This window comes from Guyparkeria sp. WRN-7 (assembly GCF_001641825.1).
Taxonomy (GTDB): domain Bacteria; phylum Pseudomonadota; class Gammaproteobacteria; order Halothiobacillales; family Halothiobacillaceae; genus Guyparkeria.
This window is the reverse complement of the sequence record NZ_LRFH01000015.1, coordinates 168,469-223,104: the sequence shown is the minus strand read 5'-3', so window position 1 is coordinate 223,104 and position 54,636 is coordinate 168,469. Positions and strand designations below refer to the sequence as shown.

57 protein-coding genes and 2 tRNA genes (2 of these 59 cut by a window edge) are annotated in these 54,636 nt (G+C 65.8%); 23 read left to right on the top strand and 36 right to left on the bottom strand.

Features of this window, described 5'->3' with window-relative positions:
• The 4 genes in view from scpB to AWR35_RS08245 are tightly spaced (at most 6 nt apart) and all read right to left on the bottom strand, a layout consistent with a single transcriptional unit that may run on beyond the window.
• Positions 1–413, bottom strand: partial view of an SMC-Scp complex subunit ScpB gene (gene scpB / locus AWR35_RS08260; protein ID WP_058575472.1) — the 5' portion only. Its footprint begins 160 nt before the window's first position; only the first 413 of its 573 coding nucleotides appear in the window; its start codon is at positions 411–413; its stop codon lies off the left edge, out of view.
• Positions 391–1,263 carry a ScpA family protein gene (locus AWR35_RS08255; protein WP_058575471.1) on the bottom strand — a complete coding sequence of 291 codons (873 nt, stop codon included), beginning with the start codon at positions 1,261–1,263 and terminating at the stop codon, positions 391–393. Before AWR35_RS08255 ends, scpB begins: the two co-directional genes overlap by 23 nt.
• The gene (locus AWR35_RS08250) at positions 1,253–1,909 is read right to left on the bottom strand and encodes a site-2 protease family protein (protein ID WP_082664017.1); all 657 of its coding nucleotides are present in this window, start codon (positions 1,907–1,909) and stop codon (positions 1,253–1,255) included. The genes AWR35_RS08255 and AWR35_RS08250 overlap by 11 nt, the downstream gene beginning before the upstream one ends.
• A gap of 6 nt (positions 1,910–1,915) precedes the next feature.
• Positions 1,916–2,542 carry an L-threonylcarbamoyladenylate synthase gene (locus tag AWR35_RS08245; protein ID WP_058575494.1) on the bottom strand — a complete coding sequence of 209 codons (627 nt, stop codon included), beginning with the start codon at positions 2,540–2,542 and terminating at the stop codon, positions 1,916–1,918.
• A gap of 154 nt (positions 2,543–2,696) precedes the next feature.
• Between AWR35_RS08245 and AWR35_RS08240 the strand changes: the two genes are divergently transcribed.
• From AWR35_RS08240 to AWR35_RS08225, 4 genes are read left to right on the top strand one after another with little or no spacing between them, the layout of a single operon-like run.
• A complete protein-coding gene (locus AWR35_RS08240) occupies positions 2,697–3,275 on the top strand; it encodes a septation protein A (protein ID WP_058575470.1) in 579 nt (192 codons plus the stop codon).
• Between the two features lie 42 nt (positions 3,276–3,317).
• Complete coding sequence (locus AWR35_RS08235; RefSeq protein ID WP_066185123.1) at positions 3,318–3,611, top strand: YciI family protein; 294 nt, start codon at positions 3,318–3,320, stop codon at positions 3,609–3,611.
• A gap of 59 nt (positions 3,612–3,670) precedes the next feature.
• Positions 3,671–4,729: a peptidylprolyl isomerase gene (locus AWR35_RS08230; RefSeq protein WP_058575468.1), complete on the top strand. Its 1,059-nt coding sequence runs from the start codon at positions 3,671–3,673 to the stop codon at positions 4,727–4,729.
• A gap of 42 nt (positions 4,730–4,771) precedes the next feature.
• Positions 4,772–5,260, top strand: coding sequence for a cyclic nucleotide-binding domain-containing protein (locus AWR35_RS08225; RefSeq protein WP_058575467.1), 489 nt, complete (start codon positions 4,772–4,774; stop codon positions 5,258–5,260).
• 89 nt (positions 5,261–5,349) lie between these two features.
• On the opposite strand, the gene AWR35_RS08220 is transcribed toward AWR35_RS08225, so the two are convergent.
• From AWR35_RS08220 to hrcA, 12 genes are all read right to left on the bottom strand, one after another.
• Positions 5,350–6,621: an HDOD domain-containing protein gene (locus tag AWR35_RS08220; RefSeq protein ID WP_058575466.1), complete on the bottom strand. Its 1,272-nt coding sequence runs from the start codon at positions 6,619–6,621 to the stop codon at positions 5,350–5,352.
• Positions 6,622–6,739: 118 nt separating this feature from the next.
• Positions 6,740–8,824: a polyribonucleotide nucleotidyltransferase gene (gene pnp, locus AWR35_RS08215; protein ID WP_058575465.1), complete on the bottom strand. Its 2,085-nt coding sequence runs from the start codon at positions 8,822–8,824 to the stop codon at positions 6,740–6,742.
• Between the two features lie 105 nt (positions 8,825–8,929).
• Positions 8,930–9,199 carry a 30S ribosomal protein S15 gene (rpsO, locus tag AWR35_RS08210; RefSeq protein ID WP_058575464.1) on the bottom strand — a complete coding sequence of 90 codons (270 nt, stop codon included), beginning with the start codon at positions 9,197–9,199 and terminating at the stop codon, positions 8,930–8,932.
• A 102-nt stretch (positions 9,200–9,301) separates the two neighbouring features.
• Positions 9,302–10,234 (bottom strand): tRNA pseudouridine(55) synthase TruB, encoded by a 933-nt coding sequence (gene truB / locus AWR35_RS08205; protein ID WP_058575463.1) that lies wholly within the window; start codon positions 10,232–10,234, stop codon positions 9,302–9,304.
• Between the two features lie 15 nt (positions 10,235–10,249).
• Positions 10,250–10,660 carry a 30S ribosome-binding factor RbfA gene (gene rbfA, locus AWR35_RS08200; protein WP_058575462.1) on the bottom strand — a complete coding sequence of 137 codons (411 nt, stop codon included), beginning with the start codon at positions 10,658–10,660 and terminating at the stop codon, positions 10,250–10,252.
• Between the two features lies 1 nt (position 10,661).
• Positions 10,662–13,313 (bottom strand): translation initiation factor IF-2, encoded by a 2,652-nt coding sequence (infB, locus tag AWR35_RS08195; protein WP_058575461.1) that lies wholly within the window; start codon positions 13,311–13,313, stop codon positions 10,662–10,664.
• A gap of 89 nt (positions 13,314–13,402) precedes the next feature.
• Positions 13,403–14,896 (bottom strand): transcription termination factor NusA, encoded by a 1,494-nt coding sequence (nusA, locus tag AWR35_RS08190; protein WP_058575460.1) that lies wholly within the window; start codon positions 14,894–14,896, stop codon positions 13,403–13,405.
• Positions 14,897–14,914: 18 nt separating this feature from the next.
• Complete coding sequence (gene rimP, locus AWR35_RS08185) at positions 14,915–15,439, bottom strand: ribosome maturation factor RimP (RefSeq protein WP_066185122.1); 525 nt, start codon at positions 15,437–15,439, stop codon at positions 14,915–14,917.
• Between the two features lie 220 nt (positions 15,440–15,659).
• Positions 15,660–16,814: a molecular chaperone DnaJ gene (dnaJ, locus tag AWR35_RS08180; RefSeq protein ID WP_058575459.1), complete on the bottom strand. Its 1,155-nt coding sequence runs from the start codon at positions 16,812–16,814 to the stop codon at positions 15,660–15,662.
• A 188-nt stretch (positions 16,815–17,002) separates the two neighbouring features.
• The gene (dnaK, locus tag AWR35_RS08175; RefSeq protein WP_058575458.1) at positions 17,003–18,928 is read right to left on the bottom strand and encodes a molecular chaperone DnaK; all 1,926 of its coding nucleotides are present in this window, start codon (positions 18,926–18,928) and stop codon (positions 17,003–17,005) included.
• Positions 18,929–19,068: 140 nt separating this feature from the next.
• Complete coding sequence (grpE, locus tag AWR35_RS08170; RefSeq protein WP_058575457.1) at positions 19,069–19,638, bottom strand: nucleotide exchange factor GrpE; 570 nt, start codon at positions 19,636–19,638, stop codon at positions 19,069–19,071.
• 119 nt (positions 19,639–19,757) lie between these two features.
• Complete coding sequence (gene hrcA, locus AWR35_RS08165) at positions 19,758–20,807, bottom strand: heat-inducible transcriptional repressor HrcA (protein WP_058575456.1); 1,050 nt, start codon at positions 20,805–20,807, stop codon at positions 19,758–19,760.
• A gap of 251 nt (positions 20,808–21,058) precedes the next feature.
• Between hrcA and AWR35_RS08160 the strand changes: the two genes are divergently transcribed.
• From AWR35_RS08160 to recN, 3 genes are read left to right on the top strand one after another with little or no spacing between them, the layout of a single operon-like run.
• Positions 21,059–21,385: a multidrug efflux SMR transporter gene (locus AWR35_RS08160; RefSeq protein ID WP_058575455.1), complete on the top strand. Its 327-nt coding sequence runs from the start codon at positions 21,059–21,061 to the stop codon at positions 21,383–21,385.
• Positions 21,386–21,425: 40 nt separating this feature from the next.
• Positions 21,426–22,343 carry an NAD(+)/NADH kinase gene (locus AWR35_RS08155; protein ID WP_058575454.1) on the top strand — a complete coding sequence of 306 codons (918 nt, stop codon included), beginning with the start codon at positions 21,426–21,428 and terminating at the stop codon, positions 22,341–22,343.
• Between the two features lie 45 nt (positions 22,344–22,388).
• Positions 22,389–24,077: a DNA repair protein RecN gene (recN, locus tag AWR35_RS08150; RefSeq protein WP_058575453.1), complete on the top strand. Its 1,689-nt coding sequence runs from the start codon at positions 22,389–22,391 to the stop codon at positions 24,075–24,077.
• A gap of 64 nt (positions 24,078–24,141) precedes the next feature.
• Here the strand turns inward: recN and fur are convergent, their stop codons facing one another.
• Positions 24,142–24,558, bottom strand: coding sequence for a ferric iron uptake transcriptional regulator (gene fur, locus AWR35_RS08145; RefSeq protein ID WP_197408174.1), 417 nt, complete (start codon positions 24,556–24,558; stop codon positions 24,142–24,144).
• A 459-nt stretch (positions 24,559–25,017) separates the two neighbouring features.
• Between fur and AWR35_RS08140 the strand changes: the two genes are divergently transcribed.
• Positions 25,018–25,515, top strand: a complete 498-nt coding sequence (locus tag AWR35_RS08140) for an outer membrane protein assembly factor BamE (protein WP_058575451.1) — start codon at positions 25,018–25,020, stop codon at positions 25,513–25,515.
• 39 nt (positions 25,516–25,554) lie between these two features.
• Here AWR35_RS08140 and AWR35_RS08135 read toward each other — a convergent pair whose 3' ends face one another.
• The 3 genes from AWR35_RS08135 to AWR35_RS08125 form a co-directional block, all read right to left on the bottom strand.
• On the bottom strand, positions 25,555–25,944 hold the full coding sequence (locus tag AWR35_RS08135; protein ID WP_066185121.1) for an RnfH family protein: 390 nt from the start codon (positions 25,942–25,944) through the stop codon (positions 25,555–25,557).
• Positions 25,941–26,390: a type II toxin-antitoxin system RatA family toxin gene (locus AWR35_RS08130; protein WP_058575450.1), complete on the bottom strand. Its 450-nt coding sequence runs from the start codon at positions 26,388–26,390 to the stop codon at positions 25,941–25,943. The genes AWR35_RS08135 and AWR35_RS08130 overlap by 4 nt, the downstream gene beginning before the upstream one ends.
• A gap of 108 nt (positions 26,391–26,498) precedes the next feature.
• Complete coding sequence (locus AWR35_RS08125; protein WP_058575449.1) at positions 26,499–27,860, bottom strand: sodium-dependent transporter; 1,362 nt, start codon at positions 27,858–27,860, stop codon at positions 26,499–26,501.
• A gap of 161 nt (positions 27,861–28,021) precedes the next feature.
• Here AWR35_RS08125 and smpB point away from each other — a divergent pair, with 161 nt between their 5' ends.
• The gene (gene smpB / locus AWR35_RS08120; protein WP_058575448.1) at positions 28,022–28,501 is read left to right on the top strand and encodes an SsrA-binding protein SmpB; all 480 of its coding nucleotides are present in this window, start codon (positions 28,022–28,024) and stop codon (positions 28,499–28,501) included.
• A gap of 17 nt (positions 28,502–28,518) precedes the next feature.
• Here smpB and hda read toward each other — a convergent pair whose 3' ends face one another.
• The 3 genes from hda to AWR35_RS08105 form a co-directional block, all read right to left on the bottom strand.
• The gene (gene hda / locus AWR35_RS08115) at positions 28,519–29,214 is read right to left on the bottom strand and encodes a DnaA regulatory inactivator Hda (protein ID WP_066185120.1); all 696 of its coding nucleotides are present in this window, start codon (positions 29,212–29,214) and stop codon (positions 28,519–28,521) included.
• 7 nt (positions 29,215–29,221) lie between these two features.
• Positions 29,222–30,304 carry an AI-2E family transporter gene (locus AWR35_RS08110; protein WP_058575446.1) on the bottom strand — a complete coding sequence of 361 codons (1,083 nt, stop codon included), beginning with the start codon at positions 30,302–30,304 and terminating at the stop codon, positions 29,222–29,224.
• Positions 30,305–30,385: 81 nt separating this feature from the next.
• A complete protein-coding gene (locus AWR35_RS08105) occupies positions 30,386–33,301 on the bottom strand; it encodes an insulinase family protein (RefSeq protein ID WP_058575445.1) in 2,916 nt (971 codons plus the stop codon).
• A 150-nt stretch (positions 33,302–33,451) separates the two neighbouring features.
• Between AWR35_RS08105 and AWR35_RS08100 the strand changes: the two genes are divergently transcribed.
• The 4 genes from AWR35_RS08100 to AWR35_RS08085 all read left to right on the top strand — a co-directional run bounded on the left by AWR35_RS08100 (position 33,452) and on the right by AWR35_RS08085 (position 36,109).
• Positions 33,452–33,538, top strand: a tRNA-Leu gene (locus AWR35_RS08100).
• Between the two features lie 150 nt (positions 33,539–33,688).
• Positions 33,689–34,609: a 30S ribosomal protein S6--L-glutamate ligase gene (gene rimK, locus AWR35_RS08095; RefSeq protein ID WP_058575444.1), complete on the top strand. Its 921-nt coding sequence runs from the start codon at positions 33,689–33,691 to the stop codon at positions 34,607–34,609.
• 4 nt (positions 34,610–34,613) lie between these two features.
• The gene (locus AWR35_RS08090; protein WP_058575443.1) at positions 34,614–35,645 is read left to right on the top strand and encodes a succinylglutamate desuccinylase/aspartoacylase family protein; all 1,032 of its coding nucleotides are present in this window, start codon (positions 34,614–34,616) and stop codon (positions 35,643–35,645) included.
• 5 nt (positions 35,646–35,650) lie between these two features.
• Positions 35,651–36,109 (top strand): RimK/LysX family protein, encoded by a 459-nt coding sequence (locus tag AWR35_RS08085; protein WP_058575442.1) that lies wholly within the window; start codon positions 35,651–35,653, stop codon positions 36,107–36,109.
• 3 nt (positions 36,110–36,112) lie between these two features.
• On the opposite strand, the gene AWR35_RS08080 is transcribed toward AWR35_RS08085, so the two are convergent.
• Positions 36,113–36,553, bottom strand: coding sequence for a CBS domain-containing protein (locus AWR35_RS08080; RefSeq protein WP_058575441.1), 441 nt, complete (start codon positions 36,551–36,553; stop codon positions 36,113–36,115).
• Complete coding sequence (locus AWR35_RS08075; protein ID WP_058575440.1) at positions 36,550–37,752, bottom strand: cation:proton antiporter; 1,203 nt, start codon at positions 37,750–37,752, stop codon at positions 36,550–36,552. Before AWR35_RS08075 ends, AWR35_RS08080 begins: the two co-directional genes overlap by 4 nt.
• Before the next feature lie 111 nt (positions 37,753–37,863).
• On the opposite strand from AWR35_RS08075, the gene AWR35_RS10660 reads away from it, so the two are divergent.
• Both AWR35_RS10660 and AWR35_RS10790 read left to right on the top strand, forming a co-directional pair.
• On the top strand, positions 37,864–38,016 hold the full coding sequence (locus AWR35_RS10660) for an entericidin A/B family lipoprotein (protein WP_082664013.1): 153 nt from the start codon (positions 37,864–37,866) through the stop codon (positions 38,014–38,016).
• A 146-nt stretch (positions 38,017–38,162) separates the two neighbouring features.
• Positions 38,163–38,312: an entericidin A/B family lipoprotein gene (locus AWR35_RS10790; RefSeq protein ID WP_156413965.1), complete on the top strand. Its 150-nt coding sequence runs from the start codon at positions 38,163–38,165 to the stop codon at positions 38,310–38,312.
• A 6-nt stretch (positions 38,313–38,318) separates the two neighbouring features.
• Here the strand turns inward: AWR35_RS10790 and AWR35_RS08070 are convergent, their stop codons facing one another.
• Both AWR35_RS08070 and AWR35_RS08065 read right to left on the bottom strand, forming a co-directional pair.
• Complete coding sequence (locus AWR35_RS08070; RefSeq protein ID WP_058575439.1) at positions 38,319–39,296, bottom strand: alpha/beta hydrolase; 978 nt, start codon at positions 39,294–39,296, stop codon at positions 38,319–38,321.
• Between the two features lie 78 nt (positions 39,297–39,374).
• Positions 39,375–40,448: a GGDEF domain-containing protein gene (locus AWR35_RS08065; protein ID WP_058575438.1), complete on the bottom strand. Its 1,074-nt coding sequence runs from the start codon at positions 40,446–40,448 to the stop codon at positions 39,375–39,377.
• Positions 40,449–40,680: 232 nt separating this feature from the next.
• Here AWR35_RS08065 and AWR35_RS08060 point away from each other — a divergent pair, with 232 nt between their 5' ends.
• The 3 genes from AWR35_RS08060 (at position 40,681) to AWR35_RS08050 (ending at position 43,483) form a co-directional block, all read left to right on the top strand.
• Positions 40,681–41,229, top strand: a complete 549-nt coding sequence (locus tag AWR35_RS08060; protein ID WP_058575437.1) for a type 1 glutamine amidotransferase domain-containing protein — start codon at positions 40,681–40,683, stop codon at positions 41,227–41,229.
• A gap of 100 nt (positions 41,230–41,329) precedes the next feature.
• A complete protein-coding gene (gene ilvD, locus AWR35_RS08055) occupies positions 41,330–43,018 on the top strand; it encodes a dihydroxy-acid dehydratase (RefSeq protein WP_058575436.1) in 1,689 nt (562 codons plus the stop codon).
• A gap of 24 nt (positions 43,019–43,042) precedes the next feature.
• Entirely contained in the window at positions 43,043–43,483 is a 441-nt protein-coding gene (locus tag AWR35_RS08050; RefSeq protein WP_058575435.1) for a YtoQ family protein, read from the top strand.
• A 265-nt stretch (positions 43,484–43,748) separates the two neighbouring features.
• Here the strand turns inward: AWR35_RS08050 and AWR35_RS08045 are convergent, their stop codons facing one another.
• From AWR35_RS08045 to icd, 4 genes are all read right to left on the bottom strand, one after another.
• A complete protein-coding gene (locus tag AWR35_RS08045) occupies positions 43,749–44,453 on the bottom strand; it encodes an HNH endonuclease signature motif containing protein (protein WP_058575434.1) in 705 nt (234 codons plus the stop codon).
• 83 nt (positions 44,454–44,536) lie between these two features.
• Positions 44,537–44,613, bottom strand: a tRNA-Arg gene (locus tag AWR35_RS08040).
• A 317-nt stretch (positions 44,614–44,930) separates the two neighbouring features.
• Positions 44,931–45,119: a CPXCG motif-containing cysteine-rich protein gene (locus AWR35_RS08035; protein WP_058575433.1), complete on the bottom strand. Its 189-nt coding sequence runs from the start codon at positions 45,117–45,119 to the stop codon at positions 44,931–44,933.
• A gap of 124 nt (positions 45,120–45,243) precedes the next feature.
• The gene (gene icd / locus AWR35_RS08030) at positions 45,244–46,500 is read right to left on the bottom strand and encodes an NADP-dependent isocitrate dehydrogenase (protein WP_058575432.1); all 1,257 of its coding nucleotides are present in this window, start codon (positions 46,498–46,500) and stop codon (positions 45,244–45,246) included.
• A gap of 288 nt (positions 46,501–46,788) precedes the next feature.
• Here icd and AWR35_RS08025 point away from each other — a divergent pair, with 288 nt between their 5' ends.
• The gene (locus AWR35_RS08025) at positions 46,789–47,079 is read left to right on the top strand and encodes a co-chaperone GroES (RefSeq protein ID WP_058575431.1); all 291 of its coding nucleotides are present in this window, start codon (positions 46,789–46,791) and stop codon (positions 47,077–47,079) included.
• Positions 47,080–47,140: 61 nt separating this feature from the next.
• Entirely contained in the window at positions 47,141–48,784 is a 1,644-nt protein-coding gene (groL, locus tag AWR35_RS08020) for a chaperonin GroEL (protein WP_058575430.1), read from the top strand.
• Between the two features lie 136 nt (positions 48,785–48,920).
• On the opposite strand, the gene AWR35_RS08015 is transcribed toward groL, so the two are convergent.
• From AWR35_RS08015 to AWR35_RS08005, 3 genes are all read right to left on the bottom strand, one after another.
• Positions 48,921–49,238: a hypothetical protein gene (locus tag AWR35_RS08015; RefSeq protein ID WP_058575429.1), complete on the bottom strand. Its 318-nt coding sequence runs from the start codon at positions 49,236–49,238 to the stop codon at positions 48,921–48,923.
• 75 nt (positions 49,239–49,313) lie between these two features.
• Complete coding sequence (locus AWR35_RS08010; RefSeq protein ID WP_058575428.1) at positions 49,314–50,063, bottom strand: molybdopterin-dependent oxidoreductase; 750 nt, start codon at positions 50,061–50,063, stop codon at positions 49,314–49,316.
• Positions 50,064–50,076: 13 nt separating this feature from the next.
• Positions 50,077–50,718, bottom strand: coding sequence for a cytochrome b/b6 domain-containing protein (locus AWR35_RS08005; protein WP_058575427.1), 642 nt, complete (start codon positions 50,716–50,718; stop codon positions 50,077–50,079).
• A gap of 215 nt (positions 50,719–50,933) precedes the next feature.
• On the opposite strand from AWR35_RS08005, the gene AWR35_RS08000 reads away from it, so the two are divergent.
• Positions 50,934–51,467 (top strand): sigma-70 family RNA polymerase sigma factor, encoded by a 534-nt coding sequence (locus AWR35_RS08000; protein ID WP_231723579.1) that lies wholly within the window; start codon positions 50,934–50,936, stop codon positions 51,465–51,467.
• Positions 51,468–51,487: 20 nt separating this feature from the next.
• Positions 51,488–52,132 (top strand): DUF1109 domain-containing protein, encoded by a 645-nt coding sequence (locus AWR35_RS07995; RefSeq protein WP_058575425.1) that lies wholly within the window; start codon positions 51,488–51,490, stop codon positions 52,130–52,132.
• 79 nt (positions 52,133–52,211) lie between these two features.
• On the opposite strand, the gene AWR35_RS07990 is transcribed toward AWR35_RS07995, so the two are convergent.
• Together AWR35_RS07990 and AWR35_RS07985 are read right to left on the bottom strand one after the other, a co-directional pair.
• Entirely contained in the window at positions 52,212–52,754 is a 543-nt protein-coding gene (locus AWR35_RS07990; RefSeq protein ID WP_231723578.1) for a TIGR00645 family protein, read from the bottom strand.
• Positions 52,755–52,846: 92 nt separating this feature from the next.
• Positions 52,847–53,824, bottom strand: coding sequence for a complex I NDUFA9 subunit family protein (locus tag AWR35_RS07985; RefSeq protein ID WP_058575424.1), 978 nt, complete (start codon positions 53,822–53,824; stop codon positions 52,847–52,849).
• A gap of 105 nt (positions 53,825–53,929) precedes the next feature.
• Here AWR35_RS07985 and hemG point away from each other — a divergent pair, with 105 nt between their 5' ends.
• A protein-coding gene (gene hemG, locus AWR35_RS07980) for a protoporphyrinogen oxidase (RefSeq protein ID WP_066185119.1) crosses the window boundary here: on the top strand, positions 53,930–54,636 show its start. Its footprint extends 712 nt past the window's final position; the window shows 707 of its 1,419 coding nt (coding positions 1–707); the start codon lies at positions 53,930–53,932; its stop codon lies off the right edge, out of view.

Genomic DNA, 54,636 nt, shown 5'->3' with positions numbered 1-54,636 from the left:
GTCAAAAGCTTGAGGATCTGCGGATTGACCGCCACGCCCCGGGCCGCCTCGATCTCGCCGCGGGTGATCGGCTGGCGCCACGCGATCAGGGCCAGGGTCTCCAGCGCCGCCCGGCTCAGACGCGGAGCGCGACCCGGGTCGGCCGCCTTGAGGTACGGCGCGACCGCGGCGCCAGCCACCAGCTGCCAGACCGGCCGGCCATCGAGACGGCGCGAGGTCAGCTCGACGAAGCGGTGCGACTCCCAGCGGGCGGCAATGCGATCTAGCGTCGCCTCGATAAGCGCCGGCGAGGTCTCCTGACCGATCATCACGCCCAGCGTCTCGACCGACAAAGGCTCGTCGCTCGCCAGCAGCAGCGCCTCGACCAGCTCGATCAGTCCCTCGGGCGGCTCACTCGCCGGTTGGTCGCTCATCGCCTTCCTCCATCGTGTCCTCTGCGTCCTCATGCTCTCCCACCACGCGGAAGAGCGTCACCGGGCCGAAGGGAGACTCCTGCGACCAGTCGATCGCGCGAGTACGCGTCAATTCCAGTATCGCCACCGTGGTGACCGCCACGCCCATGCGCCCCTCCTCGGCCCGGAAGATATCGGCCAGTTCGCAACGCGGCCGCTCGATCAGCGCATCGAGGATCTCGGTCATCCGCTGGCGGATGGAAAGCGGCTCGGCGCGCACGTGGTGAGCGCGGCGCACGCTGCCCTCCCGCAGCAGGCCCTGCATCGCCGCGATCAGTCCGGCGAGGTCCGCGGGCACCGGTGGGGCCGGCAACCGCTCGGGCGGCTCGACGGACAGGTCGAACCAGTCGCGTTCGCGGCGCGGGCGTTCATCGAGGTTGGCCGCCGCGCGCGTGGTGCGCTCGTACTCCAGCAGCCGTTCGACCAGTTCGGCGCGCGGATCGAGCGGCTCCTCCTCGTCGTCCTCGCGCGGTTCGGGCGGCAGCAGCATGCGTGACTTGATCTCGGCCAGCCACGCCGCCATCAGCAAATACTCCGCCGCCAGCTCGATCGCCATCGACTTCATCAGGGCAAGGTACTCGAGGTACTGCTCGGTGACCCGCGCGACCGGGATCTCGAGGATATCGAGATTGTGCTTGCGGATCAGGTACAGCAACAGGTCGAGCGGCCCCTCGAACTGTTCCAGCCAGATCGCGAGCGCGTCGGCCGGGATGTAGAGATCCAGCGGCAACTGCTCCATCGGCTCGCCCGACACCCGTGGCGTGGCATCGACCCAGCGCAGCTCGGCGTTGTCGCGGGACTCAGAAGACATGGATCAGCGCGTTGAACCAGTTGAGCAGCGTACCCATGACGGGCAGCAGGATATCGGCCAGCACCCCGCTGATCAGCAACACCACCACGATCGGCAGCCCCCAGGGCTCGAGGTGCGACAGGCGATCACCCCAGGACGCCGGCAGCACGGCCACCAGCATGCGTCCGCCATCGAGCGGCAGGATCGGCAACAGGTTGAACACCGCCAGGATCAGGTTGATGAAGATGCCCACCTGCCCCATCAGGGCCAGCGGCTCGGCCAGCATCCAGCCCCCGTCGAGTCCCTTGAGCGCCAGCCCGGTCAGCAGGGCCCAACCCACGGCCATCAGCACGTTCACGCCCGGGCCAGCGGCCGCCACCAGGAACATGTCCCGGCGCGGGTTGCGCAACCGCGCGGCATTGATCGGCACCGGCTTGGCCCAGCCGAACACGAACTGGGTGAACAGGTACATCAGCAGCGGCACGATGATGGTGCCCAGCAGATCGACATGACGGATCGGGTTGAGGGTCAGACGGCCGGCACGCTTGGCGGTGGGGTCGCCGAACGCGTTGGCGACATAGCCGTGGGCGGCTTCATGGACGGTCACCGCCAGCAGGATCGGCACGATGCCGATCGCGATCTTCTGCAGTAGCGAGAGCTCCAGCACGCCCGCTCAGTCGGCCAGTTCGGGCGGGATGCCGCCCAGGCCTTCGCGCAGGATCTCCACGCCCTCGCCGGTCAGGTCGATGATCGTGCCGGGCTGCTGCTCCAGGAAGCCGGTCGACACGACCAGGTCGACCTGGTTGTTGACCGCGGCCGGGAACAGCTCGGGATCGTCCAGCGGCTCGTCAAGATCGGGGATCGCCAGCGAGGCGCTGAGGATGGGCGCATCCAGTGCCTCGAGAACCGCCCGCAGCACCGGGTGCGACGGCACACGCAGGCCCAGCGAACGCTTCTTCTCGTGCTGCAGGCGGCGCGGCACCTCCCGGGTGGCCGGCAGAATGAAGGTATAGGGGCCGGGGATGTGACTCTTCAAAAAGCGGAACTGGACGTTGTCGACCTTCGCGTAGACCCCCAGCTCGGATAGATCGCGCACCGAGAGCGTCATATGGTGAGGTCCGTCGTCGCGCCGGATCCGCGCGATCCGTTCGAGCGCGTTCTTGTCCTCCAGCCGGCAGGCGAGCGCATAGCCCGAATCCGTCGGCAGGACGACGATCTCTCCGGCGGCGATCGCCTGCGCGGCCTGCTTGACCAGGCGCGGCTGGGGTGTCTCGGGATGAATCTCGAGCTGTCGGCTCATGGGCATGGGCCCCTCGTTTGAATGTCGGCGACGACGCCCCGGGACAACCGGCCCGAACGACCGCTCCCTCGGGCTCGCAGCCCCATGTTAGTGTACTGCAAGCACCCCGGGATGCCTTCCCGCCACCACGGTACCGACCGGAAAACGAAACGCGATGAAATTCCTGTTCGACTTCTTCCCCATCCTGCTGTTCTTCGGCGCCTACCACCTCGAGGGCATCTATGTCGCCACGGGCGTGGCCATGGTGGCCTCGGTGGTCCAGATCGCCGCCGGCTGGCTCATGTGGCGCAAGGTCGAGCGGATGCACTGGATCTCGGCCGGCCTGATCGTGCTGTTCGGCGGCATGACGCTGATATTGCAGAACCCGCTGTTCATCATGTGGAAGCCGACCATCCTCAACTGGCTGTTTGCCCTGGTCTTCCTGGGTAGCGCCTTCGTCGGCAGCAAGCCGCTGGTACAGCGGATGATGGAACACGTCATCCAGGTGCCGCGCGCGATCTGGCACCGGGTCAACTGGGCCTGGGTGGGCTTCTTCGTCCTCTCCGGCGTGGTCAACATCTGGGTGGCCTACCAGTTCTCCGAAGAGGTATGGGTCAACTTCAAGCTGTTCGGCTTGATGGGCATGACCTTCGTGTTCATGATCCTCCAGGGGCTGTACCTGGGCCTTTACGCCGAACGGCCGATCGAGGCCGAGGCCGACTCGGGCCCGTCGCAGGACGACGAGCGGCAGTGACTCACGCAATAGCAGGGAGAGGACCGTCCGATGCAATGGTTTATGATCTTGGCCAAAGACGTCGCCAACAGCGCCGAGCTGCGCGCCAAGCACCGCGACGAGCACCGTGAACGGCTCGAGGCGATGCAGGCCGACGGGCGCATCCTGATCGCCGGCCCGCTGCCGGTCGACCCGGCGCGGCCCGACCTCGGGGTCGCGGGCAGCCTGATCGTCGCCCGCTTCGAGGACATCGACGCGGCCTGGCGCTGGGCGGACGATGACCCCTTCAGCCATGGCGGGGTCTACGAAACGGTCGAAGTCCGCCATTACAAGCCGATCTTCGGTGCGACCGGCTGACACCCTCGCGGCGGCAAGAACAGACAACAAACGACAACCACCGACAACAGGACCACTTCATGGATAGCAAGCTGATCACCGAACGACGCCCTGCTCACCGCCGTCGCCCGCTGGCGATTGCCGTTGGCGCAAGCCTTCTGCTGAGCGCCGGCCTGATGAGCGGCTGCGACAACAATGGCGCCGAGACGGCCAGCAAGACCCCGCTCGGCCAGAGCGCGACCGGCAGCGACTACGCCACCATTGCCGGTGGCGAGGTGATCGCGCGGATCAACGGTAGCCCGCTGTACCGTGAGAACCTCGAGGTCGTGAAGGAAAACCTCGGCGCCGGCGTCCCCGAGAGCCGCCTGGTCAGCCGGATGGTCGAACTGCGTCTGCTCGCCAACCAGGCACGCGAGCAGGGCCTGCATAACGACCCCAGCACCCAGGCCCGCATCCAGAACGCGATCGACAACCAGCTGGCCAACACCTACCTGACCGAGTACCTCGCCAGCGTCGAAATCAGCGAGGCCGAGCTCGAGGCGGCCTACGAGAAGGCGGTCGAGAACCTGGGTGGCGAGGAGCAGCACCGCGCCTGGCACATCCTGGTCAAGGACGAGGACAAGGCACGCGAACTGCTCGAGGAACTCCAGAACGGCGCGGACTTCGCCGAGCTGGCCCAGGAGCACTCCACCGATACGGTATCCGGCGAGGCCGGTGGCGATCTGGGCTGGTTCAGCCTGGAGCAGATGGTCGAGCCGTTCGCCAATGCGGTCGCGGAACTCGCGCCGGGCGAGCTGGGCGAGGAGCCGGTCGAGAGTCAGTTCGGCTGGCATATCATCAAGCTCGAGGGCGTGCGCAAGAGCCCGCCGCCGAGCTTCGAGCAGATGCGCCCGGAGCTTGAGGACCGCATCCGCCGTCAGGCCATCAGCGACAAGATCGAGGCGCTGCGCAGCGAGGCCAACGTCGAGATCCTGACCAACGAGGTCCGCTCCATGGTCGACCGGGACGAAGATGCCGAGCAAAGCGGCGCGGACGACACCGAAGCGATGGCCGAACCGACCGAGGCCGATGCTGCGGACGACGGCGACCGTTCCGACATGGGCGGCCTGCCGGCCGAACCGCTCAAGGCCATGCCCTGATCCGGGCCGACGCCATTCCGTCACGAGGCAACAGGAAAGACCATGACGCAACAAGTCGTAACCGGCGAGGAACTCAAGCAGACCGCGCTGGGCCAGGAACTCAGTGATGACCAGTGCCGACTGCTGGCCGGTGTCTGCCAGCGGCGGGCCGTGACCAACGGCGAGATCCTCTTCGAGGAGGGCACGCCGAGCGACACGCTGTTCGTGATCATCAGCGGACGCTTCGCGGTCAGCCGCGATACCGGTCGCGGGTTCTCCGACACGCTGTCACTGCTCGAGGCAGGGCAACTCGCCGGCGAGTCCGGCTTTCTCGACGGCTCCCCCCACAGCGCCACCCTGCGCGCCGTGGGCGATGCCCAGGTGGTGACCCTCGACCGGGCCCATCTCGAGTCCCTGCTGGTCGACCATCCGATCCTGGTCTACAAGGTGATGCGATCGATCGTGCACAGCATCCGCGAGATCATCCGGCGCATGAACCGCCAGCACAGCGAGATGCTGAGCTACATCAATCCCAGCATCGGCCGGTTCTGACTCATCCGAGTCACCGAAACGGCAAAGGGCCGTGATCGTTTCGATCACGGCCCTTTTTCTTGCCCGGCGGCACGGTCACGACACCGGAATCAGGGTCCGCCCAGCGATTCCCGCAATGCCTCGTCCCAGCGCACGGCATCCAGGTAGCAGTGGGGCGCCACCTCGTTGAGCGAGTCCACCCCGCTCTCGCCGTCTCCCTCGAGCCATTGGCCCTTCTCGTAGAAACGCACGTACTCGAGCAGTTCGCCCAGGGCGCCCTGCCCCTCCAGCAATGCCTTGCCGACATCCTCGGTCAGCGGCAGCTCCTCGATCAACTGGGCGAGCGGCTGGTTGTAGAACGCATCGAGATTGGAGAACAGCCCGACCAGAAAGGCGGTCGGCGGGTTGGCCATGCGACTCTGGGCCGCCAGCAACTCGGCGAAGCGCGCCCGGATCATGGTGTTGTGGATCAGGGCCGGCGGCTTGCCGTCGACCCCGGTCAGCGCGGATAGGTACACCAGACTGCGCACGGCATTGAGCCCCAGCAGGCGCACGGCCTCCTCGACCGAATCGACCCGACGGCGCAACCCGATCGCCGCGGAATTGACCAGGCGCAGCAGGCGATAGCTCAGGGCGAGATCGGTATTGATCCGCTCGACGATTTCGCCGAGAGAGGCCTCGTCGTCCTGCAGCAGGATCAGCAACCCCATCAGGTTGGCCTTGGAGGCCCGTACGGTCGGGCGTACCACCGTTTCGGGCTTGGAGACGAAGTGTCCCTGGAAGAAGTCGACGCCGGCGGCACGCAGGCGGTCGTAGGCGTCCCAGTCCTCGACCTTCTCGGCGATGACCTTGAGACCGGCCCGGTGGGCAGCGGGAACCGCCGCGGCGGCCGCATCGACACCCACGGCGAACACGTCGAACTTCACGTAGTGGCTGTGGGCCACGCAGGGCTTGTCGATCCAGTCGGGCGGAAAGTCGTCGAGCGCGAGGCGGTAGCCGGCCTGCTTGATCCGCTGCATGGCCTCGCCGGTACGCTGGTCGCAATCGACCGTCTCCAGCACCTCGAGCACCACGGAGCGGGCGCCGATGTCCTCCAGCACACCGCTGAAGAGCAGCTTGCTGGGCACGTTGATGAAGGCCTGCTTTCCTCCCACCAGACTTTCCAGCCCGATCTCGCTCAGGGCATTGAGCACGGTCGAGGCGGTGGCCTGGTTGGAATTGCCGATACGTGCCACCTGGTCGGCATCCGCCGCCCGGTAGAGCAGCTCGTAGCCGATGGTCTTGAGATCCGCGTCGACGATTGGCTGGCGCGCCAGTCGAACGGACTGCACGATGCGTTCGGCCGCTTCGTCGCGACCAGGATTATGTTCGGCCTGTCCCATGAACGTCTACTGCTCGTCCCTCGGTTATTCGGGGCGGCCGACGGTGGAACCCGCCTGACCGATTCTGTTCGCGGCGTGCTGGCACACCCGACCCGAATCAATCATACGCCCAACCGCATCAACGCGTGAATCGCAACGTCAACCGCAGTCGACCCTGCCGATCGATCTCGAGCAGCTTGACGTCGATCTCGTCGCCTTCGTTGACGATATCGGTCACCTTCTCGACGCGCCCCTCGGCCATCTCCGAGATGTGCAGCAGCCCGTCCTTGCCGGGTGCGATGGTGACGAAGGCGCCGAAGTCGACCACCCGCGCGACCTTGCCGTGGTAGATCTTGCCGACCTCCAGTTCCGCGGTCAGCTCTTCGACCCGGCGACGCGCCTCCTCTGCGGCCTCGCCGTTGGGCGCGGCAATGGTCACCACGCCCTCCTCGCCGATGTCGATCTGCGCCCCGGTCTCCTTGGTCAGCGCCTGGATGGTCGAACCGCCCTTGCCGATCAGATCGCCCTTGCGCTCGGGGTTGATGCGCATGGTGATGAAGCGCGGTGCGTGCGCCGAGAGGTCCGTGCGTGCCTCGGAGAGCGCCTCGTTCATCAGGCCAAGGATGTAGCTGCGACCGGCGAGTGCCTCGTCGAGCGCCTGGGCCATGATTTCGCGATTGATACCCTCGATCTTGATGTCCATCTGCAGGGCGTTGACGCCGTCGGCGGTGCCGGCGACCTTGAAATCCATGTCGCCGAGGTGGTCCTCGTCACCGAGGATGTCGGTCAGGACCACGAATTCGTCGCCTTCCTTGATCAGGCCCATGGCGATACCGGCCACCGGCGCCTTCATCGGCACGCCGGCATCCATCATCGCCAGCGACGCCCCGCAGACGGAGGCCATCGAGGACGAACCGTTCGACTCGGTGATCTCCGATACCACCCGGATCGTGTAGGGAAACTCCTCGGCCGGCGGCAGCGCGGCGATCACGCCACGGCGGGCGAGGTTGCCATGGCCGATCTCGCGGCGCTTGGGCGCACCGAAGCGCCCGGTCTCGCCGACACAGAACGGCGGGAAGTTGTAGTGGAACAGGAACGGCTCCTTTCGCTCGCCGCCGACCGCGTCGATCAGCTGGGCATCCCGCGCGGTACCCAGGGTGGTAACCACCATCGCCTGCGTCTCGCCACGGGTGAACAGTGCCGAGCCGTGTGCACGCGGCAGCATGCCGGTACGAATGCTGATCGGGCGCACCGTGCGCGTGTCGCGCCCGTCGATGCGCGGTTTGCCGGCGAGGATGTTGCCGCGCACCACGTCGGATTCGATGCCCTTGGTCAGCCCGTCGACCACCTTCTCGGTCACCGGCTCCTCGGCCGACTCGTCGACGAACCGTTCGCGGATCTCGCCCCGGATCTGTCCCAGGCGGCTGCCACGCTCGGCCTTGTCGGCAATCTGATAGGCAGCCTCGATCTCGGCGCGGAAGGCCTGCTCGATCCGGCCAGACAGTTCGCTGTTGTCCGCCGGCGGGGTCCACTCGATCGGCGGGCGGCCGGCCTCGGCGGCCAGTGCCTCGATCGCGCGGATGGCCACCTGCATCTGCTCGTGGCCGAACATCACCGCATCGAGCATGACGTTCTCGGGCAGCTGGTCGGCCTCGGATTCCACCATCAGCACGGCCTTGTCGGTACCCGCGACCACCAGGTCGAGGCGGGATTCGGTCAGCTGCGCGCGGCTGGGATTGAGGACGAATTCGCCGTCGACGTGGCCGATGCGCGCCGCACCGATCGGCCCGGCAAACGGTGCGCCCGAGAGCGCCAGTGCGGCAGAGGCACCGATCAGCGCCGGGATCTCGGAGTCCACTTCCGGATCGAGCGACAGTACCTGAGCGATCACCTGGGTCTCGTGAGTGAAGCCCTTGGCGAACAGCGGACGCACCGGCCGGTCGATCAGGCGGGCGACCAGGGTCTCGGCCTCGCTCGAACGCCCCTCGCGGCGGAAGAAGCTGCCCGGCACCCGCCCGGCGGCGTAGAACTTCTCCTGGTACTCCACCGTCAGCGGCAGGAAGTCCTTGCCCGGATCGGCGGTCGGCGCGACCACCGCGGTGACCAGCACCACGGTCTCGCCCATGGTGACCATGACGGCACCGCTGGCTTGCCGGGCGATCTCGCCGGTCTCCAGGGTGACCGTGTGTTGACCGTACTCGAAGGACTGCTTGCTGACTGCCACGCTTGGCTCCTGCACTGATTGGATGACGGGGCCTGCCGCGCATGGCCGACCCACAAACAAAAAACCCGCCGGCTTGCGGCGGGTTCCTAGTGTAACGGCAAGCGCTTACTTACGCAGGCCGAGCTTCTTGATCAGGTCGTGATAGCGGTCGAGGCTGTTCGACTTGAGGTAGTCGAGCATCTTGCGACGCTGGTTGACCAGCTTGAGCAGGCCACGGCGGGAATGGTGATCCTGCTTGTGGGTGGCGAAGTGCTCGGTCAGGTGCTGGATGCGCTGAGTCAGCAGGGCGACCTGGACTTCCGGGGAACCGGTGTCGTTCGCGTCCTTGCCGAACTCGGCAACGATATCGGCCTTGGTCTTTTCGTTCAGTGACATGGAAATTCTCCTCGTCTGCCTGGGTGAAGCTTTCAAAGTCCATCGCGGGTCAGTGGCGACCAAGCCACCGTCCCGCAATGCCGTGAGGCCCGCAGGCCTCCGTCATAGCGCCGCGAACAACCGTCGCGGCGCCGTTCGCCCGTCATCCAGCACTTCCCCCATACCCAGGAAGAGGTCGTCGGGTGCGTAGAGTCGAAACCACCCGGTTTGTGGCGCGTTGGGCACAAACACCGGATGACCGTGGCGAATCGGTGTGACGCTGGTCGCATCCAGCACGACGGCCGGATAGGCGCCCAGCGCCGAATCGATCGGGAGGATAACACGATCAAGCGCCTCGAGCCCGCCCTCCTCACTGAGGGCCTCGAGATCCTCGAAGGTATACGCCCGCTGGCCGTCGTCGGCGTCGATCGACCAGGGCCCCAGTCCGACGCGGCGCAGCTCTGTGACCACCGCGCCGCAGCCGATGGCCTCGCCGACATCCTCGACCAGCGTGCGGATATAGGCCCCCTTGCTCGAGTGCACCCGCAGGGTGAACTCGGTCTCGGAGAGGCCTTCGAGCGTGATCTCGTGGAAGTCGATCGTGCGCGCCTTGCGTTCGACGGTCTTGCCTTCGCGGGCGAGCTCGTAAAGGCGCTTGCCCTCGTGCTTGAGCGCCGAATACATCGGCGGCACCTGCTCGACGCGGCCGCGGAAGCGCGCCAGCACCGTTTCCATCGTCTCGACATCGAGCGGCGGGACTTCGCGGGTCTCGATCACTTCGCCCTCGAGATCGCCACTGTCGGTACGGGTACCCAGTCGGCCGGTGACGCGGTAGGTCTTGTCGGCGTCGAGCAAAAGACCGGAAATGCGGGTGGCCTGGCCGAAGCAGACCGGCAACAGGCCGCTCGCGGCCGGATCGAGGCTGCCGGTATGACCTGCCTTGGCAGCGTTGAACAGCCGGCGGACACGCTGCAGCGCCCGGTTCGAACTCAGCCCCAGGGACTTGTCGAACAGGACGATGCCGTTGATCTCGCGACCGCGACGCTTGCGTGCCATCAGGAAACGGGGGACTTAGCGCGACTCGGACGAGTCGTCGGACTCGCTGTCCTCGTCGACGTCGCCGTCCTGTTCGCGAACGGCGCGAATCAGGGCATCCATCTGCATGCCCTGCTCGATCGAGTTGTCGAAGACGAAGGTCAGCTGCGGCACGATGCGCAGGCGCATGCGATGCCCCAGCTCGCCGCGCAGGTAGCCGGCGGCCTCGCCAAGCCATTGCTCGGCTACCGGCTGCTCGTCGGCGTTGAGCACGCTGTAGAAGATCTTGGCATGGGCGAGATCACGCGAGACCTCGCAGTCCGTGATCGTCAGCATGGTCAGCGGCGCATTCGGCCCGCTGTCCACGCCGGAGTCACGAATCAGTTCGGCGATCTCGCGCTTGATCTGGCCGGCGACGCGTTGATGACGCTGGAATCCCTGTGCCATCTCAGAGCGTCCGCTGGACCTCGATCCGCTCGAAGACCTCGATCTGGTCGCCGACCTTGACGTCGTTGTAGTTCTTCACGCCGATGCCGCACTCCATGCCGGAGCGGACTTCCTGGACGTCGTCCTTGAAGCGGCGCAGCGACTCGAGCTCGCCCTCGTAGATGACGACGTTGTCGCGCAGGACGCGGATCGGGTTGTTCCGCTTGACCTGGCCTTCGGTGACCATGCAGCCGGCGATCGCGCCCAGCTTCGGCGAGCGGAACACGTCGCGCACCTCGGCCAGACCGACGAACTGTTCCTTGGTCTCCGTGCCCAGCAGGCCGCTCATGGCCTGCTTGATCTCGTCGATCATCTCGTAGATGACCGAGTAGTAGCGGATCTCGACGTCCTGCTCGCCGGCGGCCTTGCGTGCCGCCGCGTCGGCGCGGACGTTGAAGCCGATCACGATCGCACTCGAGGTGGCCGCGAGGTTGACGTCGGACTCGTTGATGCCGCCGACGCCACTCATCAGGACGTTGACCTTGACCTCGTCGGTCGACAGCTTCTGCAGGCTGTCGCGGATGGCTTCGGCGGAGCCCTGCACGTCGGCCTTGACCAAGACGTTCAGCGACTCGACCTCGCCTTCCTTCATCTGTTCGAAGAGGTTCTCGAGCTTGGCGGCCTGCTGGGCGGCCAGGCGCGAATCACGCTGCTTCGCCTCGCGGAACTCGGCGATCTCGCGCGCCTTCTTCTCGTCTTCGATCACGACCAGCTCGTCGCCGGCCTCCGGGGTGCCGGAGAGACCGAGCAGGACCACCGGGATCGACGGGCCGGCCGACTTGACCTGCTTGCCGGTCTCGTCGAGGAGCGCACGGACGCGGCCGTACTCCTTGCCGACCACTACGGTGTCGCCCTTCTTGAGCGTGCCGCTCTGGACCAGGATGGTCGCGACCGGACCACGGCCCTTCTCCAGCGAGGACTCGACCACCGTACCGATGGCATGACCCTCGGCCGGCGCCTTGAGCTCCTGCAGTTCGGCCTGCAGCAGGATGGCCTCGAGCAGCTGGTCGATTCCTTCCCCGGTGTGGGCAGACACGTGCACAAACTGCGTGTCGCCGCCCCACTCCTCGGAGATCACCTCTTCCTGGGAGAGCTCGGCACGGACCCGCTCGGGGTCGGCGCCGTCCTTGTCGATCTTGTTGACTGCCACGACCATCGGCACGTTGCCGGCACGGGCGTGGTGGATCGCTTCCTTGGTCTGCGGCATGACGCCGTCATCGGCCGCCACGACCAGCACCACGACGTCGGTGGCGCTCGCCCCACGGGCACGCATGGCGGTGAACGCCTCGTGCCCCGGGGTATCGAGGAAGGTGACCGTGCCGCGCGGCGTATCCACGTGGTAGGCACCGACGTGCTGGGTGATGCCGCCGGCCTCGCCCGCGGTGACCTTGGCACGGCGAATGTAGTCGAGCAGCGAGGTCTTGCCGTGGTCGACGTGACCCATGACGGTGACGACCGGCGGACGCGCCTTCTCCTCGCCCTGCTGGACCTGCTCGAGTGCCTCGTCCTCGATCGCGGTCTCGGACTCGGCGTGCGGGTTATGGCCCATCTCCTCGACGACCAGGATCGCGGTGTCCTGATCGAGCACCTGGTTGATGGTGGCCATCACGCCCATGTTGAACAGGGCCTTGACCACGTCGACGCCCTTGACCGCCATGCGCTGGGCCAGGTCCTCGACCGAGATCGACTCGGGGACGTTGACGTCGCGCACGACCGGGGCAGTCGGCTTCTCGAAGGTATGGCGGGTCGCCACGGCCGTCTTGGACGCGATGCCTTTCTTGCCCTTCTTGCGACGACGGCCGGCACCGGCGCCCAGATGCAGTTCTTCGCGAGCATTCTCGCGGGCATGACGGCCCTTGCCACCGTGCTTGCCGCGCTTGGGCTTGCCTTCGTCGGCGGAGACCGGGATGCCCGGCGCCTCTTCCGGCATCGCGACGATGCGCAGGCGGGACTTCTTCTTGCGCTCGGCGCTTTCCTCGGACTCGCCCGCTTCGGACTCGCCCTTGTCGGCGTCCGCTTCAGCAGCCTCCGGCTCCTCGGCAGGGGCATCTTCCTCGGCCGGCTTGGATTCTTCGGCCGCTTCCGCCTTTTCCTCGGTCTCGGCCGGGGCCTCGCTCGTCTCGGCCGCGGCTTCCTCGGACGGGGCCTCTTCCGCAGCGGCTTCTTCCGCCGGGGCCGCTTCAGCCTCGGCCGGCGCCTCGGGCTGCTTCTCCTCGACCGGCTCGGCCGGGGCCTCGCTCACCGGCTGCTCTTCGGCTGCCTGCTCCGCGACCTCTTCGGCCTCCTCGCCCTGCTCGACTTCGTCGCGCGGGACGTAGGTCTTGCGCCGGCGGTACTCGACCGCGACGGTCTTGCCGCTACGGCCACCGCCGACCTTGATTTCCGACTGTGAGCGACGCTTGAGGGTAATGCGCGAGGACGGCTTCTTCGCCTCGCCTTCACCACCGGATGCGCGTGACTTGCGCAGATGGGCCAGCAGCTTCATCTTGTCGTCGTCACTGATACTGGCATCCACGGAGGCGACCGTCACGCCCGCTTCAGCCAGTTGCTCAAGCAGCCGTTCAGGGGTGGCGCCTACCACTTTTGCCAATTCTTTAACCGTGACCTCGGACATTAACGACTCCTGTGGTCCTGCAAACTATCAAACATTGATTACACGCCGTCGGCACATGCCGGTGGCGGCTGGTCGAACGGGTCGACCGTTCAGGCGAACCAGGGCGCTCGGGCGGCCATGATCAGCCGGCCGGCAAGCTCCTCGTCCACGCCTTCGTATTCCGTCAGTTCATCGATCGAGAGCTCGGCGACGTCCTCCGAGTCCGTGATGTTGTTCTCGCGGAAGTTGGCGGCCAGCTCGGCCGTCATTCCGTCGAGCTCCTCGAGGGCCAGCGCCTCGCCGGCCGACTCGGTTTCTTCCTCGGCTTCACCGCCACCCGAGATGGCCATGGTGAGCAGGGCGTCACGGGCGCGGTTACGCAGCTCCTCGACGATGTTCTCGTCGAAGCCCTCGACCTCGAGCAGTTCCTCGGTCGGCACGTAGGCGATTTCCTCGATGGTGGTGAAGCCGGCCTCGACCAGCACTTCACCCACCTCCTGGTCGACGTCCAGCGCCTCCATGAACTGCTCGACGATGCGCTGCGTCTCCGCCTCGCCCTTCTCGATCGCCTGCTCCTCGCTCATGACATTGATCTGCCAGTTGGTGAGCTGGCTGGCGAGACGGACGTTCTGACCGCCGCGGCCGATCGCCTTGGAGAGGTTCTCCTCGCTGACCGCGACGTCCATGCTGCCGGCGTCCTCGTCGACGACGATCGAGACCACCTCGGCCGGCGACATCGCGTTGATGACGAACTGGGCCGGGTTCTCGTCCCAGATGATGATATCAATCCGCTCACCGGAGAGCTCGTTGGTCACCGACTGGACCCGCGAGCCGCGCATACCGACGCAGGTACCGACCGGATCGATACGCGGGTCGTTGGACAGCACGGCGATCTTGGCGCGCAGACCCGGGTCGCGAGCGGCGCTGACGATCTCGATCAAGCCCTGCGAGATCTCCGGCACCTCGAGCTTGAACAGCTCGATCAGGAATTCCGGCGCGGTGCGCGAGACGAAGATCTGCGGGCCGCGCGGCTCGTGGCGCACGTCGGTGACGAAGCCACGCAGGCGGTCGCCCGGACGAACGGCCTCGCGACCGATCATCTGGTCGCGCGGGATGATCGCCTCGGCGTTGCCGCCCAGGTCGAGAATGACGTTGCCGCGGTCGATGCGCTTGACCAGCCCCATGATGAGCTCGCCCTTGCGATCCTGGTACGCCTCGACCACCTGGCGGCGCTCGGCCTCGCGGACCTTCTGCACGATCACCTGCTTGGCGGCCTGCGCGGCGATGCGGCCGAACTCGACCGACTCGATCTCTTCCTCGACGTAGTCGCCGACCTGGATCTCCGGCTCGTCCATCTGGGCGGCCTCGAGGATGATCTCGCGCTCCGGGTGCTCGGAGGTTTCGCCCTCGACCACTTCCCAGCGACGGAAGGTGCGGTAGCTGCCGTTCTCCTGGTCGATCTCGACGCGCGTCTCGATATCGCCACCGTGGCGCTTGCGCGCCGCCTGGGCGAGTGCGGCCTCGATCGCCTCGAAGATCACGTCACGCTCGACGCCCTTCTCGTTGGAAACCGAATCGACGACAAAAAGGATTTCTTTGTTCATGTTGCTAGCCAGATCGCTCTATTTCCGCGCCGTGCGCCGCTTGGTGCCCTTCTTCTTGCCCTTCTTGCGGCCACGCTTGCTGTTGTCGGCAAATTCATAGACCAGGTTGGCCTTTTCGACTTCCTCGAAACGGAAGACCAGCTCGCCCACCTCGTCGACCAGGACGGTAATGTCCTCGCCTTCGACGCCCTGAATGACGCCCTCGAACTTCTTCTGCTTCGCCACCGGCTTGTACAGCCGCAGGCGTACGCGGTGCCCGACGAAACGGGCGAAATCCTCGGTACGGAACATCGGCCGTTCCACGCCCGGCGAGGAGATCTCCAGCCGGTACGCGCCGGGGAACGGATCCTCGACATCGAGCACACCGGACAGCTCGTTGCTGATCTCGGCGCAGTGGTCGAGGGTCATGCCGTCCGCGTGATCGACGTAGACGCGCAGCAGGCCGGAAGGGCCGCCGCGGAACTCGCCGCCAACCCATTCGAAGCCGAGGTCCTCGACCACCGGCTTGAGCATGTCCTCGATCGCCGCCGGAATTCGTTGCACGTCTGCCGCTACCCTCTGCTGGAAACGTCATGGCCGCCCGTCGGGGTGGCCGCCGGGTCCGCACCCGGGAAAATAAAAAAGCCCCAAATGGGGCCCGGCATCACTCTATAAGCCAATGTTCGCGGGAACCGGAATATAAAGACAACGCCCGGCAAAGTCAATTGACGGGGGCATCATCCGCCGAGGCACCGAGCCCCGGCAGACGGTGACCGTCGGGGCATCAGTCGCCCCGCAGATCGTCGAAGAATCGCTTCACCGAATCGAGGAACGAATGCTGCCGCGGCCGGTGCTTTTCGGCCACGCTGTCGTCCCCGGCGGTGCCCAGCGAACGCTCGAATGCCTCGAGCAGCTCGCGCTGCTCCTTGTTGAGCTTCACCGGCGTCTCGACATGGACGTTCACCAGCAGGTCGCCCTGGGCACCACCCCGGACCGGACGCACGCCCTTGCCGCGCATGCGGAAGGTCTTGCCGGTCTGGGTCTCCTCGGGAATCTTGAGCTTGACCTTGCCGTCGAGCGTCGGCACCTCGATCTCGCCGCCCAGTGCCGCGGTGGCGAAGCTGATCGGCATGTCGCACAACAGATCGGCATCGTCTCGCCGGAACAGCGGGTGCGGCTTGATGTCGATCAGGATGTACAGATCCCCCGGCGGACCACCCTTCTCGCCCGGCGCGCCCTCGCCGGTATGGCGGATCCGATCGCCGGTATCGACGCCGGCCGGGATCTTGACCGATAGGGTCTTCTGCGTCTCGACCCGGCCGGTGCCGCCGCAATCGGTGCAGGGATCCTCGATCTTCTCGCCTTCGCCGCCGCAGTCCGGGCAAGGCTGCTGGATGGAGAAGAAGCCCTGCTGGATGCGCACCGCGCCCTGGCCGCCGCAGGTGGTACAGGTGGTCTTGCCGGTACCCGGCTTGGCACCGCTGCCGTCACAGGTCTCGCAGGGCTCGGTGGTCGGGATGCGGATCTCGACGGTGGTACCGCGCACGGCCTCCTCGAGCGACAGCTTGAGGTTGTACTGCAGGTCGGCACCGCGCGAGGCACCGCCGCGGGCACGACCGCCGCCGAAGATGTCGCCGAAGACGTCGCCGAAGATGTCGGCGAACCCGGCGCCACCGCCGAAGCCGCCGCCACCGAAACCGCCGGCACCCTGGCCGTCGACCCCGGCGTGACCGAACTGGTCGTAGGCCGAACGCTTCTGCGGGTCGGAGAGTACCTCGTAGGCCTCCTTGGCCTCCTTGAACAGGGTCTCGGCCTCCTCGTCGCCCGGATTGCGGTCCGGGTGATGCTTCATCGCCAGACGGCGATAGGCCTTCTTCAGTTCGTCGGCCGAGGCATTCTTGCTGACCCCCAGCACCTCGTAGTAGTCACGTTTTGCCATGGTCGATCTCTGCGGCTGTCTGTTTGTCCCGGCCCGCCAACGGCGCACCGGGTTGCATACGTTGACGGGCCGCACCGTGTACCGGCCGACCCGTCTTGAGAATCGGGTGTCGCCCGACGCGCGGCCGGGTGACACGAAAAATCATCCGCCCCGGAGGACGGATGATCTCGGCTCGGGAAGCCGACGACTTACTTCTTGTCGTCGTCCTTGACTTCCTCGAACTCGGCATCGACGACGTCGTCGTCCTGCTTGGCCTGCTCGTCACCGGCCTCGGCACCGCCTTCGGCGCCCTGGCCGGCCGCCTGGGCCTTCTGCATGACCGTGGCGGAGGCCTGGGACAGGGCCTCGACCTTGGCGTCGATCTCGGCCTTGTCGTCGCCCTTCATGGCTTCACGCAGCGCCTCGATGGCCTCGTTGACCGGCTTCTTGTCGTCGTCGGTCAGCGCATCGCCGGCATCGGTCATCGCCTTCTCGACGGTGTGGATGATGCCGTCGCCCTGGTTGCGCGCCTCGACCAGCTCCTTCTGCTTCTTGTCCTCGTCGGCGTGCGCGGCGGCATCGTCGACCATGCGCTGGACTTCTTCCTCGGACAGACCGGAGCTCGCCTTGATCTCGATCTTCTGCTCGCGACCGGTGCCCTTGTCCTTCGCCGAGACGTTCAGGATGCCGTTGGCGTCGATGTCGAAGGTGACCTCGATCTGCGGCTGACCGCGCGGCGCCGGCGGGATCTCGGTCAGATCGAAGCGACCCAGCGACTTGTTGCCGCTCGCCATCTCGCGCTCGCCCTGCAGGACGTGGACGGTCACGGCCGTCTGGTTGTCCTCGGCGGTCGAGAAGGTCTGGCTCGCCTTGGTCGGGATGGTGGTGTTCTTCTCGATCAGCTTGGTCATGACACCGCCCATGGTCTCGATACCGAGCGACAGCGGAGTGACGTCAAGCAGCAGCACGTCGTTGACGCCGCCGGAGAGCACGCCGCCCTGGATCGCCGCACCGATGGCCACGGCCTCGTCCGGGTTGACGTCCTTGCGCGGGTCCTTGCCGAAGAACTCGGCGACCGTGTCGCGCACCTTCGGCATGCGGGTCTGACCGCCGACCAGGATCACATCGTCGATGTCGGAGGCCGAGACGCCGGCATCCTTGAGTGCCATCTTGCACGGATCGATGGTGCGCTTGATCAGCTCCTCGACCAAGGATTCGAGCTTGGCGCGGGTGATCTTGATGTTCATGTGCTTCGGACCGCTCTGATCCGCCGTGATATACGGCAGGTTCACGTCGGTCTGCTCGGTCGAAGACAGCTCGATCTTCGCCTTCTCGGCCGCTTCCTTCAGACGCTGCATGGCGAGCGCGTCCTGGGACAGGTCGACGCCCTGCTCGTTCTTGAACTCGTCGACCAGATGGTCGATCAGGCGGTTGTCGAAGTCCTCGCCACCCAGGAAGGTGTCACCGTTGGTGGACATGACCTCGAACTGCTTCTCGCCGTCGATGTCGGCCACCTCGATGATCGAGATGTCGAAGGTACCGCCACCCAGGTCGTAGACCGCGATCTTGCGATCGCCGCCTTCCTTCTTGTCCATGCCGTAGGCAAGTGCCGCCGCGGTCGGCTCGTTGATGATGCGCTTGACCTCGAGGCCGGCGATCTTGCCGGCATCCTTGGTGGCCTGGCGCTGGTTGTCGTTGAAGTAGGCCGGCACGGTGATGACCGCCTCGGTCACCTCTTCACCGAGGTACGCCTCGACGTCCTTCTTGATCTTCATCAGGACGCGGGCGGACACCTCCGGCGGCGCCATCTTCTTGCCATTGGCCTCGACCCAGGCATCGCCGTTGTCGGCCTTGACGATCTTGTAGGGCATCAGCTTGATGTCCTTCTGGACCGCCTTCTCGTCGAAGCTGCGGCCGATCAGGCGCTTGACGGCGTAGAGGGTGTTTTCCGGGTTGGTGACGGCCTGGCGCTTGGCCGGCTGACCGACGAGGATCTCGCCGTCATTGGCGTAGGCGACCACCGACGGGGTGGTGCGCGCGCCTTCAGCGTTCTCGATTACCTTGCCGGACTTGCCGTCCATGATCGCGACACAGGAGTTGGTCGTCCCCAGGTCGATACCGATTACCTTGCCCATAATGCGTATCTCCAGCGTTCTTTGTGTATGCGTTGAATCTGTTGGCAGCTCGCAGCGGGTGTCGCCTGCGAACCGCCCTTGGCTTTCGAGGTGCGGCCGCTGACCGATTTTTCAAGCCGGCCGCCCAAAATCCGCGTCAATCAGTCGTTGTTCGGCTTGGACACGACCACCATGGCCGGGCGCACGACGCGGTCCTTCAGCAGGTAGCCCTTCTGCATCACGTCGACGACGTGATCCGGCTCGCCGTCGTGCGGCTGCATGCTGATGGCCTGGTGGTGTTCCGGGTTGAAGCGCTCGCCGATCGGGTGAACGGGCTTGACGCCGAACTTCTCCAGCGTCTGGATCAGCATCTTGAGGGTCATCTCGTCGCCCTCCTTGATCTTCTCCAGCGTGGCGTTCTCCTTCTCGGTCGCCTCGATACCCAGTTCGAGCGAGTCGACCACCGGCAGCAGGCCCTCGACGAAGCGCTCGAGGGCGAACTTGCGCGCCGACTCGACGTCACGCTCGGCCCGGTGACGCACGTTCTGCATCTCCGCGGCCATGCGCAGGACCTCTTCCTCCTTCTCGGCGAGCTTCGCCTTGAGCTCCTCGACCTCGCTCGTCTCTCCGCCCTGGGCGCCCTGCTCGACCTCGCCTTCGGCGGGCTGCTCCGGGTTTTCCTCGTTCATGCCCTGGGTCATGTCGTCTTGATCGACCGGCTTGTCCGTCATCGAAGCTCTCCTGAAAAACGGATGGATGTCTGGATTGGAAATCGCTGATGCCCGGATACTTGGGGCATCGGAAATCTTTTCAAGGGGGGCAGGCGCGATCCGGGACGGGACGCGCCGGATTACTGGCGCGAGAGGGCGCTCGAGAGCAGTCGCGAGGTGACGTCGACGATCGAGATCACGCGGTCGTACGGCATGCGCTTCGGACCGACCACCCCGAGCACGCCCACCACCTCGTCGTCGACGCCGTAGGAGGCACCGACCACACCACACTCGTCGAAGCTCGGCGAGCCCGATTCGCGGCCGATGAAGATCTTCACGCCCTGGGCGCGTTCGCACTGGTCCAGCAAGGAGACCAGCTCGCGCTTCTCGGCGAAGGCGTTGAACAGCCGGCGCATGCGGTCGACATCGCCGAGTTCGTCGATGCCGAGCAGATTGGTCTGCCCGGCCACCGCCACCCCGGCCTCGTCCTCGACCGCCTCGACGGCGGCCTCCGCCAGCACGATCGCTTCGTTGAGATTGCCCTCGATCTGCTCGCGGGTGTGCTTGAGTTCGGCAACCAGGGTCTCGCGCAGGGCCTGGATCGACTGGCCGTTGAGCCGCTCGTTGAGGAAGTTGGCAAAACGGGTCAGTTCGTCCTGACTGTAGGGCTTTTCCGGATGGATGATGCGGTTCTGCACCCCGCCGTCGTCGGTCACCAGCACCATCAGCACCCGTCCGGGCGACAGCGAGACGAAGTCGATCTGACGGAACAGCGCCCGGGCCCGTGACGGGATGGAGACCACCCCGGCAAACTGGGTCAGGCTGGACAGCAGGTTCGAGGCGGTGTCGGCCAGGTGTTGCGGGTCGTCCTCGACCGCCTCGCGCAGGACACGCTCGAGCCGGCGGGCGTCCACCGGCGCCCTGGAAGGGCTGACCAGAAGCGAGTCGACGAACAGCCGATAGGCCAGCTCCGTGGGCACTCGCCCGGAGGAGGTATGCGGCGCGCGCACCAGGCCGAGATCCTCGAGATCGGCCATGACGTTGCGCACGGTGGCCGGGCTGAGATTCAGGTCCGACATGCGCGCCAGCGCACGCGAGCCGACCGGCGCACCTTCGTCGGTGTAGCGATCGATCAGCACCCGAAGCAGGGTCTGCGCCCGCTCGGGCAGTTCACTCCAGGCGTCTGTCATACGCAAGACCTTGATGGCTGGTTGGCAACGTCCTTCACGGGCGACCCACGGTGGTACGTGGACATGCCCGTCGGGCGGCTAAATTAGCACTCGGCCGCAAAGAGTGCCAAGCCCGCCTGCCGACGACGCTTATCGACCGCATGCGGCGGCCGTGCCTTTTGCTAGACTGGGCCGAATTCTATGCCCGCGCGGTTCGGAACCGTTCCGCCCCGGCGGGCATCGCACCACCCTGCGAGGACTACGATCACGCCATGAATGCCTGGCTCATCCTGCTCGCGGCCGGCCTGCTGGAAATCGCCTGGGCGACCGGTCTGCGGTTTACCGACGGCTTCGCCCGCCTGGTTCCCACGGTCGTCGTGCTGGCGATCGCCCTGCTGAGCTTCTACCTGCTGGCCGTGGCGATGCGCACCATCCCGATGGGGACCGCCTACGCAGTCTGGAGCGGCATTGGCGCGACCGGCGTGGCCATTCTCGGCATCCTGTGGTTCAAGGAGCCCGCCTCGCTGGTGCGCCTGGCGTTTATCGCGATGATCGTGGCCGGCATCATCGGGCTGAAATGGTCCGCCGGCAACCACTGACGAACTACCGAGTGGCCGACAGGAGCAACTCACTGACACCATGAACTCGACCTCTCCGTCACGTCGCGAATCCCCCGCCGAGCCGCCGGCATTCACCCGGCTGGGGATCATCATCAAGCCCAACGGCGGCGACGCGCTCGCCGAGGTGTACCGGCACCTCGTCGCCGCGGCCGAACGGCACGGCGCGCACTGGGCCCTCGACGAGGGAGCCGAGAACCCGGTGCCGTCGATCCAGGCCGAGCGATTCTCGCGCGACCGCATCGACCGCGATCTGATCGTGGTGATCGGCGGCGACGGCACCATGCTCAACGCGGCGCGCTCGCTGTGCTCCCACGAGGTGCCGATCCTGGGCGTGAACCTGGGCCGGCTCGGCTTTCTCGCCGACGTGAGCCCGCGCGAAGTCGAACGGCACCTGTCGGCCATCCTGGAAGGGAAATACGCCGAGGAACGTCGCTTCCTGCTGCAGGGCAGCCTGATGCGCAACGACACGCGCATCATGGAATCGGTCGCCCTGAACGACATCACCTTCAAGATGCGCGACCCGGCCCGCATGGTCGAGTTCGAGATGAGCATCGACGGCACGCTGGTCAACCAGCAACGCTCGGACGGCGTGGTGGTGTGCACGCCCACCGGGTCGACCGCCTACGCCCTGTCCGCGGGCGGCCCATTGATCGCCCCGGACCTGCACGCGGTCGGCATCGTCTCGATCTGCCCGCACACGCTGAGCTACCGGCCGATCGTGGTCGACGCCCGCCACCTGATCGAGATCCGCCCGGTGGAAGGCTCGCGCGGCGGCGGCGTGGTCAGCTTCGACGGCCAGCTCAACCAGCCGCTGGAACACGGCGACGTGCTCGCGATCTCGAAGTACGAACACGAGATCCGTCTGATCCATCCCGACGGCCACGACCACTACTCGCTGCTGCGAGACAAGCTCTGCTGGAGCGAACAACGGTTCTGATCGCCCCGGACCACGGAGCCACGGTAAAAGGAAGCGCCTGCCATCATGCTGACCACCCTCTCGATTCGCCGGATCGCCCTGATCGATCAGCTCGAACTCGACTTCGCCGCCGGCATGACCGCCCTCACCGGCGAGACCGGCGCGGGCAAGTCGATCCTGATCGACGCGATCGGCCTGTTGTTGGGGGACCGGGCCAACATGAACCTGCTGCGCGCCGGCTGCGACCAGGGCGAGGTGACCGGTGAATTCCTGTTGCCCGCCGACGGTCCGGCCGCCCTGTGGCTCGACGAACAGGAACTGGGCGAGGAACCGGAAGGCGAACTGATGCCGCTGATCGTTCGCCGCCTGCTCTCGCGCGACGGCCGCTCCAAGGCATGGATCAACGGCCGCCCCGTACCGGGGCAGGCCCTCAAGGGCATCGGCCGGCACCTGATCGACATCCACGGCCAGCACCAGAACCAGCGGCTGATGCAGGCCAAGACGCAGCTCGCCCTGCTCGATCACTTCTGCGACCTCAAGGCTCAGGTCGACGAACTCGGGCGCCTGAGCCGAGAAATTCACGCCGACGAGGAACAGCTCGCCGCTCATCGCTCCGAGCAGGATTCCCGCGCCGACCGCCTGGCCTTCCTCGACTTCCAGCTCGAGGAAATAGAGCGCGTCGATCCCCAACCGGACGAATTCAACCAGCTGCATGCCGAGCTCAAGCGCCTGTCGCGACTGGACGAGTGGCGCCAGGTGCTGGCCGATCAGATGGCTTCGTTGTTCGACGAGGACGGCAACGCGCACGATCGGGTGGGCGCCGCCGAGCAGGCCCTCTCCCGTATCGCCGACCTGGACGAGTCGCTCGGCCCGGTCATCGAGACCCTTCAGTCCGCCGAGATCCAGATCGCCGAGGCGGTCGATACCCTGCGCAACCGACTCGACTCGGCCGAAGCCGACCCGGAGCGCCTCGCCACCGTCGAATCGCGGCTGGATACCCTGCATGAACTGGCCCGCAAGCATCGGGTCGCCCCGGAGATGTTCGAGCAGCACATCGCGGATCTGCGCGAGGAACACGAGCAGCTCAACCAGGTCGGCGGTTCGCTTGGCGAGATCGAGACCCGCCTGGAAAAGAACCGCGTCGCCTACGACAAGCTGGCCGCCGAGGTGAGCAAGAAACGACAGGCCGGTGCGAAGAAGCTGGCCGAGCGTCTCAAGGCGTCGATCCGCGAGCTGGGGATGCCCAACGGCGAGTTCGAGGTGAAGCTCACCCAACCGGCGGCCCTGGCCGAGCGGCGCGGCGAACGCGGCATCGACGAGGTCGTCTTCCTGATCAGCGCCAACCGCGGCCAGCCGGTCGCCCCGCTCGACCAGATCGCCTCGGGCGGCGAACTCGCCCGCGTGAGCCTGGCACTGAAGACGCTCACCGCCGGCGACGACCCGGTGGGCACCTTCATCTTCGACGAGGTCGACACCGGCATCGGCGGGGCCACAGCGGCAATCGTCGGTGCGCACCTGCGCGCGCTGGGAGAGTCCCGCCAAGTGCTGTGCGTCACCCACCTGCCGCAGGTCGCCGCCCACGGTCACCACCAGGCACGCATCGAGAAGGAGGAGCTCTCCGATGCGACCCGCACCTGGGTGCGCGGGCTGGATGCCGATCAACGCATCGACGAACTCGCGCGCATGCTCGGTGGCCGCGAGGTCACCGAGCAGAGTCGGGCGCATGCCCGCGAGCTTCTCGACAGTTCGATCTGAATCCCGAAACGAAAACGCCCGCCCGTGAGTCACGGGCGGGCGTTTTTCAGCGGGCTGTTGCCGGTTATTTCCGGCCAGCCGCCTTGCGACTGATGCCGTAGATCACCAGCGAGTAGTCGGTGAGATCGAAATCGAACTCGTCGGCGATCTTGGCGATCCGCTCCTGGATGATCGGATCGTGGAATTCCTCGACCTGGCCGGTCTTCACGCACACCAGGTGGTCGTGATCGCCCTTGGAGATCAGCTCGAACACGGCCTTGCCGCCCTCGAACTGGTGGCGCTTGAGGATGTCGGCGGTCTCGAACTGGGTCAGCACCCGGTAGACCGTGGCCAGACCGATCTCTTCGCCCCGCGCGAGCAGCTCCTTGTAGACGTCCTCGGCGCTCATGTGCCAGTCCGGATTCGCCTCGATGATCTCGAGAATCTTCACCCGCGGCAGGGTGACCTTCAGGCCGGCCTTCTTGAGTTCGCTGGGTTCCAAAACTTCTGCCCTCGATTGCATTCGGTTGAGTTGCTGAGGAAGCCCTAATTGAATCCGATGCCACTCTGTTCCGGTGAGCCGTTCGTGATCAAGGCGCGTCGTCGCCGGCGTGCCGGTGGCCACGTCAAGACGACGCAACACCGAGCACGGGCGGCTCGCCGGAACCCACAGGGCGCGCCTTGAGCCGGTCACCTGCTGCGTTGCCGTCCTTGAAAAGGGAACAACCCTTCCCCTCGGACGGTCGCCTTGCATCTGCCCGGCTTAAGGCGCGCAGAGTGACATTGGATTCAATAAGGGCTTCCTTTCCGGGATTGTAACCGAAGATGCCGCCATTCCCGGAACCGCGCTCCATCGCGCGCGCCACCTTGCTCAGGCATGCTGGCATCACCGGTCAGACGGCGTATGATTGGTGCGCAGTCGTAAAGCCATCCAGACCACAGGAAAGGGTTTTCCAGGATCATGCAGCGCCATCTTCTTACACTTCCGCTCCTCGCCACCCTGCTCGCGGGCTGCTCGTCGGTCTACGTCCCGAGCTTTATCCAGGTCTATCAGCCCGATATCCAGCAGGGAAACATCATCGAGGAGGAGCAGGTCGAGCGCCTTCATGAGGGCATGTCGCAGGCACAGGTGCGCAGCCTGCTGGGCACACCCAGCCTCAACGACATCTTCCACGCCGGGCAGCGCGACACCTATCTCTACTACGACAAGCGCGGCAAGGAGAAGGCATTCCAGCACACGCTGGTGGTCGAGTACGGTGCCTCCGGCCGGGTCACGGCGATCACGCAGGACGGCATGGACCTCGCCAAGGCACCATCGATGAACAGCGCCGAACTGCCGGAAGAAGAACGGCAAGGCGGCGAGGACGACCCCGCGCCGGCCACCGCCCCGGAAGAAGATCCCTACGAGCTGGGCACCGAGGACCAGCCGACCACGCCGCCGGGCAGCGACCCGCTCTAAGCGGAAAGCGCGTCAGGAAAACGAAAAGCCGGCCGGGTGCTACTCGGCCGGCTTTTTCGTGTCCGCCGCCTTATTGCCGCCCTTACCCCCCGCCGAGGAGGCTTTCGCCGCCGCATCGGACGCGCCGGCGGCCTTGGCGGCACCTTTCTTGTCGCCCTGCTTGTCCTTCTGCGCGCGCTGGCGCCGCGCGGCCTTGGGGTCGGCGATCAGTGCCCGGTAGATCTCGACCCGATCCCACTCGCTCAGCTCCTTCGACAGCGGCGCCACCTTGGAGAAGATCCCCACCTTCTGCTTGGTTAGATCGATCTCAGGGAAGCGCTCTAGGATGCCGCTGGCGCGGATCGCCTCCTCGGCGGTCGCCCCTTCGGGCACATCCACCTCGAGAATGACCTGGACGTCCGGCCTGGCGTAGGCCACCTCCACCTTCATGCCTCGTCCTCGCGCGGATAGACCTGGAAAGCGCGCTTGCGGAAGGCACCCACCAGGCTCTTGACGATCTCGCGAAATACCGGACCGATGGCCCGTTCGAGAAAGCGGTTGGAGAATTCAAAGCGCATGTCGAGCGTCACCCGGGAACCGCCTTCGGGCAGATCCTCGAACCCCCAGTAACCATCGAGATGGCGGAAGGGGCCGTCGACCAGGGTAACCACGATGCGCGAGCCCGGCTCGTTGTGATTGCGGGTAACGAAGGTCTTGCGGATCGCGCCCTTTCGCAGGGTGATACTGGCCTCGACCTCGTCACCGGAAGCCGCCAGCACGCGGGTCTGCTCGCACCAGGGGAGGAATTCGGGGTAGGCGTCGATGTCGTTGACCAGCGCGTACATCTGCAGCGCGGAAAACGGCACGTCGACCTGTCGCTCGATGGTGGTACTCATGCCGGGAGGAAGTCGCCCTTGCGTTTTATGCCCCACTGCCGGCCAAGGCGGTGGGCGATCGTTTCGGAACGCGGAGTCTAGCAGAGTGCCCGTTCGATCAGTCGCGTCCTAGCCCAGCCAACCGAGGCCGTTGGCGAACACCAGCGCGACCCCCGCCGGCGCAACCAAAGCAGCCAGCCACCACCACAGCCGATAGCGCCAGCCATCGAGACCGAGTTCGGCGCGTGAATCGGCCCGGCGCATGCGCCAGGCGGCGAACAGGGCGATCAGCAGGCCGCCGGCGGGCAACAGGATATTGGCGGTGGCGAACTCGAGCACGCCGAAGATCGTCTTGCCGAACAGAGTGACGTCACCCAGCAGGTTGAACGACAGCGCGGCGAGCACGCCCAGCGACCAGGTCGCCACACCCACCGCCACGGCCGAGTGCAGCCGACGGATACCGTAGCGCTCCCACAGATAGGAGACCGCCGGTTCGACCAGCGAGATCGCCGAGGTCCAGGCCGCGATCGACACCAGCACGAACAGCACGATCGCGAGCCAGTAGCCCCACTCCATCTGCCCCAGTGCCAGCGGCAGGGTCTGGAACACCAGGCCCGCGCCCTGCTCCGGGCTCATGCCGTTGGAGAAGACGATCGGGAAGATCACCATGCCCGCCAGCAGCGCAATGCCGGTATCCAGGACGATGATCCACAGCCCGGCGCGGACGATCGAGGTGCCCTTCGGCATGTAGGAGCCGTACACCATGATCGCGCCCATGCCGAGACTGAGGGTGAAGAACGCGTGCCCCAGTGCGACCAGCACCGTCTGACCGCTGACCTGGGAGAAGTCCGGGGAGAACATGAACGCCATGGCCGGCGCGAACCCCGAGGTGCCGATGTTGTAGCCGAACAGTAGCACCAGGATCACGATCAGCAGCGGCATCATCACGCGAGTGGCCAGCTCGAGCCCGCCGCGCACACCGCGGGCGACCACCGTGACGGTCATGATCATCGCCACGGTGTGCCAGAACAGCAGCGTGCCGGGATTGGCGACCATGTTGTCGAACAGTCCCGAAATGGTATCGGCACTCGCGCCGACGAACGCCCCGTCGGCGGCCTTCTCGACATACGCCAATGCCCAGCCCATCACCACCGAATAGAAGCTCAGAATGAGAAAGCCGGTGAGCACGCCCATCCAGCCGATCACCTGCCAGCCGGGGTGGACGCCGGCCTCGCGGCTGAGCTTGGCCATGCCGGTAATCGGGTTGGACCGCGCCCGCCGCCCCAGCATGACCTCGCTGATCAGGATCGGCGTGGCCACGATCAGCAGGCAGGCGAGGTAGATCATGACGAACGCCCCGCCGCCGTTCTCGCCCATGATGTAGGGGAACTTCCAGATGTTGCCAAGGCCGACGGCCGAGCCGGCCGACGCCAGGATAAAGGCCAGCCGGCCACTCCATTCCGGGTGGTTCTCGAGATGCTGTGCGGACACCGGACTTCCTCTTCGGTTTGGACGGACGGGGCTCCTGCCCCGATCGGTTCGAATGGCTTGAAAGCTACCACCATGGCGCCATGGCGGCCAAGCCGCGCCGGCGGGAAGATCGCGTCTCGACAGGCGGCGGGAAGAAGCGCACATGCTGCTAGAATGCGCGCATGAGCAAGAACAAGAAGCCCACCACCGGACAGTCGACCATCGCCCTGAACAAGAAGGCGAAGTTCGACTATTTCCTTGGCGACCGCATCGAGGCCGGCCTGGTACTCGAGGGCTGGGAAGTGAAGGCCCTGCGCGCCGGCAAGGCCCAGATCGCCGATGCGCACGTGATCATCAAGGACGGCGAGGCCTGGCTGCTGGGTGCGGTAATCACGCCGCTCCTGCAGGCCTCCAGTCACGTCCGGCCGGACCCGACGCGTACCCGAAAGCTCCTGCTGCACGACCACGAACTGGCCCGGCTGATCGGCCAGGTCGAACGCAAGGGCTTCACCATCGTGCCCACTGCGCTTTACTTCAAGCGCGGCATGGTCAAGCTCGAGATCGCCCTCGGCCAGGGCAAGAAGTCGCACGACAAGCGCGCCACCATCAAGGATCGCGACTGGCAGCGCGACAAGGCACGCATCGTCCGTCACACGATCTGACGAATCGCGCCTCGCGCTCAGTCGGCCTCGACCAGCACCTCGCGCACGAAGGGGATGGTCAGGCGCCGCTTGGCGATCATCGACTGGCGGTCGAGCCGGTCGAGCGCGTCGAGCAACGTGCCGACATCGCGCGGCAGATGCCCGAGCATCCACTGCGCCGTGGCATGCGGCATCTCCAGCCCGCGACTCTGGGCGCGGGCACGCAGCAACTCGATCTTCTCGCCGTCACCGGGCAGGTGCACGGCCATCACCGCCCCCCAGCTCAATCGTGAGGCCAGATCCGCCAGCCTGACCGGCAGGTCGGCCGGCGGACGCGAAGCCGTCAGCAGCAGCGGCACCTCGGCCTCGCGCGCCCGGTTGATCAGGTCGAACAGCAGGAATTCGCCCTCGTCCTGGCCGATCAGTGCATCGACATCGTCGATCACCGCCAGCGCAAAGGCATCGATCTGTTCGCTGGCCGCCGCCAGCTGCCCGCCGATCTGGCGCAGGGGCCAGTAGGCCGCCGGCCGCCCCATCGAACCGGCGTGATAGCAGGCCGCCTGGGCCAGGTGCGACTTGCCCGAGCCGGCCGGACCGTGGATGAACACCTGCGCCTCGCCATGGCCGGCGGCCTGCTCGGCGAGCGTCGCCTTGAGCAGCAGGTTCTCGTTGCCGATGAACCCCTCGAAGCTCGTCGGCGTGACCAGGTCCAACGCCAGCGGGATCTGCTGCATGGGCAAATCAGCCCTCCGCCGGCTCGTCGCCGTCGCCCGGCGGCAAGGCGCGCTCGTCGCGCCCCCGGTAATAACGGCTTTGCTGGTAGGCCGCCAGGGCGTGGTCGCCCAGCACGATCAGCACCGCCGAGACCGGCAGCGCCAGCAGGATGCCGAAGAAACCGAACAGCTGGCCGCCGGCCATCACGGCGAAGATAACGGCGACCGGGTGCATGCCCATCTCGTTGCCGACGAAGCGCGGCTGCCAGGCAACCGTCTCGAGCACCTGCCCCACGCCGAACACGCCCAGGACCAGCAGCAGCGGCCAGAGGCTGTCGGCCTGGATGTACATCGCGATCAGGGCCAGCCCGACCCCGGTGATGGTGCCGAGATACGGCACGAAACTGACCAGCCCGGCGAACATGCCGATCGCCACACCGGTTTCCAGACCGATCACCGTCAGGCCGACCGAGTAGGTCACGCCGTTGGCGATCATGACCGCCAGCTGACCGCGCAGGAAGTTGCCCAGCATGCTGTCGGACTCGCGCGCCATCAGGGCGATCGAATCGACACGGTGTCGCGGCAGCATCCGCTCGATGCGGTCGATCACCTTCGGCCAGTCGCGCAGCAGGTAGAAGGCGATCACCGGGATCAAAAGCAGGTTCATCAGGGCGATGAACGCGGCGGTCCCGGTTGCCGAGACGTTGGACAACCCGCCGGCCACCATCTTGGCGATGGTCTCGCCGTGGGAGACCACCAGGGCGCGCAGTTGATCGACATGCAGCTCCAGCCCCGTGGTCTGGGTCACCCAGGGAATGATCCGCTGCTGGACGATGTCGAGCAGCTGCGGGAACACACGCACCAGGCGGACGGTCTGCTCGATCAGAACCGGAATAAGCGCCACCAGCGCGACCAGCAGCAATAGCGCGCCGACCAGGAAGATCAGCGAGGTGCCCCAAGTACGGGCCACGCCGTGTCGCTCCAGCCGCGTGACCACCGGATTGAACAGGTAGGCAATGATGAAGCCGACCACGAAAGGGCTGAGGATCGGCAGCAGAAAATAGGCCACCACCAGCAGGCCAGCCAGCCCGATCCCGATCATCCAGCGCATTGCTCCCCCTCCCTTGGTCATGACATGCGTAGCCGCATGGGTATCCGCCTTGTTCCGGCCGTCAGTCTAGCCTTTGGCGGGTCAGATCCGTTCGATATCCAGGCCGAGCTCGGCCAGATCGTCCTCGCGCGACGGACCCGCCAGCACGCCGACCGAGGCAGACTCTGGCTTGAGATAGGTCTCTGCCACCCGCTTGAGGTCGTCCTGGCTGACGTCCAGCACGCGGGCGCGCATCTCGCGCAGATCCTCGGGCGTGCGGCCGTGCAGTTCGTCCATGAAGGCCTTCTTGGCCTCGCCCGCCGGCGAGCCCGGCTTGTCGATCGAGGCGATCACGCCGAAGATCGCCTCGTCGACGGTGCGATCTTCATGGGCGTTGTCGACCACCCAGTCGACCGCATGGCCGAAGTCCTTGAGCGTTTCACCCAGCCGCGGGTCACGGTAGGAGAAGAAGCGGAAACTGCCGGACTCGGCGTCATAACCGGCACCGCCGCCGTAGGCCCCGCCCTTCTCGCGGATGGCGGTGTGCAGGAAGCCGTTGCGCATGAAGCCGCCGAGCACCGCCAGTGCGGCGGCATCCGGATGCTTGGGCGGCACGCAGGCGTGTGCCTGGGCGCAGTAGTTCACCGCCAGGTTGCCGACCCAACCCTCGCGCACCCGTGCCTCGTGGTGGCCAAGGCGGAACGGCCGCTCGGTGTCGCCCTGGTGCATGTGCGGGCGCAGTGCCTGGGCCATCTCGGCGAAGTGACGCTGCTCGGTGACCACGTTGTAGTGGCGCAAGCCGCCCTTGAGCTTGTCGTGCAGGCGGGCGAGCCGCTCGGCCAGGTCGTAGCGCGACTCGGCCTGCTCCAGGCCATCATCCATCGCCTTGATGCGCCGCACCGCGGCCACCCCAGCGGTGTCGTGGCGCAGCGCGGCACGCGCGGACATGCCGCTCGAGGCGAGCAGCATCGCGTGGATGTGGCCGCGACCGGCGACACCCTGCTCGGTGCCGAAGCGCATCTGGCTGACCAGATCGCAGATGCGATCGATCTCGTCGAAGCGCGCGGCATCCAGGTGCTGATGGAACAGGTCGACCATGGCGTCGGCATTGCGCATCAACGACTTGCCCGAGAGCAGCCAGAAACCGCTCGTTGCATGGATGTCGTTGATGCCGGCACGTACCGAGGCACCCGATGCAAACCCGCCGGTCTTGGCCGCGACGGCCTCGGCCATCTGCAGGTAATCCCGGTCACCCGCCCCCAGCTCGGTCAACAGGCCGGTATAGACCGGCATCAGCTCGATCTCGTCGCGGGTCAGCTCCGGCAGGTCGATCGCCAGTTGCAGATAAGCCAGACCATTGGTGCTGCGGTTGTACCAGCGCTGACTCGACGGCTGGTGGACGAACTGCGCGGGCTGCGGGATATCGATGTCCGCCGGGATGTCTTCGCGGGTCACCGTCGGCAGGATGGAGAGGTCCCCCTCCTCGGCCTGGCGCTCGGCCAGCGCCCGGGCCTGCTCGACGATCTCGCGCTTGTCGTCCTCGCCGAGGGTGTCCTGCATCGCCGCCAGCCGAGCCTTCTCTTCGGCCTGCTGGCGTGCGGACAGTTCGGTGTCCGGCTTCAGGACCAGCCGCACGCGGTGCGGGTTGTCCAGCAGCAGCCGGCGGACGAGGTTGGGAATGAACTGCGGATCGTCGGCCTTCGCGCGCAGGCGTTCGAGCGCCGGCTCCAGATCCAGGAGGTTGATCGGGTCACTGTCGTGGACCGCAGCCGGCAGGGCCTGGACGATCAGGTGCAGACCGTAGGGGAAACCATCACCGGTCACTTCACGCTGCGAGAGCTCGAGTTGATGGAGCACCGAGTCGACCATGTCGGCATCGACGCCCTTTTCGGCCACCTCGGTCAGGGTGTCGAGGATCAGCTTTTCCACGTCTTGCGCGCGGTCGGCCTCGCTGCCCTCGAGTCCTGCAACGAACACCATCTGTCGTTGCGAGTCTTCCAGCCCCATCACCGACGACGGTGCGGCACCCAGTTCCGTGGTTTCCAGTACACGCAGCAGTGGCGAGGCGCTGTTCTCCAGCAGCACGCCCTCGAGCAGCTGCGCCTCGAGGCGCGCATCCAGATCGGCGCTCTCGCCCAGCATCCAGCCGACGTTGAGGTGGGTCTTTTCGCTGGTGTCGTCATCGTCGAGCGGGTAGACGTCCTCGACCTGCTTCGGCCCGGCGAAGATCGGTTGCAGCGGCACGGCCGAATCCGGGTCGATTTCCTCGAAGCGAGCCAGTGCGCGCTCCTCGAATTCTTTCTGCAGGCGCTCGACCGGCTGGTTGCCGTAGGTCATGAACACCGCGTTCGACGGATGGTAGAAGCGCTTGTAGAACGCCACCATCTGCTCGTAGGTGAGGTCCGGAATCCGGGCCGGGTCGCCACCGGAGTTGTGGTGATAGGTGGTGTCCGGGAACAGCTCGCGCGACATCGTCTGCCACAGCACCGAGGTCGGGTCGCTCATCGCGCCCTTCATCTCGTTGAAGACCACGCCCTTGAAGGTCAGCGGGGTACTCGGATCGTCCCACTGCTCGAACTCGACCCGGTGGCCTTCCTGGCGGAAATCCAGTTCGTCGATGCGCGAGAAGAAGGTCGCGTCCAGGTACACGTCGAGCAGGTTGTAGAAGTCCTTCTCGTTGCAGGAGGCGAACGGATAGGCGGTCCAGTCGCTCGACGTGAACGCGTTCATGAAGGTATTCAGCGACCGGCGGATCATCATGAAGAACGGGTCGCGTACCGGATAGCGCTCCGAGCCGCACAGCGCGGTGTGCTCGAGGATGTGCGCCACGCCGGTGGAGTCCTCCGGCACCGTGCGCAGGCCGACCAGGAAGACGTTCTGCTCGTCGTCGGTCGCCAGGTGGTAGTGCCGGGCGCCGGTCTTGTCGTGCCGGTACTCCTCGACGGTCAGGTTGAGCGCCTCGATGGGAACCGAGCGCACCAGGGTGAACGCGGGATGATGACCGTTGGCTTTTGACATGCTTGCGCGTGACTCCGGATGAACATCGCTGAATGGATTAAAGCCGCTCAGTGTAACGTACATCCCCCGGCTTGCATGCCGGTCGCGGGGTGGCCGAAAAGGCGATAGAATGCCCGCCCCGCCGGGCCTACCGCCCGACGTGCTCCCACCGCGGGTGTGGTGGAATTGGTAGACACAGCAGACTTAAAATCTGCAGGCCGAAAGGCCGTGCCGGTTCAAGTCCGGCCACCCGCACCAGACCCCGATTCGGTCGCCGCCGCGCGGCCGATCTCCCCCGGCACCGCCCAATCCGACGCGATCTTTCCTACAGTTGGGGGGACCGTTGGCACCCATCACGGTGCCTTGATCGTCTCACCCCCATTTTTTTCGTCCAGATAAAGCCGAGCCATGAAGATCGCCATCCTGTCGCGCAACCCCAAGCTCTACTCCACTCGTCGCCTGATCGAGGCGGCCGAGGAACGCGGTCACGAGGTCCGCGTGCTCGACGTGTTGCGCTGCTACATGAACATCGCCTCGAACAATCCCGAGGTGCACTACAAGGGCGAGGAACTCGAGGGATTCGACGCGGTGATCCCGCGCATCGGCGCCTCGATCACCTTCTACGGCACGGCGGTGCTGCGGCAGTTCGAGATGATGGGCACCGCCCCGCTGAACGAATCGGTCGCCATCAGTCGCTCGCGGGACAAGCTGCGCTCGCTGCAGCTGCTCTCGCGCAAGGGCATCGGCCTGCCGGTGACCGGCTTCGCCCACCGACCCGACGACGTCGAGGACCTGATCAAGATGGTCGGCGGCGCCCCGCTGGTGATCAAGCTGCTCGAGGGCACGCAGGGGATCGGCGTGGTGCTGGCCGAAACCAAGCAGGCCGCGGAAAGCGTCATCGAGGCCTTCATGGGCACCAAGACCAACATCCTGGTGCAGGAATACATCCGCGAGGCCAACGGTGCCGACATCCGCTGCTTCGTCATCGGCGACAAGGTGGTCGCGGCGATGAAGCGCCAGGGCGCCGAGGGCGAGTTCCGCTCCAACCTGCACCGCGGCGGCTCGGCCAGCCTGATCCGCATCACCCCCGAGGAGCGCTCCACCGCCGTGCGAGCGGCCAAGACCATGGGCCTCAATGTCGCCGGTGTCGACCTGCTGCGCTCCAATCACGGGGCGGTGGTCATGGAAGTGAACTCCTCGCCCGGCCTCGAGGGCATCGAGAAGGCCACCGGCAAGGACATCGCCGGCATGCAGATCCAGTTCATCGAGAAACGGCTGGCCGAACGGCGCACAAAGCGCGGCCTGACCCGCACCCGCGGTCACGGCTGAGGACATGCGCGCACCGTTCGAGATCGCCGGCCGCAAGATCGCTCCCGGCAGCCGGGCCCTGGTCGACCTGCAGATGCCGCGACTGAGCTCGCACACCGAGCTCTCCATGCCGGTGCACGTCATCCACGGCCGTCGTGACGGCCCCACCCTGTTCGTCTGCGCGGCCGTGCACGGCGACGAGCTCAATGGGGTCGAGATCATCCGCCGGGTGCTCAAGACCCGCGCCCTCTCTCGTTTGCGAGGCACGCTGATCGCCGTGCCGGTGGTCAACGCCTACGGCCTGATTCATGAGAGCCGCTACCTGCCGGACCGGCGCGATCTCAATCGTTCGTTCCCCGGCTCCGACGAGGGCTCGCTGGCCGCGCGCCTGGCGAACCTGTTTCTCGAGGAGATCGTCACGCGCTGCACGCATGGCATCGACCTGCACACCGGCGCGATGCACCGCACCAACCTGCCGCAGATCCGCGGCAATCTCGATGACCCGGAGACCCTGCGACTGGCGAAGGCCTTCGGCGTGCCGGTGCTGCTCAATGCCTCGCTGCGCGACGGCTCGCTACGGGCGGCCGCCGGCGAACTGGGCATCCCGATGCTGCTCTACGAAGCGGGCGAAGCACTGCGATTCGACGAGGTCTCCATCCGCGCCGGCACCCAGGGGGTGCTTAGCGTCATGCGCACGCTCGGCATGCTGGCACCCTCGCGACGCAAGACCGCGCGGCCGGAACCGTTCATCTCCCGGCGCAGCCTGTGGGTGCGCGCCCCGGAGAGCGGCATGCTGGCCACGGCGGTGCGCCTGGGCGCCGAGGTGGCGCGCGGCGAGACCCTGGGGTACGTCGACGATGCCTACAGCGGCCGACGCGAGGCAATCATCTCCACCAGCAGCGGCGTGGTGATCGGGCGCCTCGAGCGACCACTGGTTCACGAGGGGGACGCGGTCTATCACATCGCCCGCTTCAAGGGCGATGTCAGCGAGATCGCCGGCTCGGTGGAGGATTTCCAGGCCAACCACTCAGAGGAAGAGGACGTCTCCGAGGACTGACGCGCATGACTGAACTCGAGGACATGAACGAGCGGCTCTCCCGGCTGGGCTGGCGCGAATGGGTCGCGCTGCCGGATCTCGGCATCGACCGGATCAAGGCGAAGGTGGATACCGGCGCAAAGACCTCGGCGCTGCACGCCTTCGCCGTCGAGCCGTTTCGCCGCAACGGGCGGGACATGGTCCGCATCGGGGTGCACCCGATCCAGCAGGACAACGACACCATCATCCGTTGCGAGGCCGAACTGCTCGATCGTCGCCTGGTCTCCGACTCCGGCGGCCACCGCGAGAACCGTTACGTGATCAGCACGCGCATGGTGATCGGGGAGATGGAGGGGGCCGTCGAACTGACGCTGACCGACCGCGACACGATGCGCTTTCGCATGCTGCTCGGCCGCCGGGCGATGGAAGGGCGTTTCCTGGTCGATCCCGCGGCCTCCTATCTGGCCGGCGAACCGGGCGGCTGAGGATCAGCCGATGCTGTCGTCCGACGGCTCGATCGCCGCACGAACCAGGTCCACCAGCCGGATCACGCCCGCCAGTCGCCCCTCCCCGTCCAGCACCGGGATATCCTCGACCCGCCGCTCCATGTGCGGGTGCAGGACATGGTGAACACTCTCGTCCAGCCGGGCCGAGATGAAGCGCCGATCCATGAACTCGTGCACCGGTCCACGCGCCACGCGCTCCAGCATCTGCCGCCGGCTGTGCGTCGGCCGATGGGCCGAGAGCAGCACACCGGCCAGGCGACGGAAACCCAGGTGACCGACGACTCGCCCCTCTGCGTCGGTGACGTAGATATCCCGGCACTCCGGCTCGCCCAGCAGCGCGTCGGCCGCCTCCTCGAGCGAGGCGTCACGCCCGACTGTCACGCCGGTCACGGGATGCAGATCCAGCCAGTCGGCAATCTTCATTTCGCCTCTCCTCCGGCCTGTTCCAGGCCCAGCTCACCGGCCCGACGCAGGCCGTAGCGCACCGAAATCGCACCGACCGCCTCGGTCAGTAGCGTGGTGGTGGTGATCAGGTTGACGATGACCTCGCCTGCCTTCGAGAACCCCGGGTAGTGCAACAGCAGCAGGGCCAGACCGATGGCCACACCGCCCTGCGGAAACAGCCCGAAACCGACATTCGACCAGACCGGCCTGGAGGCACCGGCCAGTCGCGCGCCGCTGCCGCCACCGACGAACAACCCGACGGCGCGGGCGACGAAGTACACCAGCATCAGCGGCCAGTAGTCGATCACGGCCGACGGATCGAAGTGCAGCCCGGCGAAGGTGAAGAACAGCACGAAGACGGTCTCCTCGAGATCCTCGACCGGCTCGAACAGTCGCTCGGCATGTGGGCCGCAGAACCAGCGCACCGAGAAACCCAGCACCATCGCCGCGAGCAACGCCGAGAATTCCGCCCACTCCGCCAGCCCGACGGTAAGGAAAATCCCGCCCAGGAGCATGGGCAGCAGCATGCTTTGTTCGTGGAACCGGCGCGAGAGACGCTCGATCAGAAAACCGCCCATCCCGCCAACAAGCAGGGCCACACCGATCTCCCAGAAGGCCGTTCCCAACGCGCTGCCGATCGAGCCGCTGCCAACGAGGGCCAACACCAGGGCAAAGATGAAAATGCCGAGTGCATCGTCGATTGCCACCATGCCCAGCAGCGTGGTGGTCAGTTGGCCGCGGGCACGGTATTGATGCACCACCGCCACGATGGCGGCGGGCGCCGTGGCAGGCGCGACGGCGGCAAGCACCAGCGCGAACGACCACAACGGCAGGTCGGCCACCGTCATGCCCAGCAGCAGCACGCCGCCGAGCACCGCCAGGAAGGCGCCCGAGACCTCGCCCAGCGTCGCCCCGACAATGCTCCAGCCCAGACGACGCAACTGCCCGGGGGAAATGGCCCCGCCGATGACGTAGGCGATGATGCCGAGGGCGACGGACACCAGCGGCTGGGTCCAGTCGGTGCTCTCCATGCCCAGATGCCCGCCGAGGAGATCCGGTGCGAACAGCATGCCCAGCAGGATGTACCCCGCCACGCGAGGCACTCCCAGCAGGTGACTACCCAGCGACCCGACAGCCAGCCCGCTCAGCAACAGCACCCCGATCAGCAGTATCTCCAAAGCATCTCCTCTCCTGCGGCCGAAGCCAATGCCGACCGCCGCAGGAACCTTTCCGTTTAGCGTCTATCCTAGACACTGACACTTGCGCAAAAAACGAAAAGGTGAAGCGATATGACGATTTCCGTACTCAAGCGCATGAGCCTGATCGCTCTTCTGACGGCCCCGCTGGCCTTCCTTGCCGGCTGCAACACCGTGGAAGGCCTGGGTGAGGACACCGAGGAGCTCGGTGAGTCCATCGAAGGCGAGGCCGAAGAGCACGATTGACACCACGCCACCCTCCGGCGGAAACGAAGCCACGCCGAGACGGCGTGGTTTTTTTTGGCACCGCTGGCCGAACCCGGCGCGGCAAGGCAAAATGCGATCGAGCCGCCAGCGATCGGCTGCCTGACAAACAACATGGAGAACCCCGCATGATCCACCGACTCATCACCGCCACCCTGCTTGCCGGCCTGCTGGCCGTGACCGCCGGCTGCAACACCATGGAAGGCCTCGGCGAGGATCTCCAGAGCCTCGGCGGCTCGGTCGAAGGCGCGGCCAGCAAAAACAAGAACGGCGAGTAACCCGTTTCAAGGGGCCTTCGCGTCCGTCAGCTCTGCCGGCCCGGGCACGAGGCGCATCAGGGCCTCGCCGAATGCCCTGGGCACCTCCTCCCAGGGGAAGTGCACGCACCCCTCTAGCACCTCGACCCCCGCCAGCGAGACGTTGGCCTCCAACGCGTCGAGGTTCTCGGGCATCAGCAGGTCCTGCCGACAGCCGATGAAACCGATCGGCACATCCCAGTCGCGCATGGTCGCGTAGTCGACCGGATCGGCACGATACGCCTGCCAGCCGCGGACGTTGAGACCGGGTTCAAAATCCCGTTCGCTGAACTGCCGGGCATATCGCTGCCCCTGCCGGTAGTCGAGGAAATAGGCAGGCAGCGCGTTTTCGATCTGGCGTCGGGCATGTACGGCCATGTCACCGGCCACCGCCACGCTGTTGTCCCAGTCCGATTCGCTCGGCCAGTCATCACCGACCGCAGCCTCGCGCCGGTTGTCGATCTCCACGGTCAGATCACGCAAGGCCCGGCGTTCGGGGTCGACCGGGTTGAGCATGACGATGCGGCTGACCGCATCGGGACGGGATCGCGTGTAGACCAGCGCCATCAGCGCACCCCAGGAATGCCCCACCAGCAGCACCGGCTCATCGCCGGCCACCTCGGCATGGACGCCCGCGACCTGCCGTTTCCAGGCGGCCAACGGCGACTCGAGCACATCCCGCTCGTTCTCGCCCACCCCGAGCATGTCCATCAGCACCACGCGATAGCCGATCTCGGCCAGCCGCCGCTGCACCGGTTCGAGATTCCAGCTGGAAAATCCCGGCCCACCGCCAAGCAGAATCGCCACGGGTGCGCCGGACTCACCCATCAGGTGGTACTGCACCGGTCGATCGTCGAGATCGAACGTTCTCGCCGGGGTGGAATAGTCCGCCCGGGCCTGCGTGACGGCAAGACTGGCGACCATCACCGCAAACAGGCAGGAAAGACACTTTCGGAAAACGCGCATGGCGGCAGACTCGTTGCACGGATCGTCATGAAGGATAGCCCGGCGGTCGATGCCACGTCGGCCACGCGACCGACAGGCTCATTCTTCCTGGACGCAACAACCTTCCTGCTTCTTGGCGCCGTACATGCGCTCGTCGGCAATGTCGATCAGCGCTTCCCATTCATAGCAGTCGTCGTGCCGCGTCTCGGCCACACCGACACTGAGCGAGACTTCCGGATTGGGCTTTCGGAACGAGTCGATGACCTTGTCGCAGATGGCGCGGGCATCGGCAATCCCGCAATCGGGCAACAGGGCGCAGAACTCGTCACCTCCATAGCGAAACGGGATATCCGTCGAGCGCAGGCATTCGCTCAATGCCCACCCGAGATCCTTGAGCACGTCGTCGCCGTGCAGATGGCCGTACTGGTCGTTGATCTGCTTGAAATCGTCGATGTCGATGTAGACCACCGACGTCATTCCCCGGCGCCGGCGCGCCAGCTCCATTTCCCGGACCAGCACGTCCTGCATCGCGCGCAGGTTGTAGACACCGGTCAGCGGGTCGAGCTTGGCCTGCTCCTCGAGCTGGGCGGTACGCCGGGCCACCTTCTCCTCGAGGCTGGTGGCGTAGTCTTCCATACGTCGCTTGGCCGCCTCGATCTCGCCGACGAGCGAATCGATGTAGGTGTCGAAAACGAGAGTGGTATCGAAGTAGAGCAGCTTGTCGAGGGCACGCAGGGTCGCGGCAAGATCGTCCGCATCGCGGATCGAGGCCGTCAGGGCCTGAATGATGAGTTCTTTGAGCGTGCGCAGGGCGGAGAGATAGAGCTTGGGCTCCACGCCGATGCGCTTGTGGACCATGCCGATCCGCAAGCGGTTGTTGACGTATTCCGGGCCGTAATCGCCGGCAAACAGGTCGAGCACGTAACGACGCTGGGCGCGTCGCAGGCGATGGAGCGTGTCGGCATCGCCGATCAGCAAGGCGATCTCGTCGATGTCGGTCTGCCGGTCGTAGAACTCCCCCACCACCCCATCGACGAGCCCCTCGATAAGCTGCTTCTTGCTGGTCAGACAACGCAGGTCCTGATCGGTGAGGCCCAGCAATTCCATGCGCCGTGAGATCTCGGCGTCACTCATCTGCATCTGTTCAAGCAGCGTCTTGTTCACGTGTCTCACGGTTCGCCTCCCTGGCCACCGCGCCGGGCGGCACAAGCCTGCAACTTAGTCCACGACCATGGGGTTCCACCAGCCGGAATCGAAACGACACCTTGGACGATATACCCAAGATAAATAGTCGGGCAAACCGTTCAACCCTGAAATTTCAACCATTCGTCCAGCTGAAGGCAGCCCCGGCATCTTCTATCCTCCAGGGAGGTTCACTGACATCGACGACCCAAGGAGGTCCCGCATGGTCGAGAGACTTCATGGCAAACGCGTCGCCCTGCTGGTGGCCGACGGTTTCGAGCAGATCGAGCTGACCGAGCCCAAACGCGCGCTCGAGGAAGCCGGCGCGTCCGCCGAGATCGTCTCCCCGGCCGACGGCAAAGTGAAGGGCTGGAAGCACACCCACTGGGGCGACGAGTTCGACGTCGACGTCGCACTGGATTCCGCCAGCGAGTCGGACTTCGATGCACTGGTACTGCCCGGTGGCGTGATGAACCCCGATGCACTGCGCCAGAACGAGAAGGCCGTGACCTTCGTGCAGGGCTTCTTCGATCACCACAAGCCCGTGGCGGCGATCTGCCACGGCGGCTGGACGCTGGCCGAGGCGGACGTGCTGCAGGGGCGGCGCGTCACCTCCTACCCGAGCATCCAGACCGACCTGAAGAATGCCGGGGCGGTCTGGGTCGACGAGGAAGTGGTGGTCGACGATGGCCTGGTGACCAGCCGCAACCCGCACGACCTGCCGGCGTTCACCACCAAGCTGGTCGAGGAAATCGCCGAAAGCCGGCCATGACCTGCTCACCGAATCGATAAGGGGCCCGGCACACCGCCGGGCTTTTTCGTACCCTCAGTGCATTCCGAATTCCGAATCTGAACAACCAAGGAGAGCGTGCATGAGCGACCAGCCGACCGACCCGCGCCGCCGCCATTCCGCCCCGGTGGTCGATGGCATCAACAAGTCCGCCAGCCGCGCGATGCTGCGCGCGGTGGGCTTCCAGGACGAGGACTTCAAGAAGCCGCAGGTCGGTATCGCCTCGACCTGGAGCCAGGTCACGCCCTGCAACGCCCATATCGACAAGCTCGCCGATGCCGCCCGCACGGGCGCCGACACGGCCGGCGGCAAGGGCGTGATCTTCAACACCATCACCATCTCCGACGGGATTGCCAACGGCACCGAGGGGATGAAGTATTCGCTGGTCTCGCGCGAGGTGATCGCCGACTCGATCGAGACGGTCGCCGGCTGCGAGGGCTTCGACGGGCTGGTCGCCATCGGCGGCTGCGACAAGAACATGCCCGGCTGCCTGATCGGCATGGCGCGCCTCAACCGCCCGTCGGTGTTCGTCTACGGCGGCACCATCATGCCGGGCAAGTGCCACACCGACATCGTCTCGGTGTTCGAGGCAGTCGGCGCCTACACCAAGGGCGAGATCGACCTGCCGCGCCTGGAAGACATCGAGAAGACCGCCATCCCGGGGCCCGGATCCTGCGGCGGCATGTACACCGCCAACACCATGGCCTCGGCGATCGAGGCGCTCGGCATGAGCCTGCCGGGCAGCTCGGCGCAGAACGCGGTTTCCGAGGAGAAGCGCGCCGACAGCGAGGCGGCCGGCCAGGCGGTGCTCGATCTGCTGGACAAGGACATCCGGCCTCGCGACATCATGACCCGCGAGGCCTTCGAGAACGCCATCACGGTCACGATCGCCCTGGGCGGCTCGACCAACGCGGTACTGCACCTGCTGGCGATGGCCAACGTGGTCGACGTACCGCTCACGCTCGATGATTTCACCGAGATCGGCCGACGCGTGCCGGTGCTCGCCGACCTGCGCCCCTCCGGGCACTACATGATGAGCGAGCTGGTCGAGATCGGCGGCATCCTGCCGCTGATGAAGAACCTGCTCGACGCGGGCCTGCTGCACGGCGACTGCCTCACGGTGACCGGCAAAACGCTCGCGGAAAACCTGGCGAACGTGGCACCGTATCCCGACGACCAGCAGATCATCGCCCCGCTCGATGCGCCGAAGAAGGCCGACAGCCACCTGCGCGTGCTCAAGGGCAATCTCGCCCCCGAAGGGGCTGTGGCCAAGATCACCGGCAAGGAGGGCACGCGCTTTTCCGGCACCGCGAGGGTGTTTGGCTCCGAGGAAGAAGCCCAGGACCGCATCTTGGATGGCACCGTCACCGCCGGCGACGTCGTGGTGATCCGCTACGAGGGCCCGCGCGGCGGGCCGGGCATGCGCGAGATGCTCTCGCCCACCTCGGCGATCATGGGCCGGGGGCTCGGCAAGGAAGTCGCGCTGATCACCGACGGGCGCTTCTCCGGCGGCAGCCACGGCTTCGTCGTCGGCCACATCACCCCCGAGGCCTTCGACGGCGGCCCGATCGCACTGGTCGAGGACGGCGACACCATCACCATCGATGCGGTAGCCGACACCATCGAGCTTGCCGTGGACAAGGACGAACTCGAGCGCCGCCGCGCGAAATGGCAGCGCCCGGCACCCAACTACCCGCGCGGCGTGCTGGCAAAATATGCCAAGACCGTGAGCTCGGCCTCCACCGGCGCGGTCACCGATCTGCCCGAATAACGCGCATCAACAAGGAGCATTCCGATGAGCCTGACCGTCTATCTTTCCGGCGAGATCCACACCGACTGGCGCGAACAGATCGAGGAAGGCGCAAAGAACGCCTGCCTCGACATCAACTTCACCCGCCCGGTCACCGACCACGCCGCCAGCGATGCGGCCGGCGACCTGCTCGGCGAGGAAGACAAGCCGTTCTGGCGCGACCACAAGTCCGCCAAGGTCAACGCCATTCGCATCAAGACCCTGATCGAGCAGGCCGACATCGCCGTGGTGCGCTTCGGCGACAAGTACAAGCAGTGGAACGCCGCCTTCGATGCCGGCTACTGCGCGGCGATGGGCACGCCCTACATCACCCTGCACGACGAGGGACTGATCCACCCGCTCAAGGAAGTCGACGCCGCCGCCATGGCCTGGGCGACCACGCCGGAGCAGGTGGTCGGCATCCTCAAGCACGTGATGCGCGACTGACGCGACCGGCACCGGAAGCCGGCAAAAGAAAACCCCGCACGAGGCGGGGCAACAAGGAGTGAGAAAAATCACCAAGCGAGAGCGGCCTCGATGGAGCACCTGAAGGAGGCAGGCATCCGCTCATGGTTGGCGCTGGAATCGAGAAACGCTCAGCGGCCAGCCACGTGGCTACGATGCCAGAGCCATGTGACATGGCTATGTCTCACCTCTTCGCTTTCTCAGAGGCAAATGCCGCCGACCCACGGGCATCATCGCCCCTTCTCGTTTATTGAATCTTGGCGCTCTTAGCCAAATTATGGCGGGCACATAACAGCTGCACATTCTCCGCCGTTAATGACGTACCCCCTTTGGAGTACGGGACGATGTGGTCGAAGTGAAGCTCATCGGTCGCGCCACACTCCACGCACTTACCACCGTCACGCTTCCAAACTTCCAATTTCACCGCACTTGGAATGACTCGCCGCCGCGGCTGCTGATCCGAGTGTTGTGAGGCCAACTCGGCACCCAAATCCTCATGGTCCGTCTCAACGGCCAACAACTTGAACTTGAAGACATCCCTGTGCCCGTCGTGTTCTTTCCAAGAATCAACCAATTGGAAATAGCCGTTGTCTGACCAAATACCCTTTTTGATCTTCTCGTAGACACGAACCATATCCGGTGGCTTCAAACCGTTCTTGTACTCTTGAGCAGCCCGATGAAACTTCCCGTTTTCCGTCAGTCGCCCTGACGGGAGCCTCTCTGGCTGGTCTAGTAGCTTGGGGTACTCCGACCCAGCCGAGTTGGGCGCGTCATGGCCTTCGTAGACAAGTACAGACCCATCCTCTTCGAGCCGATCTTGGTAGGGCGCATTTGCGCGAACAGACATTAGGACAACCGAATGCCGGCCTCGAATCCGAAAATTCATGCCCCGCTGCAGGCTCATGCCTTCACGCGAACACATCTCGAAATATGAAATGACGTTGTCGTGCATCGCCGCCCCTAAGCACTAGTGAGTTAGGAACAGTCTACGTGCGGCGCGACGGAAGTCGCGACCCGGAGGGCTGACTCGAAATCTGGCGCCCAAGGCAGGATTCGAACCTGCGACCTACCGCTTAGGAGGCGGTTGCTCTATCCAGCTGAGCTACATGGGCAGTCGGAAGGCGGCGAGGATGGTAACACGCGCGCCGAACGGCCCTCCACAGGGAACCTCTGCACGATTCGACGGCATCTCTGGCTTGCGGGTTTGTTCGCAATCAAGGCGCCGGACCGAAGACGGGCTTGTTGCCCGTCGAGGGACGGCAACGCCGAGTGCGGGCAAACCCGCAAGCCCCTTCGGGCGAGCCGCCAAGGACCCATTTGCGGCGTTGCACTCCTTGTGAAGGACCCCGCCATTCACGGCGGACTGCGTCTTGCAACTGAGCCCTTGGCGGCCCGCAGAGACGCCGTCGAATCGTGCAGAGGTTCCCTCCTACTCGTTCTCGCGATGCAGCTCCAGCGTGGGGCCTTCGGCGGTCCACTTGATGGTCACCACGATCGGCTGGCAGCAGACGCTGCAGTCTTCGACGAAGGTCTGCTCGCCGGCACTGGTGTCGATCGAGAAGTCGACCGGCTCGCCGCAGTAGGGGCAGACGGCGCTGGCCTCGATGAGTGGTTCCATGGCGCGTCTCCTGGAAACGACGCAGGACCATTTGCCTGCCCCATAAACGTAGCAGGCGCGCCCGGAATCACCCGGACGCGCCTGCTCGTTTTCTTCGCCTGGCGGCAAGACGCCGCGCAGAAGATCAGCCCATCTGGCGGACCAGCTCCTCGCCGAAGGCCTTGCAGCCGACCTGGTTGGGCTTGTCCATCAGGCGGGCGAGATCGCCGGTGACATTGCCGCTGGCGATCGCACCTTCCATCGCCTTGATGACGGCATCGGCCGCCTCGGTCCAGCCGAGGTGGCGCAGCATCATCTCGGCCGAGAGGATGACCGACGACGGGTTGGCCAGGTCCTTGCCGGCGATGTCCGGCGCGGTGCCGTGGGTGGCCTCGAACATGGCGACCGTATCGGAGAGGTTCGCGCCCGGGGCGATGCCGATGCCGCCGACCTGCGCGGCCAGCGCGTCGGAGACGTAGTCACCGTTGAGGTTGAGGGTGGCGACCACGTCGTACTCTTCCGGCACCAGCAGGATCTGCTGCAGGAAGGCGTCGGCGATCGAGTCCTTGATGACGATGTCGCGGCCGGTGTTGGGGTTCTTCAGTTTCATCCACGGACCGCCGTCGAGCGGCTCGGCACCGAACTCTTCCTTGGCCAGCTCGTAGCCCCAGTTCTTGAAGGCGCCTTCGGTGAATTTCATGATGTTGCCCTTGTGCACCAGGGTGACCGACTCACGGTCGTTGGCGATCGCGTACTCGATCGCGCGGCGCACCAGGCGCTTGGTGCCGTCCTCGGAGACCGGCTTGACGCCGATGCCGGAGCTTTCCGGGAAACGGATGTTCTCTACGCCCATCTCCTGGGTCAGGAAGTCGACCACCTTCTTCACTTCCGGGGTGCCCGCGGCCCATTCGATGCCGGCGTAGATGTCCTCGGAGTTCTCGCGGAAGATGACCATGTCAGTCTTCTCCGGGTGCTTGACCGGGCTCGGCGTGCCGGTGAAGTAGCGCACCGGGCGCAGGCAGACGTACAGGTCGAGCTTCTGGCGCAGGGCGACGTTCAGCGAACGGAAGCCGCCGCCGACCGGCGTGGTCAGCGGGCCCTTGATGGAGACGACGTAGTCGCGCACCGCCTCCATGGTCTCGGCCGGCAGGCCGCTGCCGTCCGGGTAGACCTCGGTGGACTTCTCGCCGGCGTAGACCTCCATCCAGGCGATCTGGCGCTTGCCGTCGTAGGCCTTCTCGACCGCCGCGTCGATGACCTTCTTCATCACCGGCGTGACGTCGATGCCGATGCCGTCACCCTCGATGAACGGGATGATCGGCCGGTCCGGGACGGTCAGCTTGCCGTCGGCATCGACCGTGATCTTGTCGCCTTCGGGGATGGTGATCTTCTCGAAGCCCATGTGTTCTCTCCTGGCTGGATTTCGTGTGTCGCGGGCGGCGTGGCACCCGTCGGCTCGGTTGCGCGCATTATACCGATTCCATCCCGCCCACCGAGGCACAGCGGCAGGCCGCATGCGACGGGCCTTCCCGCCACCGACCGGATGCTGAAATTTTTTTGCTCCCCACCTCTTGAAATCACCGGGGCCGTTCCTAATATTGGCACTCGAGTCGGGCGAGTGCTAACAGCGACCCGGCGCGATCAAACTTGTCGAAACCCCTTTTTCTGTGTCAACGCATGGAGTAACCGCATGAAAATCCGTCCTTTGCATGATCGTGTGCTGGTAAAGCGCGAAGAAGAAGAACGCAAGACCGCCGCTGGCATCGTCCTGCCGGACTCGGCCACCGAGAAGCCCAACCGTGGCGAGATCGTCGCCGCCGGCCCGGGCAAGTCCAATGACAAGGGCGAAGTCCGCCAGATTGGTGTGAAGGTCGGCGACAAGGTGCTGTTCAGCCAGTACGCCGGCACCAAGGTGAAGGTCGAAGACGAAGAACTGCTGATGATGGGCGAAGACGACATCCTCGCCGTCATCGAAGACTAAATCCCGCGGAAAGTCCTAAGCCTTTCCATCGGAACCGAATAATCCAAGGAGCATATCGAGTATGTCTGCCAAAGAAGTTCGCTTTTCCACCAGCGCCCGCGATCGCATGCTGCGTGGCGTCAACACCCTGGCCGACGCGGTCAAGGTCACCCTGGGCCCGAAGGGTCGTAACGTCGTCATCGAGAAGAGCTTCGGTGCACCGGCCGTGACCAAGGACGGCGTCTCCGTCGCCCGCGAAATCGAACTGGAAGACAAGTTCGAGAACATGGGCGCGCAGATGGTCAAGGAAGTCTCTTCCCAGACCGCCGACGTCGCCGGTGACGGCACCACCACCGCAACCGTTCTGGCCGCCGCCATCGTGCGCGAAGGCGTGAAGGCCGTCGCTGCGGGCATGAACCCGATGGACCTCAAGCGCGGCATCGACCGTGCCGTCGAGGCAGCGGTTACCGAGCTCAAGGAGCTCTCCAAGCCGTGCACCGACAACAAGGCGATCGCCCAGGTTGCCACCATCTCCGCGAACTCCGACAAGAAGGTCGGCGAGATCATCGCCGAGGCCATGGAGCGCGTGGGCAAGGACGGCGTCATCACCGTCGAGGAAGGCTCGGGCTTCGAGGACGAGCTGGACGTGGTCGAGGGCATGCAGTTCGACCGTGGCTACCTCTCGCCGTACTTCGTCAACAACCAGAAGCAGATGCTGGTCGAGCTCGAGGATCCGTACATCCTCATGCACGACAAGAAGATCTCGAACATCCGTGATCTGCTGCCGGCACTGGAAGGCGCGGCCAAGGCCAACAAGCCGCTGCTGATCATCGCCGAGGACATCGAGGGCGAAGCCCTGGCCACGCTGGTCATCAACGCCATGCGCGGCATCGTCAAGGTCGCGGCCGTCAAGGCACCGGGCTTCGGTGACCGCCGCAAGGCCATGCTGCAGGATCTGGCCATCGTCACCGGCGGCCAGGTGATCTCCGACGAAGTCGGCCTGACGCTCGAGAAGGCGACCATGGAAGACATGGGCACCGCCAAGCGCGTCGTGGTCTCCAAGGAGAACACCACGATCATCAACGGCTCGGGCACCAAGGAAGACATCGACGATCGCGTGGCGCAGATCCGCACCCAGATCGAGAACACCTCCTCAGACTACGACAAGGAGAAGCTCCAGGAGCGTATCGCGAAGCTGGCCGGCGGCGTTGCCGTCATCAAGGTCGGCGCCGCGACCGAAGTCGAGATGAAGGAGAAGAAGGACCGCGTCGACGACGCCCTGCACGCAACCCGTGCCGCCGTCGAGGAAGGCATCGTCCCGGGTGGCGGCGTCGCCCTGATCCGTGCGCTGACCAGCCTCGGCGAGCTCAAGGGCGAGAACGTCGACCAGCAGACCGGTATCTCCATCGCCCTGCGCGCCATGGAAGACCCGCTGCGCTTCATCGTCGCCAACTCCGGTGGCGAGCCGTCGGTCGTCGTCCAGGGCGTACGCCAGGGCTCCGGCAACTACGGCTACAACGCCTCCAACGGCGAGTACGGCGACATGGTCGAGATGGGCATCCTGGACCCGACCAAGGTCACCCGTTCCGCCCTGCAGAACGCCGCCTCGGTCGCCGGTCTGATGATCACCACCGAGTGCATGATCGCAGAGATTCCGAGCAAGGACGACGGCGGCGCGCCCCCGGCCGACATGAGCGGCATGGGCGGCATGCCCGGCATGATGTAAGAAACGGGCGACATCTCCGACCACGGTCGGAGACCGCACCGAGAAAACCCCGCTTCGGCGGGGTTTTTTATGCCTGAAAAAAAAGCCCACCGGACCGTGATCGATCCCGACGGGCTTCTCCGGCGCGACGGCGGGCTTACTCGCCCATGCCGTCACCCATCTCGTCGTGGCCCATTTCGCCACCGTCCATGCCATCACGCTCCATCTCGTCGTCCATTGCATCGTCGCCCATTTCGCCCTGGCCCATTTCACCGCCGGACATCTCGTCGCCCATTTCCTCGCGGGACATCTCGCCGCCACCCATCTCGTCGTGGCCCATCTCGCCCATTTCGCCATCCTCGTGGGACATGGCCAGGGTGGTGTAGACGTCGTGTGGCATGGACTCGGCCGCGATGGCGGCGCTGCCCATGGTCATCAGGCCGGCACAGATCATCGATACAGTCATCGTCTTCATGGGAATACCCTCTTTGTCGATTGCTCAATGGCGCATGGCGGAAATGCCATGCCTCAGCGCAGCCGAGCCGGATGCTCAGCTGCCGCCGAACCAGTTGTAGCCCCGGTCCTCCCAGTAGCCGCCGGGGTACGTGTTGGTGACGAAGAGCGCCTCGACGTGCTTGGGGTTCTTGTAGCCAAGCTTGGTCGGCATGCGCAGCTTCAGGGGAAAGCCGTAGCGGGCAGGTAACGTCTGCCCGTCGAAAGTCAGTGCCAGCAGCGTCTGCGGGTGCAGCGCGGTCGGCATGTCGATGCTGGTGTAGTAGCCATCGCCGCAACGGAAGCCGACATACTTGGCCTCCAGATCGGCACCGATGCGTTCCAGGAAGTCCGAGAAGCGCACCCCGCCCCACTTGCCGATCGCGCTCCAGCCCTCGACGCAGATCAGCCGGGTCACCTGGTCGGTCTGCGGCATGGCGCGCAGGTCGGCCAGTGACCACGGGCGCTGGTCGGCGACCAGTCCTCCCACCTGCAACCGGAAGCGCTCGCCGTCGATCTGCGGCACCTCGTGCAGGCGGTAGTAAGCGTTGAACGGAAACGGCCGGGTAATCATCGACTCGGGATAGGTCGGTGCAAGTTGCTCGGGGTCGAACAACCAGGCCTGGACGAGGTCGTTGAAACGCGAGGTCTGCAGCAGGGCCTTTTCCACCAGCGGCTCATCGCTGATCGAGCACCCGCCGAGCAGCGGCAACGCACCCAGCGCCAGCGAGCTGCGCAGGAAACGTCGCCGTTCCGGTTGCTCCGGGCCGGTCCGTGCCCGGCGCATTCGTGTCTGTCGGTCGTTCATGCCGGCTCCTCCCTTATCGGCCACGGATCATGCGCCAGAGCGAACTCGGCACCAGCAGCGCCATCGCCACGTGAATCACCACGAAACCGACCAGCGCGGCCATGGTGAAAAAGTGCACGTAGCGCGCCGCCTCGTAGCCCCCCATCAGCTCGCGAAGCAGCGGGAACTGCACCGATTTCCACAGCACCAGCCCGGAGACCACCAGCAGCACCAGGTCGAGAATCACGAACAGATAGGCCGCCCGCTGCACCGTGTTGTATCGGCGCGGATCGGCATGCGACAGCCGGCCATGAAAGGCGGCCTTCAGATCGGTGGCGAACCCGCGCGGCGAGATCGGGAAGAAGCGGTGCCACAGCCGGCCGGTGCCCGTGTTGACGGCGAGATAGATCAGCCCGTTCGCCACCAGCAGCCACATGGCCGCGAAGTGCCACAGGATGGCGCCGGCCAGCCAGCCACCCAGCGTGATCTCGTCGGGAAAGCGGAAGTCGAACAGCGGCGAGGCGTTGTAGATGCGCCAGCCGCTCATGACCATCAGCACCACCGCCAGCGCATTGAGCCAGTGGGTCAGCCGCAGCCACAACGGATGTACCGGCGGCGGGCGACGCTCGACCTTGCCGGGCCGGATCGATCCGGCCGAGACGCGCGATGCATCCATGGGCGACCTCCTCTGAACGCGGTGACCGAACAATGCCCGACCCTTCACCGCGATGGGCTTACCCTTTCATTCGCCGCCGGGCGACGTTTGGTTACACCGCCCCTCGATGGACCTCGTCTCGCCTAGCCACGGGCCGGCCTACAATGGTTGTCTGACCGAAAGGCGTGTAACCAAACCCATGGTGCGGGCGAATGAATGGGCATGGTGGACGGCAAATGAGCGAGGAAGAGCTGCGAGGGCACCTGCTGGACGGGCTGTCCGGGGATGCTCGTGCCTACCGCGCCTTCCTGCAGGCCACCGGCGACCTGCTGCGGATCTACTTTCGTCGCCGGCTGGGTAGCCTGCCGGACGAGGTGGAAGACCTGGTGCAGGAGTCGCTGCTGGCAATCCACGCCAAGCGCCAGACCTACGACCCGGACCTGCCGGTCACCGCCTGGTGCTACGCAATCGCCCGCTACAAGCTCGCGGACCTGTTACGGCGACGAAACCGGCGCGAGCAGCGCACCGACTCGCTGGACGAGGACACCGCCCGGGAGCCCTGTGCCCCCGAGCACGACGAGATGGCGGGACGGGATCTGGACCAGCTACTGGCGCAATTGCCGCCCCGCCAGCAGGTGGCAATCCGGCACATGAAGCTGGAGGGGATGTCGGTGGCCGAGACGGCCCAACGCACCGGCATGTCCGAATCGGCCGTCAAGGTGGGCGTCCACCGCGGGCTCAAGGCACTGACCCGACTGATCCAGGGATAGGCAACCCCAGGGGAAACCGCATGAAGACCGACGAACTGGTATCACTACTCTCAACCGGCGACGTGGCCGTGCCGCGCCGCGCGCTACCGACCCGGCTGGCATTGGCCACCGCCACCGGCCTGCTGGCAAGCGTGATGCTGATGCTGGGGCTGCTCGGTGTCCGCTCCGACCTCCCCCGGGTGGTCACGGACCCGATGTTCTGGGTCAAGGTCGGCTTTGCCGGCCTGCTGATCGTCGCGGGCCTCGTTGCCACCTGGCGACTGGGCCGCCCGGGCGTGCGCTTGGGACGGCTGCCGCCCTCGACCACCGCCATGCCGGTGCTGCTGCTGTGGCTGCTGGCGATCGCCTCGCTCAGTCAGGCGACGCCAGCGCAGCGCGCCACCCTGCTCCTGGGCGAAACCTGGAGCAGCTGCGCCTTCCTGATCGCCCTGCTGTCCGCGCCGTTATTGGCGAGCACCCTGTGGGCCATGCGCGGCATGGCGCCGACCCGGCTGCGTCTGGCCGGTGCCGCCGCCGGGCTGTTCGCCGGCTCGTTCGCCGCCCTGGTCTACTCGTTGCACTGCCCGGAAATGGCCGCGCCGTTCATCGCCCTGTGGTACCTGCTCGGCGTGAGCATCCCCACGGTCCTGGGTGCCTGGCTGGGACCGCGGCTGTTGCGCTGGTGACGAGCCACGGCATACGCCGCCCTGACGAAAAAACCCCGCCATCCGGCGGGGTTTTCTGTTCGGCACAGGACGCGAGCGGTCAGTGCCCCTTGCCCTGCAGCCGGTCCATCACGGCGTAGAGCACGCCGGAGACGACGAACGTCAGGTGGATGCCCACCATCCAGGCCATGTCGCGGTTGGTGAGGTTCTCGACGTTCATGAACGACTTCAACAGCTCGATACCCGAGATGGCGACGATCGAGCCGATCACCTTGATCTTGAGATCGGTGAAGCCGATGTGGCCCATCCACTCCGGGCGGTCGTGGTGGCTGTGCAGGTCCTCCATCTTCGAGACGAAATTCTCGTAGCCCGAGAAGATGATGATGATCAGCAGGTTCATGATCAGCGCCACGTCCACCAGCGTCAGCACGCCGATGATGATCTCCGACTCGCTCAGCGAGAAGGCATGGCTGAGCAGATGCCAGAGTTCGGAGCCGAACTTCACCAGCAGGATCAGCATCGCGCCGACCAGCCCCAGGTAGACCGGCGCCATGATCCAGCGGCTGCCGAACAGGAAGTGCTCGAAATAGTGCTCGGCGTTGCTCGAACGCCTCTCGGGAGGAGTGGGGGTTTCCGATTCCACGGGGGACCTCGATTCAGACATCAGACGGATGGCATCCCGTCGGCCCGGTCATCCGGGGCCGGTCGGGAGCGCCTATCCTACCACCGCGCCGATCAGGCGTCCGTGGAGAGATAGCCCGGCGCGATGTCCTCGAGGCGGCTGGGTTCGCGCCGGCAGTCGGGCTCGCAGATATTGGGCCGCTGCAGCGAGGCGAGATTGTCGCGACTGAAGGGCTTGCCGGGCAGCCACTCCATCACGCGCGCCTGCAGTCGCGACAGCCAGCCGGGCAGACCGATCACCCAGCGCGGGTGACCGCTGGTCGAAGCCGCGTAGCTGGCCAGCTCACCCAGCGAGTAGTCGTGTGGGCCACAGAGGTCGTAGCGCTCGCCGAACGTGGCCGGATCATCGATCGCCTCGACGTAGCGGCGGGTAACATCGCCGACGTATACCGGCGAGAAACGGGCGCCCGCGCAGGCCAGCGGGAAGACGCCCGGCATCAGCCTCGCCAGGCCGGCGAAGCGATTGAGGAACGAGTCGCCCGGGCCGAAAATCACAGACGGGCGGAAGCTGGTCACCGCGATATCGTGCTTACGGCCGAAACGGTGCACCCAGTTCTCCGCCTTGCCCTTGGTCCGCTGGTAGTGACTGGCACCGTCGTCCTCGTCGGCACCCAGCGCGCTCATGTGCAGGTAGCGCGGCACGCCGGCGTCGGCCGCCGCGCGCAGGGCTGCCTTGGCAAGCTTGATGTGGACGCGTTTGAACCCCTGGCCGTCATTCCCGCTCTCGTTGAGGATGCCGACCAGATTGACCAGCAGGTCGGCCCCTTCGAGCAGTTCAGCCAGCTCCGGCGCCTCGCGGTGGGTGGCAAGGTCCGACTGGGCCGGTCCGTTCATGTCGACCAGCACCACGCTCGGCCACAAGCCCATGTCGCGGTGACGAGCGGCATGGCGACTCGGCACCACGATCTCCCAGCCCATATTGGAAAGCCTCTGGACCAGGTGACGGCCGACAAAGCCGGTCCCGCCCAGCACGACCGCGCGGCGTTGTCCACGCGGGTCGGAGGTCCCACCAACGGCGTGTGATTCGTCCATAACGTCCCTGACAGTCCGACTGCCGAAAATGAGCGAACCGGTAGAGTACACTCGACCCCGCAAACAGACATAGCATTCCCCACCACGGCCATGCCACGAGATGCCATGACAGCAAGCGACCAGCCCGAATCCACCGGGACGCACTCCACGGACACACTGGTAGTCGGCGCCGGCGCCAGCGGACTGGCCACCGCCTTCGCCCTGGCCCGCGAAGGCAAGCGGGTGACCGTCCTCGAGGCCGGCGACCAGCCCGGCGGCAATATCCGCACGCACCGCGACGGCGACTGGCAGATCGAGATCGGCCCCAACACGCTCATGGTCAAGCCGGCGCTGTTCGAGCTCCTGCAGGAGCTCGACCTGACCGACGAGGCCATCTTTGCCGGCGAGGCCGGGAAAAAGCGCTACATTGCCCAGGGCAAGCAGCTGATCTCCCTGCCCACCAATCCGCTGAGCGCACCGTTCAACCCGCTGCTCGGTCCGGGCACGTGGGGGCGTCTGCTGCGCGAACCCTGGGTGCGTCGCGGCCAGCACGAAGAGAGCCTGGCGGATTTCATCCAGCGGCGACTCGGCCGCCACGTGCTCGACAACCTGGTCGACCCGTTCGTCTCGGGTGTCTACGCCGGCGATCCCGCACGCCTGTCCGTGCAGGCCGCCATGCCCAAGCTCGCCGCCATGGAACGCGAGCATGGCTCACTCGTACGCGGCGGGATCGCCGCCATGAAGGCCGCCCGGCGACGCCGCCGCGAAGGCACCGAGACAGTGCCGCGCGAATGGCGCGGCAAGCTGGTGAGCTTCCCCGACGGCATCCAGAC

What these genes read in the sequence shown, in the direction of transcription:
- AWR35_RS08000 (WP_231723579.1), top strand. Translation starts at nt 50,934, where the DNA reads ATGAGCGAGGAAGAGCTGCGAGGGCACCTGCTGGACGGGCTGTCCGGG.
- AWR35_RS08225 (WP_058575467.1), top strand. Translation starts at nt 4,772, where the DNA reads ATGACGCAACAAGTCGTAACCGGCGAGGAACTCAAGCAGACCGCGCTG.
- AWR35_RS08235 (WP_066185123.1), top strand. Translation starts at nt 3,318, where the DNA reads ATGATCTTGGCCAAAGACGTCGCCAACAGCGCCGAGCTGCGCGCCAAG.
- AWR35_RS07985 (WP_058575424.1), bottom strand. Translation starts at nt 53,824, where the DNA reads ATGGACGAATCACACGCCGTTGGTGGGACCTCCGACCCGCGTGGACAA.
- AWR35_RS08005 (WP_058575427.1), bottom strand. Translation starts at nt 50,718, where the DNA reads ATGGATGCATCGCGCGTCTCGGCCGGATCGATCCGGCCCGGCAAGGTC.
- AWR35_RS08045 (WP_058575434.1), bottom strand. Translation starts at nt 44,453, where the DNA reads ATGCACGACAACGTCATTTCATATTTCGAGATGTGTTCGCGTGAAGGC.
- AWR35_RS08140 (WP_058575451.1), top strand. Translation starts at nt 25,018, where the DNA reads ATGCAGCGCCATCTTCTTACACTTCCGCTCCTCGCCACCCTGCTCGCG.
- rimK (WP_058575444.1), top strand. Translation starts at nt 33,689, where the DNA reads ATGAAGATCGCCATCCTGTCGCGCAACCCCAAGCTCTACTCCACTCGT.
- nusA (WP_058575460.1), bottom strand. Translation starts at nt 14,896, where the DNA reads ATGAACAAAGAAATCCTTTTTGTCGTCGATTCGGTTTCCAACGAGAAG.
- rbfA (WP_058575462.1), bottom strand. Translation starts at nt 10,660, where the DNA reads ATGGCACAGGGATTCCAGCGTCATCAACGCGTCGCCGGCCAGATCAAG.
- AWR35_RS08025 (WP_058575431.1), top strand. Translation starts at nt 46,789, where the DNA reads ATGAAAATCCGTCCTTTGCATGATCGTGTGCTGGTAAAGCGCGAAGAA.
- AWR35_RS08070 (WP_058575439.1), bottom strand. Translation starts at nt 39,296, where the DNA reads ATGCGCGTTTTCCGAAAGTGTCTTTCCTGCCTGTTTGCGGTGATGGTC.
- smpB (WP_058575448.1), top strand. Translation starts at nt 28,022, where the DNA reads ATGAGCAAGAACAAGAAGCCCACCACCGGACAGTCGACCATCGCCCTG.
- icd (WP_058575432.1), bottom strand. Translation starts at nt 46,500, where the DNA reads ATGGGCTTCGAGAAGATCACCATCCCCGAAGGCGACAAGATCACGGTC.
- dnaJ (WP_058575459.1), bottom strand. Translation starts at nt 16,814, where the DNA reads ATGGCAAAACGTGACTACTACGAGGTGCTGGGGGTCAGCAAGAATGCC.
- AWR35_RS08015 (WP_058575429.1), bottom strand. Translation starts at nt 49,238, where the DNA reads ATGAAGACGATGACTGTATCGATGATCTGTGCCGGCCTGATGACCATG.
- AWR35_RS08130 (WP_058575450.1), bottom strand. Translation starts at nt 26,390, where the DNA reads ATGAGTACCACCATCGAGCGACAGGTCGACGTGCCGTTTTCCGCGCTG.
- AWR35_RS08245 (WP_058575494.1), bottom strand. Translation starts at nt 2,542, where the DNA reads ATGAGCCGACAGCTCGAGATTCATCCCGAGACACCCCAGCCGCGCCTG.
- AWR35_RS08255 (WP_058575471.1), bottom strand. Translation starts at nt 1,263, where the DNA reads ATGTCTTCTGAGTCCCGCGACAACGCCGAGCTGCGCTGGGTCGATGCC.
- hda (WP_066185120.1), bottom strand. Translation starts at nt 29,214, where the DNA reads ATGCAGCAGATCCCGCTGGCGTTGGACCTGGTCACGCCGACGAGCTTC.
- AWR35_RS08035 (WP_058575433.1), bottom strand. Translation starts at nt 45,119, where the DNA reads ATGGAACCACTCATCGAGGCCAGCGCCGTCTGCCCCTACTGCGGCGAG.
- dnaK (WP_058575458.1), bottom strand. Translation starts at nt 18,928, where the DNA reads ATGGGCAAGGTAATCGGTATCGACCTGGGGACGACCAACTCCTGTGTC.
- truB (WP_058575463.1), bottom strand. Translation starts at nt 10,234, where the DNA reads ATGGCACGCAAGCGTCGCGGTCGCGAGATCAACGGCATCGTCCTGTTC.
- AWR35_RS08060 (WP_058575437.1), top strand. Translation starts at nt 40,681, where the DNA reads ATGGTCGAGAGACTTCATGGCAAACGCGTCGCCCTGCTGGTGGCCGAC.
- infB (WP_058575461.1), bottom strand. Translation starts at nt 13,313, where the DNA reads ATGTCCGAGGTCACGGTTAAAGAATTGGCAAAAGTGGTAGGCGCCACC.
- AWR35_RS08240 (WP_058575470.1), top strand. Translation starts at nt 2,697, where the DNA reads ATGAAATTCCTGTTCGACTTCTTCCCCATCCTGCTGTTCTTCGGCGCC.
- AWR35_RS08220 (WP_058575466.1), bottom strand. Translation starts at nt 6,621, where the DNA reads ATGGGACAGGCCGAACATAATCCTGGTCGCGACGAAGCGGCCGAACGC.
- groL (WP_058575430.1), top strand. Translation starts at nt 47,141, where the DNA reads ATGTCTGCCAAAGAAGTTCGCTTTTCCACCAGCGCCCGCGATCGCATG.
- AWR35_RS07995 (WP_058575425.1), top strand. Translation starts at nt 51,488, where the DNA reads ATGAAGACCGACGAACTGGTATCACTACTCTCAACCGGCGACGTGGCC.
- hrcA (WP_058575456.1), bottom strand. Translation starts at nt 20,807, where the DNA reads ATGACAGACGCCTGGAGTGAACTGCCCGAGCGGGCGCAGACCCTGCTT.
- AWR35_RS08230 (WP_058575468.1), top strand. Translation starts at nt 3,671, where the DNA reads ATGGATAGCAAGCTGATCACCGAACGACGCCCTGCTCACCGCCGTCGC.
- AWR35_RS08135 (WP_066185121.1), bottom strand. Translation starts at nt 25,944, where the DNA reads ATGAAGGTGGAGGTGGCCTACGCCAGGCCGGACGTCCAGGTCATTCTC.
- AWR35_RS08155 (WP_058575454.1), top strand. Translation starts at nt 21,426, where the DNA reads ATGAACTCGACCTCTCCGTCACGTCGCGAATCCCCCGCCGAGCCGCCG.
- AWR35_RS08050 (WP_058575435.1), top strand. Translation starts at nt 43,043, where the DNA reads ATGAGCCTGACCGTCTATCTTTCCGGCGAGATCCACACCGACTGGCGC.
- AWR35_RS08090 (WP_058575443.1), top strand. Translation starts at nt 34,614, where the DNA reads ATGCGCGCACCGTTCGAGATCGCCGGCCGCAAGATCGCTCCCGGCAGC.
- grpE (WP_058575457.1), bottom strand. Translation starts at nt 19,638, where the DNA reads ATGACGGACAAGCCGGTCGATCAAGACGACATGACCCAGGGCATGAAC.
- AWR35_RS10660 (WP_082664013.1), top strand. Translation starts at nt 37,864, where the DNA reads ATGACGATTTCCGTACTCAAGCGCATGAGCCTGATCGCTCTTCTGACG.
- AWR35_RS08110 (WP_058575446.1), bottom strand. Translation starts at nt 30,304, where the DNA reads ATGCGCTGGATGATCGGGATCGGGCTGGCTGGCCTGCTGGTGGTGGCC.
- AWR35_RS08105 (WP_058575445.1), bottom strand. Translation starts at nt 33,301, where the DNA reads ATGTCAAAAGCCAACGGTCATCATCCCGCGTTCACCCTGGTGCGCTCG.
- AWR35_RS10790 (WP_156413965.1), top strand. Translation starts at nt 38,163, where the DNA reads ATGATCCACCGACTCATCACCGCCACCCTGCTTGCCGGCCTGCTGGCC.
- AWR35_RS08085 (WP_058575442.1), top strand. Translation starts at nt 35,651, where the DNA reads ATGACTGAACTCGAGGACATGAACGAGCGGCTCTCCCGGCTGGGCTGG.
- ilvD (WP_058575436.1), top strand. Translation starts at nt 41,330, where the DNA reads ATGAGCGACCAGCCGACCGACCCGCGCCGCCGCCATTCCGCCCCGGTG.
- AWR35_RS08010 (WP_058575428.1), bottom strand. Translation starts at nt 50,063, where the DNA reads ATGAACGACCGACAGACACGAATGCGCCGGGCACGGACCGGCCCGGAG.
- rpsO (WP_058575464.1), bottom strand. Translation starts at nt 9,199, where the DNA reads ATGTCACTGAACGAAAAGACCAAGGCCGATATCGTTGCCGAGTTCGGC.
- AWR35_RS08080 (WP_058575441.1), bottom strand. Translation starts at nt 36,553, where the DNA reads ATGAAGATTGCCGACTGGCTGGATCTGCATCCCGTGACCGGCGTGACA.
- AWR35_RS08160 (WP_058575455.1), top strand. Translation starts at nt 21,059, where the DNA reads ATGAATGCCTGGCTCATCCTGCTCGCGGCCGGCCTGCTGGAAATCGCC.
- recN (WP_058575453.1), top strand. Translation starts at nt 22,389, where the DNA reads ATGCTGACCACCCTCTCGATTCGCCGGATCGCCCTGATCGATCAGCTC.